This is a genomic window from Streptomyces sp. NPDC058665 (genome assembly GCF_042714995.1).
GTDB lineage: Bacteria > Actinomycetota > Actinomycetes > Streptomycetales > Streptomycetaceae > Streptomyces.
The window spans coordinates 1-57671 of sequence record NZ_JBHXRX010000022.1 but is presented as its reverse complement, the minus strand read 5'-3'; the positions used below and the strand labels follow the sequence as shown (position 1 = coordinate 57671).

40 protein-coding genes (1 of these 40 running past the window's edge) are annotated in these 57671 nt (G+C 68.5%); 27 read left to right on the top strand and 13 right to left on the bottom strand.

Annotated features, from left to right (window positions below):
• On the bottom strand, positions 1-2300 hold the 5' portion of the coding sequence (locus ACFWV8_RS16510) for a DUF4118 domain-containing protein (protein WP_384201880.1). 247 nt of this gene lie to the left of the window's left edge; only the first 2300 of its 2547 coding nucleotides appear in the window; the start codon lies at positions 2298-2300; its stop codon lies off the left edge, out of view.
• A 161-nt stretch (positions 2301-2461) separates the two neighbouring features.
• Here ACFWV8_RS16510 and ACFWV8_RS16505 point away from each other — a divergent pair, with 161 nt between their 5' ends.
• From ACFWV8_RS16505 to ACFWV8_RS16495, 3 genes are all read left to right on the top strand, one after another.
• Positions 2462-2707: a hypothetical protein gene (locus ACFWV8_RS16505; RefSeq protein WP_384201877.1), complete on the top strand. Its 246-nt coding sequence runs from the start codon at positions 2462-2464 to the stop codon at positions 2705-2707.
• Positions 2708-2711: 4 nt separating this feature from the next.
• Positions 2712-3254 (top strand): DUF1707 domain-containing protein, encoded by a 543-nt coding sequence (locus ACFWV8_RS16500; RefSeq protein ID WP_384201874.1) that lies wholly within the window; start codon positions 2712-2714, stop codon positions 3252-3254.
• A gap of 196 nt (positions 3255-3450) precedes the next feature.
• Complete coding sequence (locus ACFWV8_RS16495; protein ID WP_384201871.1) at positions 3451-3891, top strand: Asp23/Gls24 family envelope stress response protein; 441 nt, start codon at positions 3451-3453, stop codon at positions 3889-3891.
• 108 nt (positions 3892-3999) lie between these two features.
• Here ACFWV8_RS16495 and ACFWV8_RS16490 read toward each other — a convergent pair whose 3' ends face one another.
• Positions 4000-6393, bottom strand: coding sequence for a SpoIIE family protein phosphatase (locus tag ACFWV8_RS16490; protein WP_384201868.1), 2394 nt, complete (start codon positions 6391-6393; stop codon positions 4000-4002).
• A gap of 227 nt (positions 6394-6620) precedes the next feature.
• Here ACFWV8_RS16490 and ACFWV8_RS16485 point away from each other — a divergent pair, with 227 nt between their 5' ends.
• Genes ACFWV8_RS16485 through ACFWV8_RS16475 form a run of 3 tightly spaced genes read left to right on the top strand, consistent with a single transcriptional unit; the run spans position 6621 to position 8601 of the window.
• Complete coding sequence (locus ACFWV8_RS16485; RefSeq protein ID WP_384201865.1) at positions 6621-7250, top strand: RNA polymerase sigma factor; 630 nt, start codon at positions 6621-6623, stop codon at positions 7248-7250.
• A complete protein-coding gene (locus ACFWV8_RS16480) occupies positions 7247-8035 on the top strand; it encodes a hypothetical protein (protein WP_384201862.1) in 789 nt (262 codons plus the stop codon). The genes ACFWV8_RS16485 and ACFWV8_RS16480 overlap by 4 nt, the downstream gene beginning before the upstream one ends.
• Positions 8036-8037: 2 nt before the next feature.
• Positions 8038-8601 carry a YcxB family protein gene (locus ACFWV8_RS16475; RefSeq protein WP_384201859.1) on the top strand — a complete coding sequence of 188 codons (564 nt, stop codon included), beginning with the start codon at positions 8038-8040 and terminating at the stop codon, positions 8599-8601.
• A gap of 77 nt (positions 8602-8678) precedes the next feature.
• Here the strand turns inward: ACFWV8_RS16475 and ACFWV8_RS16470 are convergent, their stop codons facing one another.
• Positions 8679-11405 (bottom strand): FG-GAP-like repeat-containing protein, encoded by a 2727-nt coding sequence (locus ACFWV8_RS16470; protein WP_384201856.1) that lies wholly within the window; start codon positions 11403-11405, stop codon positions 8679-8681.
• A 370-nt stretch (positions 11406-11775) separates the two neighbouring features.
• Between ACFWV8_RS16470 and ACFWV8_RS16465 the strand changes: the two genes are divergently transcribed.
• The 5 genes from ACFWV8_RS16465 to ACFWV8_RS16445 all read left to right on the top strand — a co-directional run bounded on the left by ACFWV8_RS16465 (position 11776) and on the right by ACFWV8_RS16445 (position 16770).
• The gene (locus tag ACFWV8_RS16465) at positions 11776-12612 is read left to right on the top strand and encodes a carbohydrate ABC transporter permease (RefSeq protein ID WP_384201854.1); all 837 of its coding nucleotides are present in this window, start codon (positions 11776-11778) and stop codon (positions 12610-12612) included.
• Entirely contained in the window at positions 12609-13493 is an 885-nt protein-coding gene (locus tag ACFWV8_RS16460) for a carbohydrate ABC transporter permease (RefSeq protein ID WP_329380120.1), read from the top strand. The genes ACFWV8_RS16465 and ACFWV8_RS16460 overlap by 4 nt, the downstream gene beginning before the upstream one ends.
• Before the next feature lie 38 nt (positions 13494-13531).
• Positions 13532-14836: an ABC transporter substrate-binding protein gene (locus ACFWV8_RS16455; RefSeq protein ID WP_384201850.1), complete on the top strand. Its 1305-nt coding sequence runs from the start codon at positions 13532-13534 to the stop codon at positions 14834-14836.
• Positions 14837-14952: 116 nt separating this feature from the next.
• Positions 14953-15762 carry an IclR family transcriptional regulator gene (locus tag ACFWV8_RS16450; RefSeq protein ID WP_384201847.1) on the top strand — a complete coding sequence of 270 codons (810 nt, stop codon included), beginning with the start codon at positions 14953-14955 and terminating at the stop codon, positions 15760-15762.
• A gap of 102 nt (positions 15763-15864) precedes the next feature.
• Positions 15865-16770, top strand: a complete 906-nt coding sequence (locus ACFWV8_RS16445) for an SMP-30/gluconolactonase/LRE family protein (protein ID WP_384201844.1) — start codon at positions 15865-15867, stop codon at positions 16768-16770.
• 95 nt (positions 16771-16865) lie between these two features.
• Here the strand turns inward: ACFWV8_RS16445 and ACFWV8_RS16440 are convergent, their stop codons facing one another.
• From ACFWV8_RS16440 to ACFWV8_RS16430, 3 genes are read right to left on the bottom strand one after another with little or no spacing between them, the layout of a single operon-like run.
• Entirely contained in the window at positions 16866-17588 is a 723-nt protein-coding gene (locus ACFWV8_RS16440; RefSeq protein WP_384201841.1) for an SDR family NAD(P)-dependent oxidoreductase, read from the bottom strand.
• The gene (locus ACFWV8_RS16435) at positions 17585-18499 is read right to left on the bottom strand and encodes a dihydrodipicolinate synthase family protein (protein WP_384201838.1); all 915 of its coding nucleotides are present in this window, start codon (positions 18497-18499) and stop codon (positions 17585-17587) included. Before ACFWV8_RS16435 ends, ACFWV8_RS16440 begins: the two co-directional genes overlap by 4 nt.
• 2 nt (positions 18500-18501) lie before the next feature.
• Positions 18502-19668 (bottom strand): mandelate racemase/muconate lactonizing enzyme family protein, encoded by a 1167-nt coding sequence (locus ACFWV8_RS16430; protein WP_384201835.1) that lies wholly within the window; start codon positions 19666-19668, stop codon positions 18502-18504.
• 138 nt (positions 19669-19806) lie between these two features.
• On the opposite strand from ACFWV8_RS16430, the gene ACFWV8_RS16425 reads away from it, so the two are divergent.
• From ACFWV8_RS16425 to ACFWV8_RS16410, 4 genes are all read left to right on the top strand, one after another.
• The gene (locus ACFWV8_RS16425; RefSeq protein WP_384201832.1) at positions 19807-20475 is read left to right on the top strand and encodes a bifunctional 4-hydroxy-2-oxoglutarate aldolase/2-dehydro-3-deoxy-phosphogluconate aldolase; all 669 of its coding nucleotides are present in this window, start codon (positions 19807-19809) and stop codon (positions 20473-20475) included.
• Positions 20472-21407, top strand: coding sequence for a sugar kinase (locus tag ACFWV8_RS16420; RefSeq protein WP_384201830.1), 936 nt, complete (start codon positions 20472-20474; stop codon positions 21405-21407). Before ACFWV8_RS16425 ends, ACFWV8_RS16420 begins: the two co-directional genes overlap by 4 nt.
• 208 nt (positions 21408-21615) lie before the next feature.
• The gene (locus tag ACFWV8_RS16415) at positions 21616-22962 is read left to right on the top strand and encodes a family 16 glycosylhydrolase (RefSeq protein WP_384201827.1); all 1347 of its coding nucleotides are present in this window, start codon (positions 21616-21618) and stop codon (positions 22960-22962) included.
• Between the two features lie 69 nt (positions 22963-23031).
• Complete coding sequence (locus ACFWV8_RS16410; RefSeq protein WP_384201825.1) at positions 23032-26061, top strand: family 16 glycosylhydrolase; 3030 nt, start codon at positions 23032-23034, stop codon at positions 26059-26061.
• A 105-nt stretch (positions 26062-26166) separates the two neighbouring features.
• On the opposite strand, the gene ACFWV8_RS16405 is transcribed toward ACFWV8_RS16410, so the two are convergent.
• From ACFWV8_RS16405 to ACFWV8_RS16395, 3 genes are read right to left on the bottom strand one after another with little or no spacing between them, the layout of a single operon-like run.
• On the bottom strand, positions 26167-26967 hold the full coding sequence (locus tag ACFWV8_RS16405) for a DeoR/GlpR family DNA-binding transcription regulator (RefSeq protein WP_384201822.1): 801 nt from the start codon (positions 26965-26967) through the stop codon (positions 26167-26169).
• Between the two features lie 11 nt (positions 26968-26978).
• The gene (gene pdxA / locus ACFWV8_RS16400; protein WP_384201819.1) at positions 26979-27983 is read right to left on the bottom strand and encodes a 4-hydroxythreonine-4-phosphate dehydrogenase PdxA; all 1005 of its coding nucleotides are present in this window, start codon (positions 27981-27983) and stop codon (positions 26979-26981) included.
• Entirely contained in the window at positions 27980-29113 is a 1134-nt protein-coding gene (locus tag ACFWV8_RS16395) for a four-carbon acid sugar kinase family protein (protein ID WP_384201816.1), read from the bottom strand. Before ACFWV8_RS16395 ends, pdxA begins: the two co-directional genes overlap by 4 nt.
• A gap of 142 nt (positions 29114-29255) precedes the next feature.
• On the opposite strand from ACFWV8_RS16395, the gene ACFWV8_RS16390 reads away from it, so the two are divergent.
• Genes ACFWV8_RS16390 through ACFWV8_RS16345 form a run of 10 tightly spaced genes read left to right on the top strand, consistent with a single transcriptional unit; the run spans position 29256 to position 39349 of the window.
• Positions 29256-30827, top strand: a complete 1572-nt coding sequence (locus tag ACFWV8_RS16390; protein ID WP_384201813.1) for an ABC transporter substrate-binding protein — start codon at positions 29256-29258, stop codon at positions 30825-30827.
• Between the two features lies 1 nt (position 30828).
• Entirely contained in the window at positions 30829-31764 is a 936-nt protein-coding gene (locus ACFWV8_RS16385) for an ABC transporter permease (protein ID WP_329380077.1), read from the top strand.
• Positions 31761-32672, top strand: coding sequence for an ABC transporter permease (locus ACFWV8_RS16380; RefSeq protein WP_384201809.1), 912 nt, complete (start codon positions 31761-31763; stop codon positions 32670-32672). Before ACFWV8_RS16385 ends, ACFWV8_RS16380 begins: the two co-directional genes overlap by 4 nt.
• Positions 32669-33475, top strand: a complete 807-nt coding sequence (locus ACFWV8_RS16375) for an ABC transporter ATP-binding protein (protein WP_329380072.1) — start codon at positions 32669-32671, stop codon at positions 33473-33475. The genes ACFWV8_RS16380 and ACFWV8_RS16375 overlap by 4 nt, the downstream gene beginning before the upstream one ends.
• Positions 33472-34317 (top strand): ABC transporter ATP-binding protein, encoded by an 846-nt coding sequence (locus ACFWV8_RS16370; protein WP_384201806.1) that lies wholly within the window; start codon positions 33472-33474, stop codon positions 34315-34317. The genes ACFWV8_RS16375 and ACFWV8_RS16370 overlap by 4 nt, the downstream gene beginning before the upstream one ends.
• The gene (locus ACFWV8_RS16365; protein ID WP_384201803.1) at positions 34314-35264 is read left to right on the top strand and encodes an aldo/keto reductase; all 951 of its coding nucleotides are present in this window, start codon (positions 34314-34316) and stop codon (positions 35262-35264) included. Before ACFWV8_RS16370 ends, ACFWV8_RS16365 begins: the two co-directional genes overlap by 4 nt.
• Positions 35265-35289: 25 nt before the next feature.
• A complete protein-coding gene (locus ACFWV8_RS16360; RefSeq protein ID WP_384201800.1) occupies positions 35290-36057 on the top strand; it encodes an HpcH/HpaI aldolase/citrate lyase family protein in 768 nt (255 codons plus the stop codon).
• Positions 36054-37223, top strand: coding sequence for an exo-alpha-sialidase (locus ACFWV8_RS16355; RefSeq protein WP_384201797.1), 1170 nt, complete (start codon positions 36054-36056; stop codon positions 37221-37223). Before ACFWV8_RS16360 ends, ACFWV8_RS16355 begins: the two co-directional genes overlap by 4 nt.
• Entirely contained in the window at positions 37220-38161 is a 942-nt protein-coding gene (locus ACFWV8_RS16350) for a phosphoglycerate dehydrogenase (protein ID WP_384201794.1), read from the top strand. The genes ACFWV8_RS16355 and ACFWV8_RS16350 overlap by 4 nt, the downstream gene beginning before the upstream one ends.
• A 24-nt stretch (positions 38162-38185) precedes the next feature.
• Positions 38186-39349, top strand: a complete 1164-nt coding sequence (locus ACFWV8_RS16345; RefSeq protein ID WP_384201791.1) for an enolase C-terminal domain-like protein — start codon at positions 38186-38188, stop codon at positions 39347-39349.
• A gap of 77 nt (positions 39350-39426) precedes the next feature.
• Here the strand turns inward: ACFWV8_RS16345 and ACFWV8_RS16340 are convergent, their stop codons facing one another.
• The 4 genes from ACFWV8_RS16340 to ACFWV8_RS16325 all read right to left on the bottom strand — a co-directional run bounded on the left by ACFWV8_RS16340 (position 39427) and on the right by ACFWV8_RS16325 (position 51070).
• Positions 39427-45255, bottom strand: coding sequence for an amino acid adenylation domain-containing protein (locus ACFWV8_RS16340; protein WP_384201788.1), 5829 nt, complete (start codon positions 45253-45255; stop codon positions 39427-39429).
• The gene (locus tag ACFWV8_RS16335; RefSeq protein ID WP_384201785.1) at positions 45252-47036 is read right to left on the bottom strand and encodes a carbamoyltransferase; all 1785 of its coding nucleotides are present in this window, start codon (positions 47034-47036) and stop codon (positions 45252-45254) included. The genes ACFWV8_RS16340 and ACFWV8_RS16335 overlap by 4 nt, the downstream gene beginning before the upstream one ends.
• A 35-nt stretch (positions 47037-47071) precedes the next feature.
• Positions 47072-48970 carry an amino acid adenylation domain-containing protein gene (locus tag ACFWV8_RS16330; RefSeq protein WP_384201782.1) on the bottom strand — a complete coding sequence of 633 codons (1899 nt, stop codon included), beginning with the start codon at positions 48968-48970 and terminating at the stop codon, positions 47072-47074.
• A gap of 72 nt (positions 48971-49042) precedes the next feature.
• The gene (locus ACFWV8_RS16325) at positions 49043-51070 is read right to left on the bottom strand and encodes a BTAD domain-containing putative transcriptional regulator (protein ID WP_384201779.1); all 2028 of its coding nucleotides are present in this window, start codon (positions 51068-51070) and stop codon (positions 49043-49045) included.
• 452 nt (positions 51071-51522) lie between these two features.
• Between ACFWV8_RS16325 and ACFWV8_RS16320 the strand changes: the two genes are divergently transcribed.
• Together ACFWV8_RS16320 and ACFWV8_RS16315 are read left to right on the top strand one after the other, a co-directional pair.
• Complete coding sequence (locus tag ACFWV8_RS16320; RefSeq protein ID WP_384201776.1) at positions 51523-52797, top strand: MFS transporter; 1275 nt, start codon at positions 51523-51525, stop codon at positions 52795-52797.
• Positions 52798-52869: 72 nt separating this feature from the next.
• Positions 52870-57671 (top strand): amino acid adenylation domain-containing protein (locus ACFWV8_RS16315; protein ID WP_384201774.1); only part of this gene is annotated, 4802 nt, incomplete at its 3' end.

Below are 57671 nucleotides of genomic sequence, written 5' to 3'. Positions count from 1 at the left end.
CGGTCCACCACGCGGACCTCGACCCGGTCGGCGATCGCGCTGGCGGAGACGAGCACCTGCTCGTCGCCGGGGCTGTACTTGACGGCGTTCTCGACGATGTTGGCCACCGTGCGCTCCAGCAGGCCCGGATCGACGGCGACCATCGGTACGTCCTCCGGGATGTCCAGCACGACACTGCCCTCCGGCACACCGCCGAGCGCCATCGGCACCACCTCGTCGAGATCGATCTCACGGATCAGCGTGGTCACCGTGCCCGTCTGGAGACGGGACATGTCGAGCAGGTTCCCGATCAGATTGTCCAGCCGGTCGGCGCCCTCCTCGATGCCCGCGAGAAGCTCCTGGTGGTCCTCGTCGGACCACTCCACGTCGTCCGAGCGCAGCGAGGTCACCGACGCCTTGATACCGGCCAGCGGGGTACGCAGGTCGTGGCTGACCGCCGCGAGCAGCGCCGTACGGATCCGGTTGCCCTCGGCCAGTTCCCGCGCCTGCCCGGCCTCGCCGACCAGCCGCTGGCGGTCCAGGACGACGGCGGCCTGCGCCGCGAAGGCGGAGAGCACCCGGCGGTCCTCGGCGGGCAGCACCCGGCCGGACAGGGCCAGCGCCATATGGTCCCCGATCGGCATGTCGACGTCCGCGTCCTCGGGGCGCTCCACCCGCTCGGCCGCCCCGACGCTGCCCGCGCACGTCCAGGGAGCGGTGTCGCTCTCGCGCTCCAGCAGCGCCACCGATTCCATCGCGAACGTCTCGCGGACCCGCTCCAGCAGGGCGTCGAGAGTCGTCTCGCCGCGCAGCACGCTGCCGGCCAGGAAGGACAGGATCTCGGACTCGGCACGCAGCCGGGCCGCCTGATGGGTGCGGCGGGCCGCGATGTCCACGACGGACGCCACGGAGACCGCGACACCGAAGAAGATCGCGATGGCGACGATGTTCTGCGGGTCGGCGATCGTGAACTCGTGCAACGGCGGGGTGAAGTAGTAGTTCAGCAGCAGCGAACCGATGGCCGCGGAGGCGAGCGCCGGGACCAGACCGCCGAGCAGCGCCGCGGCGACCGTCAGCGTCAGGAAGAGCAGCATGTCGTTGGCCAGGCCGACGTCCGGGGCCATGCCGTCGAGCAGCAGCGTCAGCAGTACGGGCCCCGCGACGCCGGTGAGCCAGCCCGCGACGCTTCGCGCGCGCCCCAGCCGGGCGCCACGGGCCACCGGCAGGCCGCGCCCCCTCGCGACCTCGCCGTGGGTGACGATGTGGACGTCGAGATCCGGTCCTGAGCCGCGGGTGACGGTCTGGCCGACCCCGGGGCCGAAGACGTACTGCCAGGTCTTGCGGCGGCTCGAACCGAGCACGATCTGCGTGGCGTTGACCCCGCGCGCGAACTCCAGCAGCGCCGAGGCCACATCGTCCCCGATGACATGGTGGAAGGTGCCGCCCAGATCCTCGACCAGGAGCCGCTGGCCCGCGAGCTCCTTGGGCGACGCCGAGGTGAGACCGTCGCTGCGGGCGATGTAGACGGCCAGCACCTCACCGCCCGCCCCCTTCTCCGCGAGCCGGGCGGCGCGGCGGATGAGCGTGCGGCCCTCGGGCCCGCCGGTCAGGCCGACGACGATGCGCTCACGGGCCTGCCAGGTGGAGCGGATGTTGTGCTCCCCTCGGTACTGCTGGAGATATTCGTCCACCCGGTCCGCGGTCCACAGCAGAGCCAGCTCACGCAGCGCGGTGAGATTGCCGGGGCGGAAGTAGTTGGAGAGAGCCGCGTCGAGCTTGTCCGGCCGGTAGATGTTGCCGTGCGCCATCCGGCGGCGCAGTGCCTGCGGATCCATGTCGATCAGCTCGATCTGGTCGGCGTGCCGGACGACTTCGTCGGGGACGGTCTCCCGCTGCCGTACGCCCGTTATCGACTCCACGACATCGCCCAGCGATTCCAGATGCTGGATGTTGACCGTGGATATGACGTCGATGCCGGCCTGGAGCAGCTCCTCGACGTCCTTCCAGCGCTTCGCGTTGCGGGAGCCAGGGACATTCGTGTGCGCGAGTTCGTCCACCAGGGCCACCGCCGGGCGCCGCTCCAGAACGGCGTCCACGTCCATCTCGGTGAAGACGGTGCCGCGGTACCGGATCTCCAGGCGCCGGATCTGCTCCAGACCGTGGAGCATCACCTCCGTACGCGGCCGGTCGTGATGCTCGACGAACGCCACGACGCAGTCGGTGCCGCGCTCCACCCGGCGTTGCGCCTCGGAGAGCATCGCGTATGTCTTGCCGACTCCGGGTGCCGCGCCGAGATAAATGCGGAGTTTGCCGCGTCTCATGATTCCGCTCTTCCTGGTTGCCCCAAAGGAAACCCGCGTTCACGCGGAAACGCCTCTCGCTGACGCTTCTCATACGGCGGTTGCCTCCGCCTTGACGCTTTCCTGACAGCCTCCGTGATTGGCGCCGGCCGTCACCACGCGTCAGCGCGGGAAAGCATTGGATGGCCTCGCGCGGTCTGCTGCGCGAGCGGACCGTACGCACCGACCGGCTCGTCTCCGTGCGCTGGTCCGACGGCGTCGCCCAACGGCTGATCCCGCGCGACCTGGACGGCGGCAGCGTCGAGGTGGACCCGCGTCGAGCTCGACGCGGCCAGGACCGTCTTCAAGGTCTCCGGCCTGATCTGACCTTGTCCCGGGACCGGTCCCGTCGCGGGGCTCCGACCGGCACAGCACCGGCATTAGAGTGAACGGGTGACTTCCCTGCCGGAGAACCGGCCGCCACGGATCAGTGAGACCGACCGCGACACGGCCGTCCGGCGACTCCAGGAGGCGTACGCCGAAGGCCACATCTCGCACGAGGAGATGGACACACTCCTCAACCAGGCGCTCACCGCACAGACGCACGACGCGCTCGCGCGGGCTCTGGCCCCGCTCCCGGCGGAGAAGCCCGCCACGACGTCCACGATCGCCGTCCACGCGGGACGGATCCGGCGGCGCGGCCCCTGGCGGGTACCCCGGACCCTCAAGGTCGAGTCCGCCTTCGGCAGCGTGCGACTCGACCTGTCCCGGGCGGTCATCGAGCATCCGGTGATCGACATCGAGCTGCAACTGGGCACCGGCGGGGCCAAGGTCACGGTCCCGCGCGACGCGATCGTCGAGTTCGACAACCTGGGCACCGGGTGGAAGGACATGCGCTACAAGCCTCCGCGCCACTCCGGCCCCGGCGGGCCGACGATCCGGATCTCCGGAACGATGGGCTTCGGCCGGCTGAAGATCCGCCACGCGCGCCGCTGAGCGGAGTCGCCGCGGGGAGGCGCTTCAGCCGGACGTGACGGCTCCGGCTCGGCTCCCGCTCACCCGAATGGCGTTACGGAGATGCGCGGAGCACAGTGGATAGGGGGACGGCCGCCCCGGGAGACATCCGGAAAATTTGCGGCGGCTGTGCAATCACTCGCGACATCGCTCCCTATCCCAGGAAGATGAGTCGGTCATGGCAGTCAAAGAAGCCACCTCAACAGCAATGTCGAACGGCCACCGCCACCACGGTGACATCAAGGGGACGACGACGATCGCGGACTCGGTCGTCGCGACCATAGCCGGTATCGCCACCCGTGACGCGCCCGGGGTGTACGCGATGGGCAGCAGTATGACCCGGACCCTGGGAGCCGCGCGGGACATGATGGCCCGGTCCGGCGATGTGACGCGCGGCGTGCAGGTCGAAGTCGGCCAGAAGCAGGCCGCGGTGGATATCGACGTCGTGGTGGAGTACGGGTATCCGATCACCAGGACCACCGAAGAGATCCGCACGGGTATCGCCGACGCGGTCGAGACCATGACCGGTCTGGAGATCGCCGAGGTGAACATCGACATCCTCGACGTGCACGTGCCGGGTTCGGACGAAGGCAGCGGCGAAGAGCCGCGCGCGCGATGACCGGAGGCCCATGACGGGACGGTCACGCGGGCCCCACCCGCGCGACCGTCCGTGATTTCGCGCGGTCGGATTCTCCGCCTCGTCGGCTCCGCGCCGTCCTCCTGCGGGTCAGCGCGCCTGGTCGGGCGGGATCGACTGCTCGGCCCAGACCGTCTTCCCGACGGCTGTCATCCGAGTGCCCCAGCGCTCGCTGAGCTGGGCCACCAGCAGCAGACCCCGGCCGCCCTCGTCGGTGGGTTTGGCACGCCGCACATGCGGACTGGTGTCACCGCCGTCCGAGACCTCACAGATCAGCGCCTTGTCCTTGAGCAGCCGCAGCCGGATCGGGCCCACCCCGTAGCGGATCGCGTTGGTGACCAGCTCGCTCACCACCAACTCGGTCACGAAAGCCAGGTCTTCGAGTCCCCAGGCGGTCAGAAGCCCGCACGCGTTCTGGCGCGCCTCGGCGACCACCGACGGATCGCACGGCAGGTCCCAGGAGGCGGTGCGATCGCTGTCGAGGGCGTGGGTGCGGGCGACAAGGAGCGCGATGTCGTCGGTCGGCTCCTCGGGCCGGACCAGGTCCACGATGCTCTCGCAGATCTCGTCCAGCGATTCGGTCCGGTCGTTGAACGCCCGCATCAGCCCGGCGGGTGCCTCCTCGACGGTGTCGCCGTCGACGGTGTTGCCGTTCCGGCCGAGATTTCGGTCGAAGAGGGCCAGCACGCTGTCCGGCGGCAGCGTCACCTGCGCTCCCTCGAACGGCAGACCCCCCGTGCCCAGGGGGGAGTTGGAAGGCAGGGAGACGACTTCGCCGCGTGCTCCGGGGCGTATCAGAACCGGCGCCGGGTGCCCCGCCCGCGCCAGTGTGCAGACCTGGGACGCGGGGTCGTATACCGCGTAGAGGCAGGTGGCGCCGATGTCGCTGACCGCGTCACCCGCGATGCGCGTTCCCTCCCGCGCGTGGCTGACGATGTCGTCGAGGCGGGTGAGGACTTCGTCCGGTGCCAGTTCGATCTCCGCGAGGGTCCGTACAGCCATACGGAGCCGGCTCGCCGCCGCGGCGGCACGGATGCCATGCCCGACCACGGTGCCGACGACCAGGCCCACCCGTAGGCCGGGCAGCGGAATGACGTCGAACCAGCCGCCGCCCGGACCGGAGCCGCCGCGCGCGGACAGATACCGGGCGGCAACGTCGACGGCGGGCTGTGCACGCGCTCGCGGAGACAGCTCACGGCGCTGAAGGGACGAAGCGATGTTCCGTTCACGCGTGTAGCGGCGGGAGTTGTCCAGACAGACGGCCGTCTGGGCCACCAGGTCCTCGGCGACGAGCAGGTCGTCGGGGGAGAACGGGCCCGGAGAGGTGGAATGGCGCGTGAAGGACACGACCCCGAGCGTGGCGCCCCGTGCGCGGATGGGGACCACGATGAAGGAGTGCGCTCCGTGATTCTCGGGCAGGGCCGCGCCGGCGGGGTCCCCGGCCAGCCAGCGCCGTATCTCCGGGTCCGTACGAGAGAACCGCAGCGCCCGGCCGCTCGTCAGGCACAGGTTCACGGGGGAGAGCGCCAGGTGGCTGTGTGCGCTGCCGTCGGGCACCGTCGAGGGGACATACGCCGACGCGCTGACCGCTCGATGCAGTGTGGCCGTCCCCTCCTCGACAGGTCCGGGCAGATCGCCGCCCAGGACGGCACCCAGCAGGTCGACGCACGCGTAGTCCGCGAAGCGCGGAACGGCCACATGGGTCAGCTCGCGCGCTGTGCCGTCCACCTCCAGGCTCACCCCGATCCGCGTGCGCGCCTCGGTGAACAGGGCCAGCCGTTCACGGCCGCGGTGCAGCTCGGTCAGGTCCTGGGCGTTGGCGCCGACGGCCCGCACTTTTCCGGAGTCGTCTTTGAGGGGAAAGATCTCCGACGACCACAGGTGCGCCTCGGACTCACCGGGCACCTTCGTGAAGGGCTCCATGATCTCGGGTTCTCCGGTCTTGGCGACCCGGCGAACGCGTATGTCGGCCTCGGCGTACTCCCGGGTGTGCTCGATGTCGCCGATGTGTATGCCGCGCAGGTCTTCCTCGGAGCGGGCGAGCACGCGCGCCATCTCGGTGTTCAGCCGCAGCAGCCGCGCTTCCGTGTCATAGAGGGCGTAAGCGGTCGGGTACTGCTCGAACGCCGCCTCGATGAGCGCCCCGGTGTCCGTTCCCGCGACTTCCCGCGTGGGAACGGCCGCCAGCAGCCGTCCGCCCCGGGCCATGTGCTCGGGGAGCTGGATCAGGTGGGGGCGGAAGGGCAGCCGCCGACCGTCGCGGTGGCGCAGAACCGAATCCGTGTCACCGATCAGCGCCGCGACCGGTCGCCCGACGACTTCCTGAGGCGGGTGTCCCAGCAGCCGCTCCGCCCACTCGCCTGCCCACGAGATGGTGTTGTCGGCGTCGACAAGAGCAAGAGCGAAGGAGACGGGAAAGGCCTCGCCTTCTGAAGAAAGCCGACGCGGATCAGATGCGTCGGCGGGAAGTCCGCTTTGGCTCATTTCTATCGCCCGACCTCATCATGGAGATCCCATCACAACCATTGCCCGCCCGACCGGGGCGCGCAAGGTGAGCGGCATCGCTCACACAAGGTGAGTGATCGGACGCGGAGCGTCGAGATCGTTCCTTGTCGTTCCTTCCGCCTGATGTTCCGCCTGATGTGACACTTCTGTGCGTCGTGGCGCTGTCAGGAGGGGGGAAAGAACACTGGGCGATCGAAGAGGCATGTGTGGACAGGGGTGGAAAACACCATCGTACTCACGCGTCCGACGGGGAACTCGGGATTGCCGTATCGCTCGCCCAGCAGGGGGACGAGGACGCTTTCACGAGGGCGTACCGGCTCGTACATCCGGGACTTCTCGGATATCTGCGCGGGCTGGTCGGGGACGAAGCGGAGGATGTCGCCTCGGACGCCTGGCTGGAGATCGCCAGGGACCTGAGGCGTTTTCGGGGCGACGGCGCGGGATTTCGTGGCTGGACGGCGACCATCGCGCGCAACCGGGCGCTGGACCACCTCCGTAAGCAGAAGCGCAGGCCCCGGATATCACTCATCGAGCAGGATGTCCTGGAACTGCCGGGGCGGGCGGACACCGTGGAAACGGTGTTCGAGTCGATGTCGACGCAGTGGGCGCTGGGGCAGCTCGCCGAGTTGCCGCCGGACCAGGCGGAGGCGGTGCTGCTGCGGGTGGTGGTGGGGCTGGACGGACCTTCCACGGCACGGGTGCTGGGCAAGCGGCCGGGCGCCGTGCGGACGGCCGCCTATAGGGGGCTGAAGCGGCTGGCCGAGCAGTTGACCTCGGGAAGCCGGGCGGAGAATGCGGCGTCCGCCGCGTCGGGCACGCTGAGGGATGAGACATGACACGCGAGCCGGAAGCGACGGATGCGTCGTTCATCACGCCCGAGGTCCAGGCGCTCGCCGACGCTGTCCGAGGCGGTGTCGAGCCGGAGGGGGTCGAGCGGGCGCTCACGGCGTTCCGGGAGGCAGGCAGCGCGGCCGAAGGCGCCGCGTCCCGGCGTCGCCGGAGTCGTGGCAGGAGGCGCGACGACTGGCGCCCGGCCCGGCGCCGGTTCCCGGCCCTTGTCTCATGGAAGGCGGCGCTCGGCGCGGCCCTCGCCACCGTCACGCTCGGCGGACTGGCGGTGGCGGCCGTTCCCGGCGGGCTCCCGGATCCGTTCAGCCCCGCCGAAAGCCCCGCGAAGAGTCCCACGTCCACGCCGGGCGTGGTCGCCCCGCGTACCCCTGGCGATACATCCGGCTCTACGGTCCCGAGCCCCTCGTCACCGGCGCCCCCGCCCTCGGCGCACGATCCAGGGTCCCGGAGCCACGCGGCGCTGTGCCACGCGTGGAGTCAGGGCGCAGAGAAGCATGAGGGCGCGGCCTTCCGGCGACTGGTGGACGCCGCGGGCGGAGAGGGTGCCGTGGCCGGCTACTGCGCCGCGTTGTCGGGCAAGGACAAGGGCGTTCCCTCGGCGCCCGGGAAGTCGGCCGGGACAGCCGCGCCGGGGCAGCCGGGACAGTCGGGAATTCCCCCGGCGGTCTCGCCCCCGGCGGCTTCTCCCTCGCGAGGCAAGGGCGCGGAGCACAGCCAGAACACAGGCACCCAGAACACAGGCACCCAGGACACCGGTAAGGACGGCTCGTAGTCATGACAGAGGACCGCGGCGCCGAAGGCACCGACAACAGCGCGGAGACTCCTGTGGATGTGGTGGACGAGTGGACCGCGGTCCGACTCGCCTACCGGCCCGAGCCCGTCGACACACTGGCCGGCCTGCGGGTCCGCGGGCGGATCAAGCGGACCTGGCTGCTGCGCTGGGGGTTCCTCGCGCTGTGGGTGGGGCATTTCCTGTTCTCCACCGTGGGCCGGGGGAGTGCCGACGTCGTCTCGACGGTGCTGTTCCTGTTGGTCGTTCTGATGGTGTGGGGGTACCCGCGGCTGCAAGCCGCCCACGTGCAGCGGATTGTCGGATGGCAGGGCGAGTACCGCGCGACCGTGTCCCCGGCCGGCATCACCTGCCGTACCGACCACAGCACGCTGGTCCAGCGGTGGTCCGTCTTCCAGGGCTATCGGGAGACGGCGGGCCACTTCGTCCTGCTCAGCAGGGATCCCAACATCATGTGCCTCGAAGTCCTGCCCAAGCGCGGCGTGCGCGAGGCCGGGGACCTCGACAGGCTGCGGGCGATCCTGGACGGGCACATCACTCGCGTGTGACGAACGGGAAGGCGCCCAGGGGGTGTTGGCGGCCCCGGTCTCCGTGTGTCGGCGCGGAGACCGGGGCGCCGTGGGTGTTACGGCGTCAGTACCTGGCCGATGCGGATGCCGGCGGGCGCTCCCAGTGCCGTGGTGCCGTAGTAGACACCCGAACTGGTCACGATGCCGCTCGCACTGCTGTTGTCCAGCTGAAGGATCGTGCCGTTGTTCGCGTCCTCGCCGTCGGCGCCGATGGCCAGATCGGCCCGGCTGTAACCCGACAGGTCGGTGAGCGAGACGGCGGAGCCGAGACGGTCGTTGGACTCGGTGGAGCCCGGCACACCCGCGGTGTCCTGGTGGTACGCGGCCGAGCCGGTGGCGGTCGGGCCCGTGGACGTGCCCCGCAGCAGGATGGCCTGGCCCGCGTTGGTCCTGGCGACGCCGCTCCGGGTGATGTCCTCGCCCGGCAGGCCGGTGAGGATGTCGTCGTACCCGTCGAGGTTCACGTCGCCCACGGAGACCGAGGCGCCCATGTCGTCGCCGGTCTCGCCGGTGTCAGGAACGCCTGCGGTGTCCTGGCCGAACGTCTTGCGTCCCGTCGATGTCAGTCCCGTCGCCGACCCGAAGACGGCCGTGACCGCGCCGCCCTTGAGTGTGTGTCCCGACTCCGTCGTGCTCGGCTGGCCGACCGCGAGGTCGGTGTAGCCGTCGCCGTTGAGGTCGCCCGCCGCGAGTGAACGGCCGCCGCGCGCGTCCAGGACGCCGACGCGCTGGAGCCCGGTCGCGGAGCCCTTGAGCCACAGCAGCCGGCCGATACCGCCCGGGTCGCGGAAGCCGATCGCGGCGTCCGCGTATCCGTCCTTGTTGAAGTCGCCGCTGACGGCGGAGGCGTAGCTCACGGCGCCGGTGTACGCCGTCGAGTTCAGATAACCGGACTTGGCCGCGCCGGACTTGCCGTCCCAGGCCCACCAGCGGCCCGGCTTGCCCGGAGCGACGGAGAGGATGTCCGCGTTGCCGTCGGCGTTGAAGTCACCGGAGGTGACGGTGGCGCCGAGCTTCTCGCCCGCGGTCCGGGTGGCCGCGTTGGTCCAGTACCCCTTGCCGCTGTTCAGACCGGGGCCGTTGAGGACGGCCACCACGCCGGTGTCGGTCTGCCCGGTGGTGCCGTTCTCACCGGGTGAGCCGACGATCAGGTCGGCGTATCCGTCGCCGTTGACGTCGCCCCACGCGTTGGAGGAGCCGAAGAGGTCGCCCGCCTCGGAGTTCCCGGGGACCCCCGGGCTGTTCTGGTTGATCGTCCTCCGTGCCGCGGAGCTCGGTCCGTCGGTGGTACCCGGCAGGACCGTGACGCTTCCGTCGCTGTTCGCGACGCGGGGCAGCCCGGCCACCAGATCGTTGATGCCGTCCCTGTTGAAGTCGGCGGTCGGGATGGCGGAGTTACGGCCGGGGCCGGCGGCGAAGTCGCGGATCGCGGGGAGCTTCGCGTAGAGGTTCTTGCCCGGACACGCGGTGGCGAAGGCGTCCCGGTGGCCGGAGATCACGCTCATCGTGGCCTGCTGGCCCTCGGTGTACTTCCCGGTGTCGCCCTGGGCGACGAGGGTCACGGAGCCCTTCGGATTGCCGCCGTACTGGCCCAGCTTCCAGGCGGCGACCCGGGCGGCGGACTGCTGCGCGGCGGTGGTCGGCCGCCCGGCGGCCTTGCCCGCTGCGGCGTCGCCCTCGAAGTCACCGAGCAGGGCGATGCCGGTGGAGTAGCTGTTGAAGCCGTACGTGTGCGCGCCCTTGACCGGCAGGTCGGCGCCGCCGCCCCGGCCCTCGAAGATCCGGCCGCACTTGTCGATCAGGAAGTTGTAGCCGAGGTCGTTCCAGCCCTCCGTCTTGACGTGGTACGTCATGATGCCGCGGACCAGAGCGGCCGATTCGGCGCAGCTGTAGTTGTTCGAGCCGACGGTGTGGTGGATGTAGACCGCCCGCACCTTGTCGATGTACTCCGGCGGGTCGGCGACGATCGACTCGTCCGCGCCCCACTGGGCACGGTCGATGATCGGCGGGCGCTTCACCGTCGAGGGCGGCGCGGTCGGCTTGGTGGGCGTCGGGCTCGGACCGGGCGTCGTGGTGTCCGTCGGAGCGGGGCTGTCCGTCGGGGTGCCCGGGGGCGTGACGGACTCCGTCGGGCCGGCGCTGTCCGTCGGCGTCACGGGGTCGCTGGGCGTCACCGGGTCGCTGGGCGTCACGGGGTCGCCCGATGCCCCGGCATCTCCCGGTGACCCGGCGTCGCTCGCCGCCGGGGTCGCGGTCGCGTCCACCGCGAACGCGGCGCTGTCCATGACCGGTTCGGCCGGGTTCTTGGCCTCGGTCGCGCTCACTCCGGGATCGACCATGTGCAGCTTCAGGTTCTTGGGCAGCCCCTTGTCCGACTCCACCCGTACCCGCACCGCGGTCGACGGCCCCACCCACAGCGGCTCGGAGGCACCCCGTGCCTTGCCCTCCGGCTCGTCCGGTCCGTGCGAGTCCAGGTCCAGCGACTGCCAGCCGGACCATTTGCCGGACTTCGCCTCCCGGGTACGCACCTGGGCCACGCCGTCGATCTCGGCCGTCGCACTGTCCCAGCCGATGCCGACGAGAGAGAACGGCTCCGTGCCGGTGCTCGGCAGCTCCCTCTCGTTGGCGTCGCCCTGGGAAAGCTGGAGCGTACGAACCTTGGCCGCCCGCTTCTCCTGACCGGCCTTGCCCGGGTTCTCCGGCGGATCGGCTATGGCGACGGTGACCAGCCCCGCGCCCCCCACAACAACGGCGCCGACGGTCAGCCACACCCGGCGCTTCACGCTCAGTATTCGGTACGCATGCGACGTACGCGGCCTCAAATGCCCCACCCCTCAACGAGTTCACTTGCGGCGCACCCGTCACATGGGCGACCTCTCCTACCCAGCGAACCCCACCCGCGAAACGTCACCTGACCGTCCAGGTCAAGCCCCAGGCCGGGAACTCGTCCACGGTGTGCAGCGGAGTAGCTCGCCATAATGTGGGCTTCATATCCATTTACCAGATGCGGCTTCTGAGATATGGTCCCTCGCATCGCAAGGAGTTGATATGACGACTACCACTGGACGTCCGCCGGTGCGAGCTCCCGCACGCCCGCCGAGGCGGGCAGGGCAACGCTCCTCACTGAACGGGCGCGACCGCACCTTCGGATTCATGCTCGCGGCCCCCGCGGTGGCGCTCTTCATCGCCGTGGCGGTGTACCCGCTGGTGGCGAGCCTCGGAACCAGCTTGTTCGACCAATCCCTCATACGGCCGGGCCGGTCATTCGTCGGGTTGCGCAACTACGCCGAGGTCTGGCCCGACTTCGTCGACCGCCTGGGGACCACGCTCGTGTTCTCCGTTCTCGCGACGGTCCTCCCTCTCCTGCTCGGTATGGGGATCGCTCTGCTCCTCAACGCCCGTATCAAGGGGCGTGCCGTGCTGCGAGGCGTGTTGATGCTTCCCTGGCTGCTGCCGGGCGTGGTCGTCTCCTTTCTGTGGGCGTGGATCTTCAATGACAGTTATGGCGTGCTCAACCACGTTCTCTCGCAGTTGGGTCTGCCGGAGGTCGACTTCCTCGGGGCGCCGGGGACTGCCCTGGCGGCGGTGATCATCGCCAAGTCGTGGAACACCTTCCCCTGGATGATGGTGGTGGTCCTCGCTGTCCTGCAGACCCTGCCGCGAGAGCAGTTGGAGGCGGCCGCGATCGACGGCGCTTCCCGCCGGCAGCGCTTCTGGCACGTTTCACTGCCGCATCTGATCGGCCCGGTCGCGCTCGTGACCATGCTGGAGTTCATCTACAACTTCGGCTCGTTCGACATGATCTTCGTGATGACCGGCGGCGGTCCCGGAACCTCGACCATGACCCTCGCGGTCAGCATCTACCAGTACGCGTTCGTCGAGTTCTCCCTGGGCCGCGCGGCCGCCATGGGTGTGCTGTGGCTGGTCGCCCTGTCCGTCGTGTGTGTCGCGTACTTCCTGCTGAACAAGAGACTGGAGGCGCGAAGGTGAGCATTGTGCCGTTCCCACCGGCCCGGCGCCGGTCACGCCATGTGGGTGAGGGCATCACCCGGCCGACGCTCGGTGTCCTCGGCAAGCTGGGCCTGTCGGTGCTCGGGCTCTTCGGGCTGCTTCCGGTGTACTGGCTGGTCGCCACCGCGTTCATGCGGCGCGAGGATGTCTTCTCCAAAGACCGGCCGTTCTTCCCGTTCAACCCGACTCTCGACAACTTCGGCGCGTTCTTCGAGGACACCGCGCTGTTGTCCGCGCTCGGCAACTCGGTGATCGTCTCGGCCGGGACCGCGGCGGTCTCGGTCCTGGTGTCCGGACTGATGGCGTACTCGCTGTCGAAGTTCCGCTACCGCGGACGCAACCTCTTCATGGTCATGTTCCTCGTCGGGCAGCTTGTTCCGGGTGTGCTGCTTCTGGTCTCGCTGTACCTGATGTTCAGCGCCGCGGGGCTCCTCTATACGTACACGGCCGTGGTTCTGGCGTTCACCACGTTCACGTTGCCGCTCACCGTGTTCCTGCTGAAAGGCATCATCGACGGGCTGCCCGACGAGATCATCGAGGCTGGGAAGGTGGACGGCCTGTCCAACCTGGCGATCTTGTTCAGGATCATTTTTCCGCTGATCACCCCTGGCCTGGTCACGGCCGGGATGTTCGCCTTCATGCGTGGCTGGAGCGATCTGCTGTTCGCTCTGACCCTCGCCGGCCCGGACAAGCAGACTCTCCCCGTCGGCATGACTTCGGCCTTCATCCACGAGGGTTCCGGCGACTGGCCCGCCCTGATGGCCGCGTCGGTGATCACTTCTCTGCCGCTCGCGCTGATCTTCATCGCCTTGCAGCGGTACTTCGTCTCCGGCCTGGCGGCCGGAGCAGTCAAGGGCTGAGCCGCCCGTTTCCCACCCCGACACACGACGGAGCCATCATGTCCCACAATGCCCCCCGGCAGGCCATGACCAGGCGAGGAGTCCTCGCGGGCCTTGGAGCCCTCGGCCTTTCCAGCGCCTTCGGCCTAACAGCCTGCTCAACTTCCGCACCCGGCGGCGCCGCGAGCAGCGGCGACGCGTCGGAGATCGACACGATCAAGCTCTACGGCAACGCACTCGGTGAGGACTCCCAGAAGGCGGCGTGGCAGGCCGTGATCGCGGGCTGGGAAAAGAAGTCGGGCAAGAAGGTGAAGCCGGTCATATACCCCTACGACCAGGCTTCCACCCAGCTGGCACTGGCCGCGAAGTCGGGCTCCTTCAACGGTGTCGCCCAGGGCCCGTGGCAACTGCTCGTTCCCATGGGCATTCTCGCCGACCTCTCCGATCTTGCTGAAGGCATGGACCTGCCGCGGGCGGTACTCGACGGACTGCGTCTCGACGGCAAGCTCTACATGCTCCCTCTGACGGCCTCCGGCATCGGCCTGGTGTGCGACGGCCGGATCGCCGACGAGACCGGTCTCAAGAGCGGCATGACCGTCGAGGAATTCGCGACCGCACTGGAGAAGATCAAGCGTCAGGATCCCGACCTCGTCCCGTACGCGGCCGTCACGAAGAACCCGGACCTGAAGGACGCCGTGCACTGGATGTGGGGCTGGGGCAGCGAGGTGGTCACCAAGGACTTGAAGTGCACCATCGGCGACTCGGAGAGCGTCGCCGCCGTCGAGTGGTACAAGGAGCTCCAGGACGCCAAGCTCACCAAGTCGGGCGTCGCGCGTACCGACGCGCGCATCATGTTCGCGCGCGGACAGGCGGTCATGTACGACGACGCCCCCCTGGCCAACACGTTCGTGAAGTCCAACGGTGGCTCGGCGGCGCTGCAGGCCGCCGTCCGCCCCCTGCGGCGACCGACCGTCCAGAGCCTCCCCTCCTACAACCGCTTCTGGGGCGCGGGGCTGTCCTGCAGTGCCGGCAAGGGGGAGAAGACCAGCAGGGACTTCATCTCTTACGCGGCCGGCGACCTCGGCGCTGCGACCGCGCTGTACGAGCAGTCCGCGCTGCCGCCCGCCGACAAGAATGTCGCCGACCGCATCGATGCCCTGCGGAAGGACACGTTCCAGACCAGCTTCGCCGACGCGGTCGCCGAGCACGCCCGGCTCGGAGCCTGGGACACGCTGTCCACCACGACCCAGATCGACACGGCGATCGGCGAGGGCGTCGCCTCCATCCTCGCTGGTCAGGTCGGAGTCCAGAGCGGCCTCAATGCCCTGAGGAAGAAGGTTGACGACGCCCTGGAGCAGGGGTGACGAAATGCCAGCCCGGCATCACTGCGGGGACGGGGACGTGCGTGGAAACGTAACCCACAAGGCGGATGGTCGATGTAAAATAGTCAGTTGACGCCGCCCCATAGGACAGGAGAACCATGGCAGCCGAACACGGCGCCGGAACGCAGGCAGTCGAACGCGCGATGTCGCTGCTCGCCTGCTTCACCGACGAGACCAGTGAACTGCGGATTTCCGAGCTCTGCGCCCAGACGGATCTCGGGCAGTCGACCGTGTCCCGCATGGTCTCCTCACTGGACCGCATGGGCTTCCTCGCACAAGACCCCCGGACGGGCTTGTACCGCTTGGGCCCGACCGTGGTGACGCTCGGATCGGTGGCGCTCAACAGCTCGTCGATCTTCCGTGCCGCACGGCAGATCGCCCAGAACCTGGCCCATGTCGCGGAACTCGGCGCGAATCTGGCGGAATTCCGCGGCGACCAGCTCTTCTACCTCGGGAACTTCGAGGGGGCGAAGTCCCCCAAGTCGTTCACCATGGCCGGGCGCACGGCACCGCTGCACGCCACCGGCATGGGCAAGACGTTCCTTTCGGCTCAGACCCCGGAGTACGTCCGCGAGTTCTACGCCAAGGGGCTCGGCATCGCCTACACCCCCCACACCATCACCGACCTCGCCGCCATGGAGAGCGCGCTGACCGAGGCCCGCAGCCGCGGCTACGCCACGGAGATCGAGGAACTCGCCTTCGGGCGAGCCTGCGTCGCCGCTCCCGTTCGCGGCCGCGGGGGAGAGGTCGTGGCAGCGCTGTCGGTGAGTGGTCCCCTCTCCGAACTGGACGACCCGCGGCGCCTGCGGGAGCTCGCGCTGATGGTGGTCGAGGCCGCCGACGAGGTATCCGTCGCGCTGGGCTTCACCATCGCCCGCGCACCGCAGCCGCGTGTGTCCCTGGGGTAGGCCGTCCAGTACGAGCACGATCCTCCGCCTTGCGATGCACCGCACCAGACGCCGCAGGCCCCGCCTTGCAGGCGGACGACGCTACTTCGACGACACGGCCTAGTGGGAGACAACGCCCTGGAAAAGGAGATCGTACGCACACGCTTCGCTCGCGCGGAGTTGGGAGAGTCTCCGCGCTTCGATGCCGAGACGCAGACCGTGAGCTGGGTCGACCTGGTCGCCGGACGTCTCTGGCTCGCCCACGCGGCACCCGACGATCCCGTAGCGGCATGGGAGCCTGAGGCCGAACCGCTCATCGAGGTGCCCGGCCCGCTGGGCTGCGCCGTGCGGACCACGAGCGGTGGGTGGCTGCTCGCGTCCGGCGGGACGGTGTTCCACTGGCGAGCCGGCACGGCGCCGACCCCGCTGGCCGTCCTTGAGCCCGATACGGACACGGCCCGTCTCAACGACGGCGCCGTGGACGCGGAGGGACGCTTCTGGGTGGGCTCGATGAGTGTTCCCCGCCCTCTCAAGCCGTGGGGAAGACTGCATGTACTCGACCACGAGGGCACATCCGTCGGCGGCCGCGTCGTCCGGGCAGGGATGCTCGCGGCCAATGGCATCGCCTGGAGCCCCGACGGTTCGACGTGCTACGCCGTCGACAGCGGCCACCGGTTGATCCACCGCGTCAAGGCGGCCTCCGGTGAACTGCTCGGACCGGCCGGACCGCCGCTGTCCGTGCCGGCCGGTGTCCCGGACGGGATCACCGTCGACGACGAGGGCTGTCTGTGGGTGGCGCTGTGGGATGCCGCGGCCGTCGTCCGCCTGAACCCACAAGGCCAGGTGCTCCAGCGCGTCACCATGCCCTGTTCCCGGCCGACCTCGTGCGCCCTGCTGGGTTCGCGCCTTGTCATCTGCACTGCCACGCTGCCCGGCGAGGCCGCGTCAGGCTGGACCTACACCGTCGAGGTCGCGGTGGGCGGGCCTGCCGCCCACCGCGCCCAGATCCCGGGAGAGCCGACCGCGTAGAAGCAGGCTGTCCGGTCGTCCCGCGCACCTCCGTCCCGCATGAAGCGGGGCACGGGCCACGTGCCCGCGCCCCGCTTCGGCATGCCTGGAGCCGATCAGTCCCTCAGGAGCTTGCTCCGCAGGTCGGGGCGGAGGAACGCGGCGGGAGAAGCGATGGACAGGCCGCCGTCGACCGGTAGTACGACGCCGGTGACGAACGGGGCCGCCGCGAGGTAGAACACCGCGCCGGCGACGTCACCGGGTCGGCCGACCCGGCCCAGCGGGTACCCCTCGGTGACCTTCGGAAGGTCGTCGTTGTCGATGATCCCCGGAGCCACGGCATTGACGCGGATGCCGCGTGGGCCGTACTCCAGCGCCAGCTGCCGCACCAACCCCTCGACCCCGGACTTCGCCGCCGAGTAGGCGGGCAGCCACGGCGCGGCAAGGGTGGCGTTGACGGAACTCACCGCCACGATGCTGCCTCCCCTGGGCAGAACCGCCAAAGCAGCTCGGGCAGGGAAGAAGGCGGTGTACAGGGTGTTGGTGATACCGCGATGCCAGTCGTCAGCGGTGGCGGCATGCGCCGGCGCCGGCGCCATCACCGAAGCGGCCAGGACCAGGACGTCGAGGGAGCCGAGCCGTTCCACGGTACGGCTCACCGCCGCGTCAGCCCCTTCCTCGGTACTGACGTCGAGAGCGAGTGCCTCCACCAGGTGAGGGTCGTCGGCCGTGCCGTCCAACGAGATGCCGACGACCCTGTCCCCCGCCTCGGCGAAGCCGGCGGCGATGGCCTGCCCGATCGGAGAAGAGCTGCCGATCAGCAGCACCGACCGGCTCACGCGGGTACCTTCTGCCAGGAAGGAAGCCGCAGTTCGGCCAGGATCTCGTCAAGCGCACGGGCCGTGACCGGCTCAAGTTCCTGTGCGGGCAGCCGGACCCGGCCCGAATCGATGATCCCCCGTCTGCGCAGCACCTCCTTGTGCACCGCCCACGCCTGGCCGGGGCGCATGCCGAGGTGAATCAGCGGCAGCAGACGGCCGAACGCCGAACGTGCCTGAGGGCGCCGGTCGGCGGCCAGGTCGTCGAGGATGTCGCGGAGCAGGTCGGAGTATTCGCAGGCCGGCATGGTGCCAACGCTGCCGTTGTCGTACTCCTCGATCAGTGAGGCGGCGTTGAGACCGCCGAGAACCGCCAGGTCGTCGATGGCCTTGGTCACCGCTGCCACCTTGACGGGGGTGGGCGGCGCCTCCACTTTCACCGAGGTGATGCCGGAAACGCGGCCCAGGGCCGCCACCGTCGCGACGTCGATCGTGACGCCGGTGACCCCGGGGGCGTCCTGCACCATGACCGTCGCGTCTGTCGCCGCCGCCACTTCGCCGAAGAATTCGAGAAGTTGCCGCTGGCTGGGCTTCGCGAGGTACGGGGGGAGAACCATCAACTGGTCGGCTCCACCGGCCGCGGCGTGCCGGGCCTGTTCGATGGCTACCACCGTGCTGGTGCCGTTCACTCCGGCGACGATCGGCAGGTCGTCGCCCACCACGTCTCTGACCGCGTGCAGGATGGCGGCTCGCTCGTCGGTGGCGAGCGCGAAGCCCTCGCTCGCCATGCCGAAGACCGCCAGGCCGTCCACACCCGCGTCGAGCTGAAACTCCACGAGGGAGCGCAGCGAGGGCAGGTCGAGCTCACCGGAGGTGGTGAACGGCGTGGCCAGGATCGGTACGAGTCCGATGGGGGTGGCGGTGCGTGTCATGGTCAGCCTCCCTGAACGAGGTCGTCGAGGACGTCCTGGTTGATGTCGATGCCCAGCCCTGGCCCGTGCGGCAAGGTGAACCCGGCGGCAGTGCTGTTGACCGGGGTCCGCAGAATCCGCTGCGCGAAGGGCAGTGTGGTCGGCTGCGACTCGAAGAAGGGACTGTCGGCCACGGCCGCGGAGACGTGCAGCCCGGCGGCGAGCGCCACGCCGAGGCCCACGGAGTGGTGGCAGGCCACGGGGATGTGGCGGGCGTCGGCCAGCGTGGCGATGGTCATGGCCTCCGTGATCCCCGTGCGGGCGACGTCCGGCTGGGCCAGCCCCATGGCCCTGTGGTCGAACCAGTCGCGGAACTCGTAGCGGTTGCGCATGGCTTCACCCACCGCGACCGGGGTGGTGAGGCGGGATGCCAGCTCGCGGTGGCCGGCGATGTCCTCGGGCGCCAGGGGGGCCTCGAAGAACAGGGCGCGCCGGCGGTCGAGTTCGCGCCCGAGTTCCAGGGCCTGGGGGAGTGAGTAGACCCAGTGGGCATCGATCGCGATGCCCAGACTCGGCGCGGCAGCGGCCACCGCGTCATAGGTGGCGAGGTCCTCGTCGATGCCGTTGCCGAGAGCGAGCTTCACCATGGAGGCCCCCCGAGCCGCCCATTCGGCGGCCAGCCGGGCGCGGCCCTCGTCCGTCGGCTCGGGCAGACCGGAGATGTAGGCGGGGATCTCGGTGCGGTAGGCCCCGCCAAGAAGCTGGGCCACGGGAAGACCGGCCGCCTTGCCCGCCAGGTCCCACAAGGCGATGTCCAGAGAGGCCAGAGCGTCTGCCTGATGCCCCGTCAAATGGCCGCGCTCACGCATGAGATCGCGCATGCCGTCCCAGAGAGGCCGGACCTGCGACGGATCCCGGCCCACCAGCCACGGTCCCAGCATGCGGTCGATGATCGCGGCGACAACCTCGGGACCGACCGGAGCGAGCGCCTCGCCCCACCCTTCTGCCCCTTCGTCTGTCGTGACGCGGACGAGGACGGTCTCCATATGGGCCGAGTACAGGCTTCGCCACGGCGGGCGCACGAAGTAGCCCAGGTCCGGCGCCGGCGCCGATCCGTCGTTCAGCTTGCCCAGATAGGCAGACTCCGTGGGCTGTTTCAGGACGTATGTCCGAACCTGCGTGACCCGCATGGTGCCTCCAGAGTGTGAGATTCGTATTGCGGTTCAATACTTGCGCATGATGGATTAAACATCCATCCACCGTGGGCTGGTCAAGCCCCTCACCGGACCGTGACCGCTGCCGCGACATGACCCAGAACCGGAAATAGCATGAATTTGCTGGAAGAGATCACACAGCGCGGACTCCTCGCCATCATCCGTGCCGACAGTGCCGAGCGGGCCCTGCGCTGTATGCGCACCCTGATCGACGCCGGCGTCACGGCGATGGAGGTCTCCTTGACCACGCCGGGCGGCCTCGGCGCGATCACCCGGGCCCGGTCGCAGTGCCCGCCCGCCGTACTCATCGGCGCGGGCACCGTACTGACCGCCGACCAGGCCGACGCCGCCTCCGCCGCGGGCGCCGGTTTCATCGTCACGCCCGGGATCACACCGGGCGCCCGCCGCGCCGCCGCGACCGAAGTCCCGCTCCTGTGCGGCGCGTTGACCCCCACGGAGGTCATCGCCGCGCTGGACCTCGGCGCCACGGCTGTGAAGGTCTTCCCGGCCGGTCAGCACGGACCCGGCTACCTGCGCGAACTGCGTGGCCCCTTGCCCCGGGCGCCACTGGTGGCCGTCGGCGGCATCGACCGCGAAACGGCACCCCAGTACCTCGCGGCGGGTGCTGTCGCCGTCGGCGTCGGGTCCCCACTCCTCGGCCCCGCCGGGGCCACCGACGCACCGCAGGCACAGGACGACCTGGCAAAACGCGCCGCGGCATTCCTCGAAGCAGTGGAGCCCCGCCACGCCGTGGGTCGCGACCGCCGGCAGGAGACACGATGAGCGGCGTTCTTACGATCGGCGAGGCGATGGTGTCTGTGCGCACCCCCGTACCCCTCGAACTCGGCGGGGCCGCGCGGCTGTCCGTGGCCGGCTCCGAGAGCAACGTTGCCATCGGCCTTGCCCGGCTCGGCCACGGCGTCGCATGGCTCGGCGTGGTCGGTGAGGACCAGCCCGGCCGGCTCATCCGCCGAACACTGCGTGCCGAAGGAGTCGACACCCGCTTCGTCCGCTCCACGGCGGAGTCGTTCACCGGACTCGTCGCCTTCGACCAGCCGGTCCATGACATCACGCGAGTCAGCTACCACCGCAGAGGGTCCGCCGGCTCACTGCTCACCGCCGAGGAGTGCCTTGCCGCACTGGAGGACGCCTCACCGTCGCTGCTGCACCTGACCGGGATCACCCCCGCCCTCTCGCCGGCGGCCGGGGCGGCGACGCTCGCGGCGGCAACTGCCGCGCACGCCACGGGAGTCCGGGTGAGCCTGGACGTCAACCACCGCAGCCGCCTGTGGACCCGCCGGCAAGCGGCAGGGGCCCTCCGCCCCCTGCTGCCTTCGGCCGACATCGTGTTCGCGTCGAGCGACGAACTCGACATCCTCACGGACGCACCGGATCCGGTGTCCGACCTGCTCGCCTGCGGGATCGCCGAGGTGGTCGTCACCGCCGGAGCCGCCGGCGCGTACTGCCGTACAGCGGACGCGGAACACCACCAGGACGCCCTCCCGGTCAACGTGGTCGACAGCGTCGGCGCCGGTGATGCCTTCGTGGCCGGCTACCTCTCCGCGTCGCTGAACGACCTGCCCCCTCGGGAGCGTCTGAGGCGCGGGGCCACCGCAGGGGCGTTCTGCGTGGGAACACGCGGGGACTGGGAAGGCCTGCCCACCCGCCAGGACCTTGGGCTCCTCACACGTACCTCCGGCACCGCTCTGCGATGAGCCACCGGGCCGGCCGATCGCCTGCAACAAGATTCGCGTGCAACGTGATTGACGACATCCATGAACACTCCTACGCTGCGAGCAATTCGGATGTGTCATTCACCATAGGGATGCTCCTATCGGAGAGCTGATGACGTCATCTGCCCGCACGCCGCTTCCAGAGACAGGAAAGCCGTTGAGTCTTCTGCTTCGCGCAAGAACACGGGTGATGGCATGCGCGGGTGCCGTCCTCGTCGGCACCCTCGCCGCGGCGACACTCACCACGCCCGCCCATGCCGATCCTCCGCCCGGCTCCACCGCGCCGGCCGGCTACCAGCTCGTGTTCTCCGACGACTTCAACGGCACGAGCCTCGACGCCAGCGCGTGGCGCACCCGCCAGAGCTCCTGGGTCTCGGACGACAACGTCAAGGTCACCGGCGGAAGTCTCAGCATCGACCAGACCCGGGTTTCGACCGCCAATACGGAGACCTCAAGCTTCAGAGGCGGCGGTATCACCACGAAGAAGCGTTTCGGCTACGGCTACTACGAGGCCCGGGTCAAGCTTCCCCCGAACACCGGACCCTTCCACCAGTCGTTCTGGACGCAGATCTGGGACGGCCAGTACGCCAAGCCCGACTACAACGCCGGCTTCACCGAGATCGACATCGTCGAGTCGTTCAAGGGCCAGACCCACGGCGGCTACCTCACCTGGCTGTCCGGCCAGGAGGACATCAAGCAGTCCACCTCCGAGCGGCGCACCATGGGCACCCCGGACGGGAGGAACTACAACACGTACGGCGTGCTGTACGAACCGCGCAAGACGACGTTCTTCCTGAACGGCACCGAGCAGGGGTCGCTGGCCCACACCTCGATTCCGAACAGTCCGATGTCGATCTGGCTGTCCACCATCCCGCAGGCGGGCCGGCTGGACGGACTCACCGATCCGGCCGGACACAGTTACGGCACCATGAACGTCGACTGGGTCCGCTACTACTCCAGCGACGGCGCCGTTCCCGCGACCGTCCCGGCATCGGTGCCCGCCTCACTGACCAGCTACCACAACAACTTCGAAAGCGGTACAGCGGCGAACTGGACCCCCGTCGGGGGTTCCTGGTCCGTCACGGCCGACGGCGCGGACCACGCGTACCGCAACACTGCTTCCGGGGACGTGTACTCCCTCTACACCGCCACCGCGACGCACTTCCCGAAGTGGCGGAGCACGACGCTCTCCGCGGCTGTCGAACTGTCGGGCACCGGAGGCGGAGCCGGCATCGTCGGACGCTACACGGACGCCGACAACTACTACTACCTGCGCCTTTTCCCGGAGACGAACACCGTCACCCTCGTCAAGAAGGTGGGTGGTTCGGTGACCACCCTCGCCAGTCACAGCACCACGATCGATCCCGGGACCACCTATCGGCTGAGCTTCGAGCTCCACGACGCCCGGCTGATCGCCAAGCTCAACGGCACAGGGATCATGAGCGTCACCGACAGGTCCCTGGCCGAAGGCAAGTGGGGCGTCAAGGGCTACAACCAGCCCTTCAGTGTCGACGACGTGGCCATGACGTCCCCCTGAGAAACCTCATGAGCCTGTTACGGCCGCCTTCACCCCGAGCCATTCATCGCCCGTAGAGGAGCCCGAGTTGTGAACGTCCGCAGAACGCTGGTGGCCGCCTTCCTGGCGGCCTCCGTCGCCATATCCCTCGTGCCCGCGTCGTCGGCGATGTCCGCAGCTCCGGCCGCGGCGCCGGAGACAGCGGCACCGGCCGGGGCGCCGGCGCCCGGATACGAGCTCGCCTGGTCCGACGAGTTCGACGGCGTCGACGCGGAAGGCGAGGGCCTCGACGAAGCGGAGTGGCACTACCGCGAGAGCGAGAAGGCGATCTGCTCGAACAGCCCGGACAACGTCTCCGTGTCCCAGGGGCTGATGCGCATCGCGCTGAAGCGCGAGGACCGCAACGGGAAGGAGTACACGTGCGGCGGTGTGATCAGCAAGCGGACGTTCGGCTACGGCTATTACGAGACACGCGCCCGGCTCTGGGGTGACCAGGGCTTCCACTCCGCGATGTGGACCACCGGCCTGGCCGACTACGTGCCGGACACACCGAAGTACAAGGGGCCGAACAACCGGGTGAACGAGATCGACGGGTTCGAGGTCGACTCGCACACCCCCGACGAGTTCACCCAGGTCTCGCACTGGTTCGTACCGCACCACGTGGGGAACCCCGGCCGGGTGTACCAAGGCCCCGACTCGTCCGACGGCTATCACACCTACGGCTTCGAGTGGACCCCCACAGAGGTGCGGTACTACATAGACGGCAAGCTGACCCAGACACTGCCCAAGGCCGGCCCGCACGGGCTGCAGAACATCTGGCTGACCACGCTCGGCTACACCTCCCCGGTCGACGAGACCAACCTGCCGGGCGAGACCACCTGGGACTACTTCCGGTACTACGCGCCCGTGGACACCGGTGACGACGAGTCCGCGGACACCGTCGTGGTCGACAACGGCGACGCCGGGTACGCCGAAACAGGCAGGTGGGCGGATGAGATCACGGACGGGCACCGCGAGGTCTTCGGATACCAGGACAAGGAGCTCCGCCGCTCCGACGACCCAGGTGCGACGGCCCGCTGGGCACCGAAGCTGCGCTCCGCCCAGCCGTACGAGGTGTTCGTGTGGAATCCGAGCTTCCTGAAGACCGGGCACAAGGCCGCCACCTACACAGTGAGCCACGACGGCGGAGAGACCGATGTCGTCGTCGACCAGACCGGGGCAGGCCAGCAGTGGGTCAGTCTCGGCTCCTACCCGATGACGCCCGAAGCCGGCCGCGGCGTGCGTGTGACCGGCGGTCCGGGCGGCGGCACCCTGCGTGCCGACGCGGCGAAGTTCGTACCTGCCGTGGTCGTCGACAACGGTGACGACGGCTACCGCGAGCGGGGCACCTGGGGCGCGTCGGACGCGGTCACCGGCTGGCGGGGCACCGGCACCCGCTGGGCCACCGCCTCAGCCTCGGCCGCCCGCTGGACGCCCGACCTGCCCAAGCGCACCACCTACGACGTCTACGCCTGGCTTCCGGACGCCGCGGGCGACAACGAGACCGTCACGCGCACCGACGACTCCGGCTACACGGAGACCGGCCGGTGGGGCGCGTCGAGTATCCGGGGCTGGGACGGAACCCCCACCAGGACGAGCAACGACACCTCGGCCACCGCCGAGTGGCGTCCGGAACTCAAGGAAGCCGGCACGTACAAGGTGTACGCGTGGTCGCCCGCCAACCCCGTCAGCACGACAGCGGCCCGGTACACCGTCACTCACGCCGGCGGGTCCGACTCCACCGACATCGATCAGACCACCGGCGGCAACGACTGGGTCGAGCTCGGCGAGTACGAGTTCGCGGCCGGCACCGACGGGTACGTCACCGTCTCGAACGCCGCTCGCGGCAACTACCTGCGCACCAACGTCGTCAAGTTCGCCCGCGTGGGTACGGAGACGCCCGACCCGGCCGGCTACACCGTCTCCCACGCCGGCGGCACCACCGAGGTGGCGGCGGACACGAGCGGCGGGACGGACCGCTGGGTCCGGCTCGGCAACTTCCCGTTCGACGCCGGATCTGACGGCTATGTGGAACTGGGCAGGGAGGAGGGCTCCCACGGGCTCATGCACGCGGACGCCGTGAAGTTCGTTCCCACGCCCCAGGACGACGCGCGGCGGCCCGCCGCGCCGCGGAATCCGCAGGCCTTCGTTCAGCCGAACGCGTCGAACGGCGACGTCGTACTCCATGTGCGCTGGAGCCCCGCCCAGGACGACGACGTACTCGGGCACCACGTCTATCTGGACGGGCGCCGGATCACCTGGAAGCCGGTGCGGCGCGACTCGTTCCGCCTGTACGAGATGCTGGCCGGCCAGACGCACAAGGTGACCGTGACCTCGGTAGACCGGTCCGGCAACGAGTCGGCGCCTTCGGCACCGCTGTCGGTGAGGACACCGGCCGACACGAAGCCACCGGCACCACCGGCCCGCGTGGCCGCGGAGGCGACGAACGAGGCGGCGGTGCTGTACTGGGACCAGAGCCTTGAGGTGGACCTGCACGGCTACCACGTGTACGTGGACGGCAGACGGATCACCGACGAGCCCTACGGCAACCCGGTCGACGCGCACCTGCGCGCGCTCGGCTTCCCGGTCGAGGACCTGACGAACAACGCCGAGCACGAGCTGGCCGTCACCGCGGTGGACCAGACGGGCAACGAGTCCAAGCCGTCGTCCGTACGGATCACGCCACTGCCCATGAGCATCATCGGCATCGACGACCCGGGCTACATCGAGAAGGGCACCTGGACCGGGTCGAGCGTCGCAGGCTGGCTCGGCTCCAAGACGCGTACCAGCAACGACACTTCGGCGACGGCCACATGGCGCCCCGAGCTGGGGGCGGCCGGCGGCTACGAGGTGTTCGCGTGGGTGCCCAGCCATCCCAACAGCACCGCGGCGGCCCGGTACACCGTTACCCACGCCGGTGGCACGAAAGCCGTGGACATCGGCCAGACCGCGGGCGGGAACCGGTGGATCTCGCTCGGAACCTTCGGGTTCGCCCAGGGATCGGCCGGCGACGTAACGGTCTCCAACAGCGCGGGCAGCAGCTATCTGCGTACCAGCTACGTCAAGTTCGTACCGAAGTGACAGGAGGCTGAGCAGGACCCGTGCCCGGCACCGGCCGAACCGCCGGTGCCGGGCACGGTGACGCACGCCCGCACCGGCGCGTGAGCGCCGTCCCTCACCCCGCGGTCAGCTCCGAGCGCCGGACACCTCGTCGCCGTTCTCGTCGGTGACCACGACATCGATCCCTTTCGCGCGGAACGGGTCGAGATCGGCGCCGGTGGCCGATTCGTCGGTGACCAGTGTCCACTTCGGAGGCAGCGGAGCCCAGGCGTGGAACGGACGACGACCGATCTTGGCCCCGTGCACCAGCAGATAGACGCGGTCGCTGCGGCGCGCCATCAGCTCCTTGAGCCGGGTCTGCCGGATGTCGGCCTCACAGATGCCGTCCTCGGCGGTGACCCCGTCCGCGCCGAGGAACACCCGGTCGAACGTGCGGCGTTCCAGGGCGGTTTCGGTGAGGGGGCCGATGAAACCCTGGCTCCGCGGCCGGAGTTGGCCGCCGAGGCACTCCACGGTCACCGCGTCGGCCGAAGAGAGCTCCTGGAGAGCCGTCATGCCGGTGGTCACCACTGTCAGCGCGGGGCCGTGCCGCAGCTCGTGTGCGAGCGCGCCGGTGGTGGTGCCCGCGTCGAGCAGCACCGTCTCCCCGGCCCCGATCTGGCGCGCGGCCCAGCGCGCGATGGACTGCTTGGCCTCGAACGCCTCGCCGACGCGCTGGCGGAGGCTGGCTTCCGGGTGCGCGACGAGCGCCATCGCGCCGCCGTAGGTGCGGGCCAGGGCGCCCGCGCGTTCGAGCTGGGCGAGATCACGCCGGATGGTCGACGCGGTCACTCCGAACTGCGCGGAGAGTTCGTCCACGTTGGCAAGCCCTGTGGTGGTGGCCAGTTGGACGATGGCCTGCCTGCGGAGTTCGGAATCGCGGGGCACTCGTTGTCCCTTCAGCCGACAGAGACCGGCGCCAGGTCCGCAGCCTGGCGCAGGGCCTCAATCATGCTACCTACTTCGGCAGTTCCGGTTCCCGCGATGTCGAAGGCCGTGCCATGGTCGACCGAGGTGCGGATCACGGGGAGCCCCACGGTGATGTTGACACCCGCCTCGATGCCGAGCACCTTCACGGGGCCGTGGCCCTGGTCGTGGTACATGGCCACGATCAGGTCGTAGTCTCCGCGCCCGGCGAGGAAGAACGCGGTGTCGGCGGGCAGCGGGCCCCGTGCGTCGATGCCGTCGGCGCGCAGCTTCTCCAGCGCGGGCTCGATCTTCTCCTCCTCCTCACCGGCACCGAACAGGCCGTTCTCCCCGGCGTGCGGGTTGATCCCGCAGACCCCGATGACGGGCGCGTCGACTCCCGATGAGCGCATGGCCCTGTGGCCCCGCCGCACGGTCCGCTCCACGAGCCCGGGATCAATCCTGGCTATGGCGTCGATCAGGCCGATGTGGGTGGTCACATGGATGACCTTGACCTTGGGCGTCGACAGCATCATCGACACTTCCTCGATGCCGGTCAGCGCCGCGAGCATCTCCGTGTGCCCGGGGTAGATGTGCCCCGCCGCGTGCAGCGCCTCCTTGTTCAGCGGCGCCGTGCAGATGGCCTGTACCTCGTGGGAGACCGCGAGTTCGGACGCGACACGCACGTACTGGTAGGCCGCTTCTCCCGCGGCCGGGCTCAGCTTTCCCCACTCCAGGCCCTCGGGGAGCAGACCGAGGTCGATGACATCGATCCGGCCGGGCTCGAACCGGGCCTGGGACACCGATTCGACGGCCACCACCTCGACCGTCTCACCCCGTACCAGGGCGGCCTCGCGCAGGCGGCGGGCGTCCCCGATGACGAGGGGACGGCACCGTTCGTACACGGCCGCGTCGGCGAGCGCGCCGACGACGACCTCGGGGCCGATTCCGGCTCCGTCCCCCATCGTGACGGCTATGGCGGGCAAGGGCGAATTCACAGTTCCTCCTGTGGATCAGGCTGGTGAAGCTGGTCGGCGATCGTGAGCAGGCTGTCCGGGCCACCGTGGCTGCCGGGCCGGGTCACGATCTCCAGTCCGGTGTCGGTGCGCATGTGCACGGCGCCCGGATGCACCTGGCCGAGCAGGTGGAGGCGTCGTACGCCGAGCGCGTCGAGTACCCGCCGTGCGGTCTCGCCCCCGGTGAGGGCGAGCCGGAGCGGGCCGTCGTGCCGGGCGACGACCTCGCGGACCATGCCCGCGAGGTGTACGGCGAGCGCACGGGCGCGGGTGGGATCGAGCGGCGCGGGGCACAGTGTCAGCACCGTGCGGCCCCCGGTGAGCTCGAAGCGGGGAACGTCACGGGTCGCCGGGTCCACCTCGACCAGCCGCGCGCCGCTGGAGGCCAGCAGTTCGACCTGGCGGCGCGCGCCCGGTTCGGCGGAGCCGACCACGACGAGCACTGTCGCGGGCACGGTGGACGGGACTTGCGTGATTCGCGCAGGACGCATCCTTCCGAAGGCCGCCGCAAGCCCGGCGGAGCCGACGGCGGTGATGTCTCCGGCCTCGCCGGTCATGACGGTGGCGGCGGCGAGCAGGTCGAGATCGGCGTCGGTCTCCGCGTCACAGACGGCTATCCGCCCGGTACGCGCGAGCCGCGCGAGCACATCGCGCAGGCCGGGCGAGCGCAGCTCGTCGAGCTTCACATGGGTGACCGGGAGATCCCCGAGCGCGTCCTCGACGGAGGCGGGTCGGTGCTCGCCGATACCGGGCTCGGCCGACAGCACCACGCGACCGTTGAGTGTGGGGCGGCCCGCGACCGGCAACGCCGGGGTACAGACCACCAAGCCGGAGCGCACATCGCGCACTCCGCGCACCATCGCCTCGACGTTGCCGCGCAGGAGCGAGTCGATCTTGATGAAGGCCTGGCGTCGCTGTGGCAGCCCCGCTCGAACGGCGGTGCGGGCGGTCTCCGGATCGGCCTGACGGATATCAAGGTCGACCACCCGCGCCCCCGTGTTCTGCGCGGAACGCGCGAGATCGACTGTGTCGATACCAAGAGCCAGAGCGGCCTCCGCGGCACCGCTGAGGTCGTCACACAGTGCCGAGCCCATGATCTCAGCAGATCTCATTCGCACCTCCCCACAACTTGTTCTGCGTGAAACACGCTATCTGTATTGCGCATAGCGTGCAAGGGTGCCAGAGTGCGCAGCCACAGGTGCTCCTACGGCGATGGCGCCGGCGAGCCACGGAGGGTTCCACATGCGGAAAGTGATGCCACAGAAGGCACAGATATCCCGACGCACACTGCTCAAGGCACTGGGCGTCACCGGGGGCGCGATGGCCGCGGGCGGCCTCGCCGGTTGCGCCAGTCCCACGGGCGGTCCGCCGCCCGGCTCGGTGACCCTCGGGCTGAACCGTTCACTCGTGTCACTCGACAACAAGCTCAATCAGTTCGACGCGGCGGTCACCGTGCAGCGCGCGGTCCGCCAGGGGCTGACCCGGATCGGCACCGATCTCTCCCCAGTGCCCGTGCTCGCCGACACGTTCGAGCTCACCGCCCCGACACAGTGGACGGTGCGGCTGCGCGAAGGCGTTCGCTACTCCGACGGCAGCCCGGTGCGCATCAAGGACGTCAGCACCGCGCTCACGATGTACCAGCAGGTCAACGGTTCCTATCTGGCGGGCTTCTTCCCCGAGTGGCCGACCGTCGTGCCGGTGGACGAGCGGACGTTCACGCTGGAGACCAACCGCCCGCTGCCGGTTCTCGACTACCTCATGGCCAACATCCTTGTGACGCCCGCGGCGGCGAACGTGCCCGAGGAACTCCAGTCCGGCGTCGGCTCCGGCCCCTACGTGGTCACCGCGTCGAACCGCGGCACCGGCGAGTACACCTTGCGCCGCAACCGCGACTACTGGGGCGGGCCCGCGCGCGTGAAGCAGGTACAGGTGCGGTTCGTGCCCGAGGAGTCCAACCGGGTGGTGGGACTGCGCTCGGGCGAGATCGACATCATTGACACGATCACCCCCGACTCCGCAGACCAGTTGAGCGGACAGCCGGACGTGTCGTTCGAGCGGGTGCGCGGCACCCGGATCAACCAGCTCTTCTACAACTTCCGTAAGCCGGACAGCCATCCGCTGTCCAAGGCATCTGTCCGCCAGGCGCTCTCGCTGGCCGTGGACGGCGAACGGCTCGCCGAAGAGATCCTGGCCGGCTCCGCGCAGCCCGCTGTCGGGCCCGTGGCCCAGACGCTCAACGGCGCGGTGTCCTGCGGTACTTACGACTACGACCCCCGCCGCGCCAAGCAGATGCTGGAAGCCGAGGGCATCGCCGACGGCGATCTGCGGCTCACCCTGATCTGGGAGACAGGCGAGTTCGCGGGCGACACCAGTGTGATGGAGGCCGTCGTGCAGATGCTCGGCGAGATCGGCGTCCGCGTGAGGCTCCGTCAGTTCGAGCCGGGCGGCGACATCTCCAAGTGGCGCCAGGGCCGGGCAGGCGACTGGGACATCCTCGGCAACGGATACGCCTCTCCCGTCGGCGCGGCGCTGCCGATCCTGCAAGGGATGTACGGCGGCACGCCGGAACGCGAACGCACCCGCGACACCTACCAGGGCTACGTCAACCGCGAGGTGCTCGCGCTGCTCGACCAGGCCTACGCCGAGGTGGACGCCGAGCGACGGCAGAAGATCACCGCCCGCGCTCAGCAGGTGGTGTGGGACTCATGGCCGAGCATGTGGGCGTTCGTACCCAACTCGGTGCTGGCCTTCCGTAACCGCGTCACCGACGTGACGCTGGAAGCGACCAACTCGTACCAGCTCGCACGCGTCGGTCTGGAGGGCTGAGGTGACCACGTACATCCTCAGGCGACTCGGCCAGAGCGCGTTCGTCGTACTGCTCACGGTCTCCACCGTGTTCGTGCTGATCCGGATGGCGCCAGGCGACCCGGCGACAGCCCTGGCCGCGCCGAACGCGACCGCCGCGGACCTGGCCAAGATCCGTACCCAGCTCGGGCTGGACGGCCCGGTCCTCTCGCAGTACCTGACTTTCATCGAGCATCTGTTCACCGGTGACCTCGGTATGTCGTACTCGTTCCGCGCGCCCGCGTTCGACGTGGTTCTCGACCGGGTGCCCTACACGATCACCCTCGCGCTGGCCGCGGTCACCCTCACCGCCGTGATCTCGCTGCCCCTGGGCATCTGGATGTCCCGCCGCGCCGACACCGGCCGCGAGATGGGCGCCAACATCCTGACGATCGCCGCGCAGTCGATGCCCGAGTTCTGGAGCGGCATCATGCTGCTCACCGTCTTCTCCGTGCTCGTGCCGGTGCTGCCCTCGTCCGGGTTCACGACCTGGTCGGGGCTCGTGCTGCCCGCGACCACCATCGCGCTGCTCCAGGTCGCGCTCATCTCACGGCTCGTACGCCGCGAGATGGTGAGCAATCTGACCTCCCCGCACCTCATGGTGGCCCGTGCGCACGGCATCCCGGAACGCAGACTCGTCTGGGACCACGCGCTCACCAACTCCGCGATCCCCGTACTCACCGCGCTCGGCACCCGGTTCGCGGCGATGCTCAACGGCGTCGTCGTGGTGGAGGTCGTGTTCAACTGGCCCGGCGTCGGCTCGCTCGTGGTCCGGGCGCTGGAGACCCGCGACTACCCGCTGATTCAGGCGACGGTGCTCGTCACCGCCGCACTCGCGATCCTCGTACAGCTCGTCATCGACCTGCTGTACCCGCTGCTCGATCCACGGATCCGCCTCGGAAAGGCCACGGCGCGATGACCATCACAGAGAGTACGGAGACCGAGAGCCGTCCCAGCCGTATCACCGCCGCCCAGCTGCGCGACGCCGGAGCCACCCGCCGCCCCCGCATGGCCCGGATCAAGATCCGCGTCGGCGCGGTCCTCACGGCGCTGGTCGTCCTGCCGGTGGCGCTGGCCGGCCTGCTGCCCCTGCCCGGCTCCACCGAACAGGACCTCGGCGCACGCCGGCTGCCGCCGCTCACCGACGGCCATCTGTTCGGGACCGACCAGCTCGGCAGGGACCTGCTCGCACGGGTCCTCGACGGCGGGCAGGTGTCGATCCTCATCGGGGTCCTCGCCGTGGTCGTGTCCGGGCTGATCGGGCTCGCCGCCGGTGCGGCGGCGGGCTACTTCGGCGGCTGGTGCGACGCGCTCATCAGCCGTCTGCTGGAAGCCCAGATGTCGTTGCCTCTGCTGATGATGCTGCTGCTCGTCGTGGCGCTGTTCGGACCGTCCGTACCGGTGATCACCGCGGTCATCGCGATCGCGCAGTGGCCCGAGGTCGCCAGGCTGACCCGCTCGATGGTGCTCGTCGAGCGCGAGAAGCCGTACGTCGACGCGGCCCGCACACTCGGCCTGCCCCACCACAGCGTGCTGCTGCGCCACCTCGTGCCCAATATCGTCCGGCAGACCAGCCTCGTCGTACTCCTGCTCCTCGCACAGGCGGTGCTGCTGGAAAGCGCGCTCAGCTACCTCGGCGCCGGCCCGGAGCGGCCGTTCGCCACCTGGGGACGGCTGATCTCGGACGGTCAGGACTACATCACCACCTCGTGGTGGCTCGTCACGCTGCCCGGTCTCGTCATCGTGCTGCTGGTGGTCGGCGTGAACCTGCTCGGCGACGGACTGCGGGACACGATCAGAGGTACCAAGAAGGGAGTGGCAGCGTGAGCAGTGTGCTAGAGGTCGAGGACCTCCAGATCGAGCTGATAACCGAACGCGGTGTCGTCCGCGCCGTCGACGGGGTCTCACTGCACGTCGACCCCGGCGAGACCGTGACCCTGATCGGCGAGTCCGGTTCCGGCAAGTCGACCACGGCGATGGGCCTGCTGCGGCTCCTGCCGCCCGACCTGGCCGTACTGTCCGGCAGGGCGGTGCTCGCCGGACACGACGTGATCGCCGACCCGGCCGCGATCAGCGGCCTGCGCGGGCGCGTCGTGGGTCTTGTCCCACAGGACCCGATGACCGCCCTGAGCCCGGTGCACACGGTCGGCAGGCGGCTGACCGACCTGGTCCGCCTGCGGCACAAGGGAACCAGCCGCCGCCAGGCCCGGCTGACGGCGAGGGAACTGCTGGAGCGCGTGCACGTACCCGACCCGGAACGGGTGCTCGGCCACTACCCCCACCAGCTCTCCGGCGGACTTCAGCAGCGGGTACTGATCGCGTGCGCGCTCGCGGGCGAGCCCGAACTGCTGGTGGCCGACGAGCCGACCAGCGCCCTCGACGTCACCGTGCAGGCGGGCGTGCTCGACCTGCTCATGGAGCTCCAGGAACGCACCGGCGTCGCGATCCTGATGATCACCCACGACCTCGGCGTGGCCCGGCTCGTATCCGACCGCGTGCACGTGATGCGCGCGGGCCGGTTCGTGGAGAGCGGCGATGTCGAACGGGTGGTGAACGCGCCGGCGCACCCCTACTCGAAGCAACTGCTCGCAGCCGTGCCGCGACTGGCACGCAAGGAGGTGCCCGCGTGAGCGAGAAAGCGATCCTCTCCGTCGAGGACCTGGTGGTGGAGTTCCCCGGCAGCGGCAAGACGAAGTTCCGCGCCGTCTCCGGGGTGGGATTCAGCCTGAGGAAGGGCCGCACCGTCGGCATCGTGGGCGAGTCCGGCTGCGGCAAGACCACGATCGCGCGCAGCATCGTCCGCCTGCAGCGGCCGACGTCCGGCCGCATCCTGCTCGACGGCACCGACATCTCCCAGCTGCCGGAACGGCGCCTGCGACCGCTGCGCGCCCGCGTGCAGATGATCTTCCAGGACCCGTACGGGTCGCTCGACCCGAGACTCACCGCGGGCGAGATCGTGTGCGAGCCGCTGAAGCTGCGCGGGGTGCGCGACCCGGCCCAGCGCAGGAAGCAGGCACTCGCGCTGCTGGACCGGGTCGAGCTGCCGGAGAGCGCACTCGACCGGCTGCCCGCCGAGTTCTCCGGCGGGCAGCGGCAGCGCATCGGCATCGCCAGGGCGCTCGCGAGCCGGCCCGACGTGCTGGTGTGCGACGAGGCGACCAGCGCACTCGACGTCTCGGTGCAGGCACAGGTGCTGGCACTGCTCAAGGACATCCAGGCGGAGACCGGCGTGGCCTACGTGGTGATCTCGCACAACCTCGGCGTGGTGCACGAGCTCAGCGACGACGTGCTCGTGCTGCGCCGGGGCGAGGTGGTCGAACACGGCCCGGCCGACCAGGTGCTGACCGAACCCGCGTCCGCCTACACACGGGCGCTGCGCGACGCCGCGCTGGATCCCGCCGCCATGACCGGCCGCAAACCCCGGCATCTGCTCGCCGGCGCGGGCGCGACAACAACCGGAAGGAACCCATGACCGGCACACCCAGGCTGGTGCTCGGCACCATGACCTTCGGCGACACCGTCTCGGCGGCCGACGCCGAGACGATGCTCGACGCGGCGCTCGACGCCGGGATCACCGACGTCGACACGGCCAACGGCTACGCCAAGGGCGCCACGGAGGAACTTCTCGCGCCCCTGGTCGCGGCTCGCCGGGACCGCATCAGGCTCGCCACGAAGGCCGGTATGCCCCACCCGGACGCCGGGGAGCACTCGCCGCTGTCGCCCCAGGGCCTGCGGGCCGGGGTGGAGGGCAGCCTGCGCAGGCTCGGCGTCGACCACATCGACCTGTTCTACCTGCACCAGCCCGACTACGCGGCCCGTGTCGAGGACACGCTGAGCACGGTCGCCGACCTGGTGACGGAAGGCAAGATCCGCGAGCTGGGCGTCTCGAACTTCGCGGCGTGGCAGATCGTGGAACTGAACCACGTCGCCGACCGCGTCGGGGCGCCCCGGCCCGTGGTGGCCCAGCAACTCTGCAACCTCCTCGCGCGCAGGATCGAGGAGGAGTACGCGGCGATGGCCGCGGCGACGGGGCTGGAGACGATGGTCTACAACCCGCTCGGCGGCGGGCTGCTCACCGGCAAGCACCGCTTCGGCGCCGAACCGGGCACCGGCCGCTTCGGCGATTCCGTCCTCGCCGGCATGTACCGCAAGCGCTACTGGGACGAGCGGCTCTTCGAGGCCGTCGCGACACTGGAGGGCATCGCCGGACAGGCCGGGCTGCCGCTGACCGAGCTCGCACTGCGCTGGCTGCTCAACCGGCCCGTGGTCGGCTCCATCTTGCTCGGAGCGTCCAGCCTCGACCACCTCGTCGCCAACATCGCCGCGCTGGGCAGGGGACCGCTGCCCGACGACATCGCCGCGGCGTGCGACGAGGTCGGGGCCGAGCTGCGCGGGCCGATGCCCAACTACAACCGCTGAGAACGAAGAACAGGAGCACATCTCCGTGAGCGCACTCGAATTCGCACATCGAGTCCGGACCCGTCAACAGGCCATCGGCTACTGGGTGGTGCTCGACGACCCGGTCGCCACCGAACGGCTCGCCCGGCTCGGCTACGACTACGTCGCGGTGGACGCCCAGCACGGCCTCATCGGCTACACCGGCATCCGCAACGCGATGCTCGCCATCGACGCGGGAGCCACATCCGCGGCGCTGGTACGGGTGGAGCAGAACGACCCGTTCGCCATCGGCAGGGTGCTCGACGCGGGCGCCACCGGCGTCATCGTGCCGCTGATCGACTCCGCCGATGACGCCGCGGCCGCCGTACGCGCGACCCGCTACCCACCGGAGGGACGCCGTTCGTACGGGCCGATGCGCTCACAACTGCGTGTGGGCCCCAAGCCCGCGGAGGCCAACGAGTCGGTGCTCGTCCTCGCGATGATCGAGACGCCGCAGGGCCTGGACAACGTGGCCGAGATCTGCGCGACCCCCGGTCTCGACGGCATCTATGTGGGCCCGTCGGATCTGCGGCTCGCGGTCGGTGGAGAGACCTCCACCGACCCGGCCGTGGACGAGGTGTTCGAGCAGGCCGTCGAGAAGATCGCCAAGGCCGCGGAGACGGCGGGGATCGCCGCGGGCATCCACACGCCGAACGGCGAGGTCGCCAGGCGCAGGCTGGCACAGGGCTACACGTTCGCGTCGGTGGCGAGCGACCTGACCCATCTGGAGCAGGCGGCGCGGGACCATCTGTCAGCCGCGCGGGGCGAGCTGTGAGGCTGCGCGGGACCGGACCCGGCCGCGCCGAAGCCACGCTCACCGCCCCCGTGCCCCAGTCGCACGCGGCGAATCTCGCCGTGCTGCCCGGCGGCGACCTCGGATGTGTGTGGTTCGGCGGCACACAGGAAGGTGTGCACGACATCCGTATCTGGTTCTCCCGCCTGGCGCCGGACGGGGACGAGTGGTCCGAGCCCGTCGCGCTGACCGGCGACCCCGACCGGTCCGACCAGAATCCCTTGCTGTTCACCGACCCCGGCGGCACGTTGTGGCTGCTGTGGACAGCGCAGCACGCGGGCCGGCAGAACACGGCCGAGGTGCGGGCGCGCCGCTCCACCGACGGCGGTCACACATGGGACGAGCCGCGGGTGCTGCTGCCCGCCGACCGGACCCGTGGCGTCTTCATCCGGCAACCGATCCAGGTCACGGACTCGGGCACCTGGCTGCTGCCCGCGTTCCACTGCGTCACACCGGCCACCGGCGAGTGGTCGGGCGGCGACGACACCAGCGCCGTGTACGCCAGTGACGACTCCGGCGCCACCTGGACCCGCCACGACGTACCGGGGAGCAGGGGCTCGGTGCACATGAACGTGCTGCCCCGCTCCGAGGGTTACGTCGCGTTCTACCGCAGCCGCTTCGCCGACGTGATCCGCTCCAGCACCTCGCCCGACGGCCTGACCTGGACGGAGCCGGAGCCGACGGCCCTGCCCAACAACAACTCCTCCATCCAGGCCACCCGGCTCGGCGACGGCAGGCTCGCACTGGTCTACAACGCGAGCAGCGCCGCCCACGCCACGCACCGCAGGGCGGGCCTCTACGACGAGGTCGACGAGCACGGCGCGCTGGGCGGGCAGGACCGTCCGGCACTCGCCCACACCGGACGCGCGGACAGCACCGAGGCGTTCTGGGGCGCGCCGAGAGCGCCGCTCGCGCTGGCGACGTCGGCGGACGACGGACTGACCTGGCGCCGGCACACCGATCTGGCCCAGGGGGAGGGGACATGCCTCAGCAACAACTCCCGTGACGGCCTCAACAAGGAGCTCTCCTACCCGTCGATCGTCGCGGACGCGCGGGGCGCCGTGCATGTGGCGTTCACCCATCACCGTTCGTCCATCTCCTACGTGCGGCTCGACGCGGACTGGCCGGGCTGGCGGGAGACCGCGTGAGTCTGACCCTGATCACCACACCCACGTTCGGCCGGTTCTCGGACGAGCCGTGGGACCTGCTGCGCACGGCGGGTGTACGCGCGGAGCGGCCCCGCGACGACGTGCCGCTGCCCCGCGTCGACCTGCTTGACCGCGTCCCCGAGGCCGAGGCACTGATCGTGGGGCTCGACCCGATCGACAACGACGTGTTCGAGGCCGCGCCCCGGCTCAAGGTCGTCGCCAAGCACGGTGTCGGCTACGACAACATCGACCTCGACGCCGCGCGCGAGCACGGCGTGCGGGTGGTGTACGCGCCCGGCAGCAACTCACGCGCCGTCGCCGAGCTGACGTTCGGTCTGCTGCTCGACGTCGCACGCGGGATCTCCGCCAACGACCGTGCCGTACGGGCCGGCGGCTGGCCGAAGACCTTCGGCGTCGAACTGGCCGGGCGCAGCCTCGGTATCGTCGGCTTCGGCCGGATCGGCAGGGTGATGGCCGGCTACGCCGCCGCCTTCGGCATGGACGTGACCGCGCACGATCCGTATCTGCCCGCCGAGGCGTTCGGGACCGTGGCCTCGGCCGATCTCGACACGACTCTCGACAGCGACGTGGTGAGCCTGCACCTGCCCGCCGTCCCCGGCGCCAGGCCGTTGCTGGACCGCGACCGGCTCACCGCCATGAGGCCCGGGGCCATTCTGCTCAACGCCGCACGCGGCGGGCTCGTCGACGAAGTGGCCGCCGCCGAGCTGCTGCACAGCGGGCACCTGGCCGGAGCCGGTTTCGACGCCTTCGCCGTCGAGCCCCTCCACGACAGCCCGCTGCTGAGCTCTCCCAACGTGGTGCTGACCGCTCACATCGGCGCGTGCAGCCGGGAGGCGAACCGGACGATGGGCGTCGCCGTGGCGAGAGGCGTACTCGCCGTGCTCCAGGGAGCGCAGCCCCGGTACGCCGCGCTCTGACTCCACTCAACGCAAAGGACCGTCATGAAGATCGAACGTATTCGCATCGACAAGGCGAAGTTCGACATGCTCGACTTCTCCAAGCACCCCACCGGTTTCTCGCTCGTCTACACCCCCGGCAGCCGTAAGCCGACCAGCGCCTACGCGATCCGGATCTACACCGATGAGGGGGCCGTCGGCCAGTACGTCGGCGGTAACTCGGTGGCCACGGCGCAGGTGAAGATGTTCGGCGACTACCTCGTCGGCAAGGACCCGCTGCAACGCGAGCTCATCTACAACGACGTCAAACGGCAGTTGCGCAAGTTCGACAAGATGGGCATGGGCTTCGTCGACATCGCGCTGTGGGACCTCGCGGGCCGGGTGCACAACGCCTCTGTCCGGACCCTGCTGGGGGGCTGGAAGACCCGGCTGCCCGCCTACGCCTCCACCGCTGCGGGCGACCGGAACGGCGGCCTCGACAGTCCCGAGGCGTACGCGGACTTCGCCGTGGCCTGCAAGGAGCTCGGCTACCGCGCGTACAAGCTGCACGTGTGGGACACCTATGAGGTGCCCGAGGTGGTGCGCACGATCGCCAAGGTGCGTGAGGCCGTAGGACCGGACATGGACCTGATGCTCGACCCCGGCTGCAAGCTGGAGACCTTCGCGCACGCCGTACAGGTGGGCCGCGCGTGCGACGACGCGAACTTCCTGTGGCTGGAGGACCCGTACAAGGACACGGGCATCTCGATCTTCGGCCACAAGCGCCTGCGGGAGCTGATCCGCACGCCCTTGCTCCAGACCGAGCACGTGCGCGGCCTTGAGCAGCACATGGACTTCGCGATCGGCGGCGGCACCGACTTCATGCGCGCCGACGCCGAGTACGACGGCGGCATCACCGGCGCGCTCAAGATCGCCCATGCCACCGAGGCGCTCGGCCTCGACGTGGAACTGCACACACCGGGCCCCGCGCAGCGCCAGCTGATGGCCTCGCTGCGGAACACCAACTACTACGAGATGTCCTTCGTGCACCCCAAGTCCTCGGAGATCGGGCGCAGTCAGCTGATCTACGCCGACGACTACCGCGACGGGCTCACCGCGATCGGCGCGGACGGCTGTGTGCCGGTGCCGGAGGGTGTTGGGCTCGGCGTGGAGTACGACTGGGACACCATCGAGACGCACACGGTCGAGACCGTCGAGTTCACCGGATGACACCGGCGGCCACGGGGGTCCGCACGGAGAAGTCCCAGAGGGCTCGCACTCCTGTCGGTTGCCGTGAGCGCCATCTTCTACCGGGCCCGGAGAAGTTCGCAGCGATCGGCCAGCGCGCTCAGAGACTCGGCCTCGAAAAGATCGTTCAGGTCGATGCCGACTCCGAGGCGGGTATTGACGCGCGTGATGACCTGGACGGCGTGGAGGGAATGCCCACCGAGATCAAAGAAGTCATCGGTGGCCGAGATCCGTTCCACGCCCAGCACCTCGGACCAGATCCGAGCGATGGTTTCCTCGATCTCGCCCCCGGGCGATACGAACTCGCCCAGCTCCGCCTGACGTTCTTCCGGGTGAGGCAGTTCCAACCGGTTGATCTTCCCGTTGGGCAGCAGCGGCAGCGTGTCCAGCACCACCACCTGCGCGGGCACCATGTGCTCAGGCAGCCGCTCGGCCAGGAACGCGCGCAACTCTCGCGCGTCCCCCGGGCGCAGGCGGGGCCCCTGGCCGTAACCCACCAGACGCTGCGAACCGTCCGGCCCCGTCATGGGCACCACCACGGCCGCCTCGACCTCCGGATGCGACCACAGCACCGCTTCGATCTCGCCCGGTTCCACCCGGAAACCCCTGATCTTGACCTGCTGATCGACACGCCCCACGAACTCCAGCGTCCCGTCCGGCAGCCACCGCGCCAGATCACCCGTCCGGTACAACCGCGCACCCGGAACCCCGGAGAAACAGTCCGGCACGAACTTCTCCGCCGTCAGCCCCGGACGCGCCCAATAACCCACCGCCACACCAGGACCACCCAGCCACAGCTCACCCGGCACACCCACCGGCGCCAGCCACCCGAACCGGTCCACCACCCACGCCTGAGTATTGGTGATCGGCGGACCGATACGACCCGTCCCCTCCGGCTCCTCCACCAAAGGTTCGCATGTGGAGATGCAACTCACCTCGGTTGGCCCGTAGACGTTGTAGATCTGCGCCTCCCCCGCTTCGAGGGCACGCCGCACCATGGCCGGATTCATCGACTCACCTCCGATGTAGATCTGGTCCATCGAGGCGAAGGCATCCGCGAATTGCGCCACGGTCGCGTTGAACAGTGCCGTGACTATCACCAGGGTTGTCACACCTTCTGAGCGCAACAGCTCCGGCAGCGCGACCGGGTCCACCACCACGTCCGGCGGAACCATGACCAGCCGTCCCCCATTCAGCAGCGCACCCCACACCTCCAGGGTCAGAGGATCGAACGACGACGAGGAGATCTGTGCGATCACCGAAGACTCCGAGAACGACACGAAGTCCGTCCCGCAGACCAGCCGCACCACGCCCGCGTGTGGCAGCAAGGCGCCCTTCGGCTGTCCCGTGGATCCCGATGTATACGTCAGACACACCGGAGATCCGGCCGAAGCGACCGACTTGGCCGACTCCGGGATCCCCATGGGCCGCACCTGGCTGATGTCGACGGTGGTCCGGCCGTCCAGCGGGAGACGGTCGAACAGATACTCATGCCCCACCACCACCCGCGCCCCGGAATCCTCCAGCATGAACGCCAGACGCTCCCGCGGATACTCCGGATCCAGCGCCACATACGCCGCCCCCGCCCGCAACACACCCAACATCCCCACCACAAGATCCGCCGAACGCTCCACACACAACCCCACCACCCCACCACGCCCCACACCCACAGCCCGCAACGCCGCAGCCACCCCATCAGCCCGCGCCACCAACTCCCCATACGACACAGACACACCACGATCCCGCACCGCCACCGCACCCGGCCGCTCCAACGCCCGTGCCACCACCCCCTCATCCACCGACTCCCACACCAGATCCGCGGCCGTCGAATTCCACAAGGAAAACGCCCGCCGCTCCTCATCGGAAAGGACATCAATGGTGTCCACCCGACGATAAGGATCCTCAGCAACCGAATGCATCACCCGCAGATAGCAATCGATGAAGGACTGAACCTGATCGTCGGTGAACTCGGCGGTGTGAAAGTCAATGACATGGTGGATGTCGTCCGACAGAGGATCACGCAGGAAGGCGCAGAGGAACGGGAAGTCCGTCGGTCCTACCCGGGCGCTCAGGTATGAGTCACCTCCGGTGCTCACGATGCTCACCTGGCCATCACCCAGGACATCTCCCAGCACGTGGAAGTGATTGTATGCGAAATGCGCCTCGTGTAGCCGGCCTCCGCCGGCCAGTGCCTGAATCTGCGCGCTCGGGTAGCGCCGGTACGGAATAATCTCCGTTTCGCGCTTGAAGACCGCATGGACGATGTCGGAGAAAGTGCCTTCAATCGGCACTGAAAAGGGCAAAGAATTCAGATACATGCCACGGGAATCAACGCCCCCTTCGGTCTCCGGTCGCCCGTTCGAAGCCACGCCGGTTACCGGCATCGGATGCCCCGTCAGCGTCGACATGACAATCAGATGCACACTCAGCAGTACGCTCTTCAGCGGTAGACCGAATTGCAGCGAAACATCCGTCAGCCGATCGCGCAGCGCGTGATCCAGCTTGCTCTGCCTGGACCCGTAGAAATCGTCGTTGCGGGCCGACGGTGATCGGTCCCCCGATCCAGGGCTGTTGGCCGGCGGCATCACAACCCCACGCCCGGCAAGGGGCACACGAGGCAACAGCGGCAGTTCCCAGTCCCGCACAGCCTCCTCCCAGAACGCGGCCGAGGTATGCCCGAGTACCTCCCGCCGCTCAAGTGCGACAAAGTCCCGGAACTGGGAGGCCGGCGGCGGAGCCAATGGGGCGTCAGGGGCACTGAGAAGGGCAGCGTAACGGCTCAGTATCTCGTTGACAGTCGCATTCAGACTCCAGCCGTCCAGTATCGCGTGATGCTCTGCTATCGTCCATTGGAATTCGCCGTCATCCAGCAGATGGACAACAAAGCGCATCAGCCCTGGAACCGTCGCGTCGAAAGGAAGCCCGCGCTGCTCTCCAACCGCAGCGTCCAGGACTTCCGCCCGCTCGTCTTCCGGGAGGGAACTGACGTCCCGCACTGTCAGGGAGATGCTCGCGCTCTCGTGAACGATCTGGAGCAGATCGTCGAAGCCGTTCATGTGCAGGGATGTACGTAGAACATCGTGGCGACTGACCACATCGTCGACGGCTTGACGGAAGAGACCTTCCGAGAAGAGGCCACGTATCCGGAAGCTGTCCACGTTGTGGTAGAGATTGCGCTGGGTGTCCGCCTCCATCTCATAGATCATCCCGGTCTGAAGCGACGCCAGCGGATAGGCGTCGACCGCGGTCGCGGGCATCCGCTCCCGATCCGACGGACAAATCATGGAGAACGGATCCAGATCCTTGTCGCGAGCCGCGACCGGTGTGCAGCACCGGGCCAGAGCCTCGACGGTCCGGTTCTGAAACAGATCCTGAAGCTCGAACGTCAGCCCGCGCCGACGCACCGTGGCAAGCATGTGCACACCGCGGATCGAATCTCCTCCCAGATCAAAGAAATTGTCCCGCGGGTCGACCCGCTCGACGCCCAGCACCTCCTCCCAGGCACCGGCGAGAATTCGCTCCTGCTCACTGGACGGTGGTACGTGACCACCGTCTTTCTCCCGGTACGCGGCGTACTCGGCGGACAACATCTCGGGGCCGCGGTGGCCGCGTACCGGTGCCGTCTCGGCGGAGGACCGACCCCCCAGGTCCGAGAGACTCGACTGCGGGTCGACCGCGGCCTTTTCGAGCAACGCGAGCAACTCGTCAACAAATCGCTGAACCGTTGCGACGTCGAACAGTTGCGAGGCGAATTCCACCTCGCCCCACATTCCGTCGGTACCGGCGTCGAAGATCAGCATCCCCAGATCGAACTTGGCCGTGCCGGTGTGCACCGAGCCGACCTCCGCCTCAGCTCCGTCACTCCATCGCCAACGACGACGCTCCACCTGATTCACACTGAAGGTGACCTGCACGAGGGGAGATCCGGCTCTCTCCCGCTCCGGCACCAGCGCGTTCACCAGCGACGTGAACGGCACATGTTCGTGTCCCTGGGCCGCGGAAGAACTCGCCCGGACTCGTCGCACCAGTCCGGCGAACGACGGATCACCCGCCAGATCCACCCTCACCGGCAGCGTACGAGCGAAGAACCCCACCGTACGGTCCAGGCCGACAGCGCCGGACCGCCCGCCGCCCAGCACTCCGACGACCACGTCATCCTGTTCCGACCAACGGCTCACCACCACGTTGAACGCTGTCATCAGCACATGAAAAACCGTGGATCGGCACTCGCGCGCCAGAGCGCGAATCCCCTCGACCAGAGTTCCCGGGACGTCGAAGGCGATCATGTCACCCGCGAAGGACCGCACCGCGGGTCCAGGACGATCCCGCGAGAGACTCAACGCTCCGGGCGCACCCTCCAGGTATTCGCGCCACCACCCGATGCCTTCCTCCAACACCTCCCCGGAAAGCCGGTCACGCTCCCACACCGCGAAATCAGCGTAAGACGGAGTGAACTCCGCTGGATCTGCCTCACGAGCCGGGGAACCCGCCTCGTAGAGTTCCTGGAGCTCCTGCTGAAGTAGCCGCAACGACCAGCCGTCGCAGACCACATGATGGAGGACGAGCCAGAGCAGCCCGTCTCCCCGCGTGCTCTCACCGAACCGCACGAATCCCGCCCGCACCAGCGGCGGCGCGCTCAGGTCGAAGGGTTCACGCACCCTCGTGCGCACCACATTCCACGCCTGGCTCTCGTCAGTCGCGGAAACGACCGACCACGGCACGTCGGTTCCCACGTCGCACACCACGGGGACGGGGCGCCCGTCCACAGTACGAATTCCAGAACGCAGGGCCTCATGACGGCCCACCAGCTCTTGGATCGCCCCGTGCAGTGAGCCCACGTCGCACCCGCCACGTACACGCACCACGAACGGGACGTTGTACAGCGCGCCTCCCCCCACCAGGTGGTCGAGGAACCACAGACGCTCCTGACCGAGGGACACGACCGCCGGCCCGGTGCCCTCGCGGGACGGAACGCGCGACAGGGACGAGGTCCCGGCGGAGTCCTCGTCGACGGCGCGACTGATCACGGACGCGAGACCGGCCAGAGTGGGATGATCCTGGAGACTCTGGATGCCGATGTAGACGCCCCACGTCTTGGCGACAATCCCCATCAGGCGGGTTCCTGTGAAGGAGTCACCGCCGAGAGCGAAAAAGTCATCGCCGGGGCCGATGGTGTCGAACAGGAGAAGGTCGGACCAGATTTCTGCGAGGCGCTTCTCCGTGGAAGTTTCCAGCTGATCGGAGTTACGAAGAGGCGCGAGCAGGGTCAGCCCCGGCGATCGGGAATGGCGGGCTTCCTCGACCGTACCCGGATTCTCCGTGCCCAAGGCGACCAGCAGCACCTCCAGAGTGCGTGCGTGGGCGTCGATGTCCGCCTGTGTGTGGCGGTCCGCGTCATAGGTCCACGTCGCGTTTACGGCTTCGCCACCCATGTCCACGTGAACCACAACGTCGGCGGAGTCGGCCTCACGCGGCATGGGTGGGACCGCGCCGGCTTCGGTGAACAGCAACGCGAGCCCTGGCACGGCCGGGGTGCGGGAATCACTGGATGCCGGCCGCACGGCGCCGAGTCTCGTCACCTCGGCCAGGGGCGTGGCCGGTGTCACCGGCATCAGCTCCGGCACCGGGGCCGGATGCCCGGAATCGCGCAGGAAGAGGACAGTACCTTCGTGGCCGTCCGCGGCGAGCATCGCATGCAGGGCGGCTTCAACGACCCGTGCCGAGCCGACCCCGTGCCGAGTCGCCGCGTCGGTGATGTCCCGTCGGGCAGTCGGCATGACACGGGTCAGCGAGGCCCGCTCGTAGGAAAGAACTCGTGGATCGGCCGTCCCGGGCAACTCGTGGGCAGGGCTGCCGCTGGAAGGTTCCTGAGGCAGGGCTCTCGTCACTTCTTGACTCCCTCGGTGCCCCGTCGCTGAACGGAGAAGTCGCCGATGACCAGCCGGTCCAGACCGCCCCGGACAAAGGTGTCCAGAGCCGTCGCCGGGTCACGCACGATCGGCTGACCGCGGAGATTGAAGGAGGTGTTCAGCAGCGCCGGTATGCCCGCCCTCTCCGCGAACTCCTCAAGAACCGCGGCCAGTCGTGGATTGTGTTCCGGCCGAAGGACCTGAACTCGCGCGCTCCCGTCGATGTGAGTGACCGCACCGAGATGGTGTCTGTGCTCAGGACGAGTGGCGGTGGCGAACAACATGTGCGCGTAGCGGTCTTCGGTGCCCGGCTCGATCTCGAAGAGCTCCGCCGCGGAGCGGTGCAGAACAATCGGCGCGAAAGGCCGGAAGTCCTCACGCCGCTTGATCAGCGCGTTGATGCGGTCCCGCATACCGCTTTCCCGCGGATCCGCGAGAATGCTGCGATGCCCGAGCGCTCGCGGGCCGAACTCCATACCGCCCTGGAACCACGCGACCACCTCCCCGGCGGCCAGCGCGTCCGCGACCACGGCGGCGAGTTCATCGAAGTCGGCGTAGGACGTGGCCTCGCAGTCCCGCCGCTCGTCGATCGCCCCCTCGATCTCGGACCTGCTGAATGAGCTTCCCCAGTAGGGCATGGGAGCGCGGGCCACGGGCGGTGACTGGGGTGAGGCCGACGCCACATACATGGCGGCACCGAGTGCGGTGCCGTCGTCGCCGGCACCCGGCGGGATGTGCACCTCGTCGAAGAGGCCACTGCGCGCGATCACGCCGTTGGCCGTGCAGTTGAGCGCCACTCCTCCGGCAAAGCTGAGGGTACGCAGTCCGGTCTGCTCCTTGTAGTGGGAGAGAACGTGCAGGAGACAGGTCTCCAGCTCCGCCTGCGCGGCGGCCGCGACGTCCATGTGCCGCTGTTCCAGCGGCTCGCCCGGCTTGCGCGGCGTACCGAAGCGCTCGGCCAGCACCCGCAGCGCTCCGCGCAGGCTCTCCTGCTCGACCAGTCCTCGGTCACGCGCGAGCAACGGAATCGCGAACCGCCCACCCGGATGCCGCACCACCAGATCGGCGAAGTCTTTGGCGAAGCGGCCCCGGTCGCCGAAGGAGGCCAGGCCCATCACCTTGTACTCGTCCATCATCATGTCGAAGCCGAGATAGAGGGTGATCGCTCCGTAGAAGGTTCCGAGTGAATGCAGAACGGGAACGGTGTGAAGGATCTCGATGTCGCGGCCCTGCCCCACGGCCACCGTCAGGCTCTCCCTCTCGCCCATGCCGTCCGCCACGAGGATCAGTGACTCGGACGCGCCGGAGGGGTAATAGGCGCTGGCGGCATGGGAAAGGTGATGCGGCACGGGGCGCAGGCGCTCTCGCCAGTCGACGCCGGGAAAGTGCTCGCCCAGCCACTGGGCCTGAAGCTCCGGGTCGAAGACCTCATCGAACTGGCGCGTGCGGTAATCGCTGCCCTCGCCGGCACTGGAGGGCCGTTGGTAGGCGAAGCCGTGCGCGACGACGTCCAGTTCATGCGCTTTCACACCGCTGCGGTCGAGGGCGTCGCGTATCGCGGCCGCCGGGAAGAGCCCGGTGGCCTTCTCCCCGGAGAAGCGTTCCTCCGCGGCGGCGGCGCGTACCTCCCCGTCCACCAGCAGAGCGGCGGCCGAGTCCTGGCCCTGGAGAATGCGAAGCTCGCGCTCGTCCAGGTCCGGCAGCTGGGCCCGTTTGAAGGCCGCACTCGTATGGAACCCACTCAGGCCGAGTATCTTCACCGGGAATCCTCCGACTTGGTTGCGGAACAGGTACGTCAGGAGTTGCTGGCAAGCGCCGTCAGCGCACGGCGGTCGACCTTGCCACTGGATGTCCGGGGCAGTTCGTCGACGATCGCGAACCGCGCCGGCACCCAAGCCCCGGGGAGCAGACCGGCGATGAACGTACGGAGCTCGGTGGCGTCGGGATAGGCCCCGTCAGCCGGTTCGAGACAGCACAGCAGCGACGCCGTCTCGCCCTCTCCGGAGAGGAGGGTCGCCGCCCTGCGCACCTTGGGGTGAGACTCCACGGCGGCGTCGATCTCCACCAGTTCCACCCGATGGCCCCGCACCTTGACCTGGCCGTCTTCACGGCCGTGGAAACGAAGAGTGCCGTCATCCCGCCACGAACAGATGTCTCCTGTCCGGTAGACGCGGCCATGGACGGGATGGGTGACGAAAGCTTCCGCGGTGAGGTCGTCACGTCCGAGGTAGCCGACGGCGAGCTGCCGCCCTCCGATATAGAGTTCGCCCGGCTCGCCGACGGCGACCGGCACCAGACCGGGGCCGGACAAGACATGCGCGGTGGTCCCCGGAAGTGGCCGGCCGATGGACACGGGGCCCGTCGTTTCGGAAGTGAGTGGCTGCACGGTGGCCCAGATGGTGGCTTCGGTCGGTCCGTAGCAGTTCCACACCTGAGCGCCGGTGGCGGTGAGGCGGGCGGCGAGATCAGGAGCCAGGGCCTCGCCCCCGCAGAGCAGCACGGTGTGAGACATGTCCTCGCCTAGCGCGTCCGTCATCAGACTCCACGCACTCGGGGTCGCCTGGATCAGATCGGCCCGCTGATCCAGCAGCCAGCGTGTGGTGTTGGCGGGGTCACGACGCCGGGCGTCTCCCACCACGAGCAGGACACCGTCGGTGGTCAGCGGATAGGTGAACTCCAGCAGGGATATGTCAAACGTGGATCCGGTGAGATAGGCGGTCCTTCGGCCGTCGCCCAGAACATCGCGGAACGCTTCGACACAGCCGGCGAGCGCGCCGTGCGACACTCCCACGGCCTTCGGTTCGCCGGTGGACCCGGAGGTACACATCACATAGGCGAGTTCGCCGGGGCTGTGCCGGTGCTCCGGAGCGGAGCTGCCCCGAACGGGCCGGATCCGGGGCAGCGGTCCGGGAAGTGTGTTTCCCGGGTCTCCGACGACGGCCCGCGCACCGACGGCTTCCAGCTGACGTGCGACACGCGCTGCCGGATGGGTCGCGTCGACCGGAGCGAAGGCGGCACCGACGTGCCAGACACCGAGGTACGCGGCGATCAGGTGGCGGTTTCGCGGCAGAGCCACCGCCGCTACGTCTCCGGGTCCCAGTCCGGCCTGCCACAGCCCCGCCGCGTAGTCGGCGGCGAGAGCGGCCAGTTCCGCCCACGTCACACTGCCGGCGTCGTCGATCAGGCAGATGTCGCCGGCGGCGCCCTTGCCCGCGTCGGCGATCGTCCGGGGAACGAGCCGGCTGGGAGGTGGCACGGCGGTACCGCTGGCGGCGTCGATGACGGTCTTGTCGCCAACTCCCCAAGGCACCACGCTCCCCATGGGCTCATTCGCGAGACGATCCCACTGATCCAGGATGGCGACGACGCGCCCCCGCAGGAGTTCGCCGTCCACATACGGCGGGCCGTCCGGCATGTTGATCGACATGCCTCGGGCGGAAGTCTCCAGGGTCATGCCGATGCCGCCGGACACCCACGTCTCAAGGTGTTCGGCGGACTGCCCCCCGCCGATGGCCCGCACCGCGTCCGCCAGTGTGGCCCGCCAGGGCAGTACCAACGGTTTCGTGCCGGTGCCGTCGTCCGGACCGAGCTCGAAGCGCGGCAGTGCCTGCGCACGGCTCATCACCAAGCCCCCGGCCGCCGCGACACAGGCCGGGCCGGCCGATTGCGGAAGATCACCCGCGTTCCCTGTCATGAAGGCTCCTCCTGGCGGCATCGCACTCTCCGTAGGCGCGGCGGCAGCCGGCGGCGTGTGATCACACGGTTCCTAGGCTGTGGTCACATCATTCGAGAATTCGGATCCAGAGGTGCACAAGGACTGCATGAACAAGGCACAACTCGGTTGAACCGTTTCGGCATCTTCGGACATCCCGGCTACGGCCGCGGACGGAGTCACCTGAGCATCCCGCGACTCGCCGGCGGAGGCCGCGGTCCGCACGTAGAAGGTGACGAGCGAGTGCAGAGCTTCGGAGCGCTCCTCGGCGGATTGGTCGTGAACGCAGCGTTCGGCGGCGGTGAGACGGACGAGTTCGTGGAGCTCGTAGCGGCCCGGTGACGTCTGATTCACCAGGTGCGCGGACTCCAGGCTGGACAGCAGCGCTTGCGTCCGGCTGGGCGTGAGTCCCGTCAGCGCCGCGGCCGCGGACAGCTCGATGTGCCGGCCGGGCGCAAGGCTCACCAGGCCCAATACCCGCGCCGCTGAGTAGGGCAGCGCGTTGTACGACGCATCGAAGACCCTTCGAAGAGATGTGAGCGGATCTCCGGTCTCCAGTGTGTCCAGTCGCGTCTCCGCCACGCGCAGTTCATCCGCGAGTGCGGAGAGCGGAAACTGTGGACGCGCGGCGCCGCGTGCGGCAGCGCTCGCGAGAGCGAGGGGCATCCGCCCACAACTGTCCATGATCGCGCCGACGGCGTGCGGTTCGGCCGCCGTACGGCGTTCGCCCAGCTGCGTGGCAAGGAACTGGCGCGAGGCCTCGGGTGACAGCACGTCAAGCGCGAGGGGACGCGCTCCCTCATGTGCCACGAGACTGTTGAGCCGGTCGCGGCTGGTGATCACGACGCTACAGGTGGGGGATCCGGACAGGAGGGGACGTACTTGTTCGGCGTCGTGCGCGTTGTCCAGGAGGAGGAGTATCCGCCGATGGGCCAGGAGGCCGCGGAACAGGGCGTACTGCGCCTCGGCGCGGGCAGGGAACGCTCGGTGTTCCACGCCGAGGGTGACGAGCAAGTCGCGTACCGCCCCCGACGGTGTCATGGCCGGAACCGTCGGATCGTACCCGTGGAGGTTTATGTAGAGCTGTCCGTCGGGGAACCGCGAAGCGTTGTCGTGAGCCCATCTCAGGGCCAGAGATGTCTTGCCGATCCCACCGAGACCCGTGATGACGACGACGGGAGGCGTGGTGGCCGACTGCGCGTCGTCCAGTTCGGCGAGTGCTGCCGCCCGGCCGGCGAGCACAGGGGGTGCGGCGGGAAGCGTGACGGGTCCGGGTTCGCTCGGGACCGCGGCCCGTGGAGACACCGCGGCGGCGGGGCCGGTCGGGGTATCGAGGGCTGGATCGGCGTTGCGGATACGCAGGTGGATGTCGCTGAGTTCCAAGCCCGGGACGGTCCCCTTCTCCCTGACCAGGGTCTGCCTGGTGCGCTCGTAGTAGTCAAGGGCCTGTGAGGTGCGTCCCTCGCGGTAGAGCGTCACCATGAGCTGACCGATGACACGTTCGTTGAGGGGCTCCTGCCGGGCAAGGGACAGCAGGTCACCGAGAATCTTCGTCTGCCTGCCCTGGCGCAGCAACAGTTCGTTGCGGTCCAAGTGGGCCCGGAGGCGTTTCCGGCGGAGCGATTCCCGCAGTTCGTCGATCCAGGGGGAGCGCAGAGCGCCAAAGGCGTCCCCCTCCCACAAGGAGAGTGCTTCCTCCAGCAGGGCCAGAGCGGTGTCGTCGTCCGTGGCGGCGTTGGCCTGTGCGGTGAGCTCATGGAACCGGTGGAGATCTACCGTGGCTGCCGTCCTCTCATCGAGAGCGAGGACGTAGCCATCGGTCTGTCGATGGACATTGGCTGCCTGGCCGGCTGGAGAGAGAGCTGTTCTCAGCCGGGACAAGTAGGTGTAGAGCGTCGAGCGGGCACTCTGCGGGGGTCGGGGTCCCCAGACGCGGCCGATGAGTTCATCGACGGGCACCAAGCGACTGGCATCGGTGAGCAGGCTGATGAACACGGACTTGCGTCGCGCGTGTCCGAGGTCGACGAGACGCCCGTCGACCTGCATCTCCACGTCACCCAGGACGGAGATCCTCACCGGCATTCTCGTTCCTCCGTCGTGAGTTCCTCGGATCGTGACCGTCTACGGAGCGAGCCGCCCGCCTCGGTGGGGGCCCGCTCAGGGGCGCCGAACGGTACAGACACCGCGTACCGACTTCGTATGGGCAACGCACAATTCCTGGCCAAGCCAGGCCTGAACCCGGTGCCCCCAGAGGGGGACACGTGAGCCTCCACGCCGTGAACCCCACGACAACGAAACCGGCTTGCACGTGTCTTGTGCGGGGCTCATACACCCTCTGTGAGTCGCTGCCCTTACGTTGTCGCTGCTCCAATAGCGAAACTGATCAGTCAAGCCAGTGCATCGCCGCGGGGTAAGTGAGCGCGTTCCCGGCTCCGTCAATTCCTCACCACGCGTGGTAAGTCGGCTGCCGGCCATGCGCGGCGGGTGACGACAAGCCATGGTCCCGCAGTTCCGACCATCGGGAAGGAGCGGGCGTGCCCGCAATCCTCAGAGAGAAGAACTTCCGCCTGTTCCTGGTGGGAGATCTTCTCGCGAACTTCGCTGACTTCGCGCTGTGGCTGGCGATGGCGGTCTGGGTGAAGACACTGACCGGCAGCACCGCTGCCGCAGGGCTGGTGATGTTCTCCTTCGCGCTGGGTGGCCTGTTCCTGCCGCTGTTCGGTGTGCTCGCTGATCGCTTCCCACGGAAACGGATGCTGATCACTGCCCACCTGGTGATCGCTCTGCTGCTGCTCACCCTCGTCATGGTCGACTCGAAGGACGACGTGTGGATGATCTACGGCGTCATCTTCGTGTACGGACTGTACGGAGCGTTCACCGCGCCGGCGCAGGCCGCGCTGCTGCCCTCTCTGGTGCCACGTGAGGAACTGTCGATCGTCAACGGCATTCGGCAGTCGTTGCACGGAGCTCTGCGCCTCTTCACCCCGGCCATCGGTGTCGGTGCGTTCGCTCTGATCGGTGGGCCCGGTGTCTCGGCGGCTGTGTCCTGCGTCTTCGTGATCTCGGCGCTCGTGCTGCTTCCGGTCAAGACGGAGGAGACGGTCGCGGAACGTCCGACGGGCGAGAGCTGGTGGGCGGAGGTGTCCGGCGGCGTCCGACTCCTCGCCCGGACAGCGGCCCTTCGCCAGATCGTGACGGCTCTGGGGATTGCCATGCTGGCATTGGGCTTCTTCGAAGTCATCGGCATAGAGGTCGTCACCAAGGGGCTGGGGCAGGAGGCATCGCATCTGGGTTTCATCGGAGCGACCCAGGGAGTGGGGACCATCGCGGGCGGCATCACCGTGGGTGTGCTTCTGCGCAGGCTCGGCGAAGGACTGATCGTCAGCGCGGGGCTGTTGGCCGGCGGTCTGGCCACCCTGCTTCTGCTGATCCCGTCCTACCCGGCGGTCCTGTTCGCCGTGTTCGTCCTGGGCGTGGCGTTTCCGGCTCTGGCCACCTCTGCCACCACCGCCCTGCAACGGCAGGTGCCCAATTCCCATCTCGGCAGGGCGTTTGCCGCCTTCGAGTTCATCGCCACGGTTCCGCAGACGGTGTCCATGGCGATGGGCGCTCTGCTCATTTCCCTGGTCGACTACCGCGTCCTGGTCGTGGTCGTGTCGGTGGTGCTCTGTGGGGCGGCGCTCTACCTCGCATCTCACTCCGGGCAGTGGGCGCTGGTCGGCCGGGAGCGGGATGAGGACGCTGTCGTCGAGGAAGGGGCGCGGGAGCCGGGCTCGGACTCTTCTCCCGCCCTTCCGGAGGGGCGGTGAGCACCGGGCTGTCCTGTCGTCGTCTTGGTGGGTGGTTTTGTTTGTTGATTGGGAAGTGGAGTGGGGAGAGTTATGAAGGCGTATGAGGCTTCTGTTGGGTCGTTTGTGTCGTCGGTTGGTCCGGTGCCTGGTGGGGGTGTGGGGGCTGGGGTGGTGTCGTTCGGGCAGGAGCGGTTGTGGTTTCTTGATGAGTTGGTGGGTGGGGGTGCGTTGTATAACGCGCCGTTTGTGGTGCGTGTGAGTGGGTGTGATGTGGGGGTTTTGGGTGGGGCGGTTCAGGGGTTGGTGGATCGTCATGAGGCGTTGCGTTCGGGGGTTCGGACGGTGGGTGGGCGTCCGGTTTCTGTGGTGGCGGGTGTGGGGGTTGAGGTGTCGTGGTCGGTTGTTTCTGTGGGGGGTGAGGGGGAGGCGTGGGATGTGGTGCGTGCGGGGGTGTGTGGGTCTTTTGATTTGAGTGTGCCGCCGTTGGTGCGGGGTGGGTTTGTGGAGTTTGGTGGTGTGGGTGAGGGGCTTCTGTGGTTGGTGTTTCATCATGCGGTGTGTGATGGGTGGTCGTTGGGGGTTTTGCAGGAGGAGTTGCGGGAGTTTTATGGGGCGGGGGTTGAGGGGCGGGAGGTGGTGCTTCCGGAGGTTTCTTTGTCGTTCGGTGATTTTGCGGTGTGGGAGCGGGAGCGGTTGTCGGGGGGTGTGCTGGATGAGGGTGTGGGGTGGTGGCGTGGGTATTTGGAGGGTGCGCCGGGTGTGTTGAGTCTGCCGGGTGATCGGGTGCGGCCGGCGGTGCAGTCGTATGTGGGGGACATGGTTGTTTTTGATGTTCCTGGTGGTTTGGTGGATGGGGTTCGTGGTGTGGCGCGGGAGTGCCGTTCGACGGTTTTTCATGTGCTGATGGCGGCTTTTGATGTGGTGGTGGGTCGTTGGTCGCGGCAGGAGGATGTGGTGGTTGGGGTGCCGGGTGCGGGGCGGTCGGGTGCCGCTGCTCTGGATCGGGTGGTGGGGTTTTTCGCGAATATGTTGCCGGTGAGGGTGGATGTGGGTGGTGATCCGTCGTTTGTGGAGTTGGTGCGGCGGGTGCGGGGGAGTGCGGTGGCGGCGCAGGGGCATGAGGAGGTGCCGTTTTCGTCGTTGGTGGATGCGTTGGTGCCGGAGCGTGAGTCGTCGTGGTCGCCGTTGGTGCAGGTGACGTTCAGTGTGAATCCGGTGGAGCGGCGCCGGTGGGAGTGGGGTGGTGGTGCTGAGGGGGAGATTGGTTCGGTGCATACGGGGACGGCGAAGTTTGATCTGGGGATGCTGGTCTTTGATGCTGGTGCGGATGGTATGTGGGGGGAGGTTGAGTTTGCGTCTGATTTGTTCAATGCGTCTACGGTGCGGCGGTTTGTGGATCAGTGGCTTGCGGTGCTTGGTGAGGTGACGGCGGATCCGCGGGTGCGGTTGTCGGAGCTGAGGGGGATGCCGGCGGCTGAGGTGGAGTTGCTGCGGTCCTGGTCGCGGGGTGGTGGTGGTGATTTGGTGTGGGAGTCGGTGGATGAGGGGGTGGTGGCGCGGGCGTTGGAGCGGCCGGGTGCGGTGGCGGTGCGGGATCGTGGTGTGTCTGTGTCGTATGGGGAGTTGGTGGCGCGGGCTGATGGGGTGGCTGCGGCGTTGCGGGCTGTGGGTGTGGGGCGTGGTGGGGTGGTGGGGTTGTGTGTGGAGCGTTCGGCGGATCTTGTGGTGGGGATGTTGGGTGTGTTGCGGGCGGGGGCGGCGTATGTGGCGCTGGATCCGGAGTATCCGCGGGAGCGTCTGGCGTTCATGCTGGAGGATTCGGGGGCGCGGGTGGTGGTGGGGCATGAGTATCTGTTCGACCGTCTCCCGCTGGACGGCCGGACCACCATCGACATCGACCAAACCCGACCCGTCCCCCTCACACCCGACACGGCGAATGGGATCGGCCGGAGCCTTGAGCGCGGTGACGATCTCGCGTACCTGATCTACACGTCGGGTTCCACCGGAAGGCCGAAAGGGGTCGCGGTACGACATCGGAATCTCGGCTCACTGATGGCCATTGGCCGCAGGTGTTTCGACTTCGGCGCCGAAGACGTCTGGTCACTGTTTCACTCTGCGTCCTTCGACTTTTCCGTGTGGGAGACCTGGGGCGCGCTCGCGAACGGAGGGTGCCTTGTCGTGGTTCCTCCGGAATTGGCCAGGGATCCCGCTGGATTTCATCGGCTTGTTTCGGAGGCCTGCGTCACCGTCCTCAATGTGACACCCACCGCCTTCGGCAGGTTCGAAGAGGCGGACGCCCAAACGCCCGCACCGCTGGCTCTGCGTAAGGTGATTTTCGGGGGCGAGGCTGTCGATCTCTCGGCGGTCCGCCGTTGGTGGGAGCGGCACCAGGTTGGTGCTCCTGATCTGATCAACATGTTCGGTATCACCGAGGTGACGGTGCATGCCACTGTCAAGACGCTCACCCCCGAAGCCTTGGACGACAGCGTCAGCCCTATCGGTGTCCCGCTGCCCGGATACAGCATCCGTGTGCTCGGTCCGGACGGGCGGGAACAGCCGATCGGTGTCGCCGGGGAGATCCATATCTCCGGCGCCGGGGTGGCGGCCGGCTACCTGAACCGGCCGGAGTTGACCGCTGAGCGCTTTCTTCCCATCGATCCTGAGAATTCCCGGGCCGGGGTCACCTATGCCTCCGGAGACCTGGCGCGCTGGCTGCCCAGCGGTGAACTCGAATACGTGGGCCGCGCCGATCAGCAGGTCAAGATACGAGGATTCCGGGTGGAGACGGGCGAGGTGGAAGCCGTCCTTGGTGCTCATCCGCAGGTTGATTCCAGCGTGGTGACCGTGACACGCGACGAGGACACCCCTCGGCTCGTGGCCTACTGCGTTCCCGCTGCTGGAGCTGAGACATCAGTCAATGACCTGCGCGACCATCTGGCGGCGCGGCTCCCGTCCTACATGGTTCCGGCGCTGATCATCCTGATCGACGAGATTCCGCTCAACGCCAACGGCAAAGCCGATCTGGCTCGGCTGCCTTCCGCGGAGTTCGCACACGCGGAAACGCGTGAGGAGTATCTGGCGCCGTCGTCGGAGCAGGAGAAGATCCTTGCCGATGTGTGGTGCGAGGTGCTCGGTGTGAATCGTGTGGGGGTGCGTGAAAACTTCTTCGATCTGGGTGGTGACTCGATTCGAAGTGTTCAGGTGCTGGCAGCCGCACGTAGTCGCGGGCTGACCTTTGACCTTCAGCATCTCTTCCAGCACAGGACTGTAGAGCGACTGGCGCCGCTGTGCACCTCGCACGAGGCCCGAGCCCAGGAGCTGAAACCGTTCTCGATGGTCTCGACCGGGGACCGGGCAAGGATGCCCGCAGACGCGGTCGACGCCTATCCCATGACCGCGCTTCAGATGGGAATGATCTACGAGATGGAGGCCGATTCCCGGATCAGCCCTTATCTCAATGTGGACAGTTTTGGGATGCGGGCCCGTTTCGACGAGTCCCTCTTCCGTCGTGCTGTGGACGATGTGGTCCTTCGTCATGAAATCTTGCGTACCTCGTTCCATCTGAGTGGTTACGACGATCTGCTCCAGGTTGTCCATGAGATGGCTGAGCTTTCGGTCGTGGTTGAGGATGTCCGTGAGCTGGCGGAGGCGGAACGGTCGGCTTTGGTCGACGAGTGCGTGAGAAGGGAACGCGGAATACCCTTCGATGTGAATATTCCCGGCCTGCTGAGGTTCTTCATTCATGTGGTGGGTGACGGGGAGTTCCAGTGGACGCTTGTCGAGCATCACGCGATTCTGGACGGCTGGAGCCTGAATTCCACGATCGGTGAGATTATCGGTCGCTATGCGCTGTTGCTGGAGGATCCGGAGGCTCCGCGGGAGAGCGCTCCGGTTTCGCGGTTCCGGGAGTTCGTGGCGTTGGAGCGGGCGGACGCTCGTAGCGCTGCTTCACGGGCGTTCTGGGAAGAGGCGATAGGCGACTGGGATGCGCTCCGGCTTCCCCGGTTGCCGTCGGCGGAGCGCGGAGACGCCCTGGTTCCGGTCGGCGACGTCGGAGACGGGGAACGGGTCTCGCCGGAGGAGGGGAGTGGCTTCGGCTCGCTTGAGACTCGGCTGGATCCCGCTGTGTCCGAGGGGCTGGTGGACGTCACCCGTCGGCTTGGTCTGCCGTTGAAGTGTGTGCTGCTTGGCGCTCATCTGGCGGTGATGTCCAAGTTGACCGGGCACCGTAGTCCGACTACCGGGCTCTTGGTCAATGGCCGGTTGGAGGGTGAGGGAGGGACCGACACGCGGGGTCTTTTCCTGAATTCGGTTCCCTTCTCTGTCCCGGTGGAAGGCACGATGGCGGATGTCATCCGCGCGGTTTTCGCCCGGGACACGGAGATCCTTCCGCACCGACGGTTCCCGCACACCGAGATCCGGGCGCTGGCCGGCGGAGCACAGCTGTACGAGACGCACTTCATCTACAACCACTTCCATGTACTGGCCGAGGCGCTGGGCGCGGGCGAGGTCGGGATCGTGAGCGCGGCGGACGGCACCTACATGACCGCGCGGTCCGAGCCGACCAACTGGCCTTTCGCGTGCGGGTTCATGCGTGAACCGGGGTCCGACGGGCTCGTTCACGTCATCGATTACCACACGGCCGAGTTCACCGGCGAGCAGGTGCGTGGCTACCGGGACTGCTACCTGCGGTTGCTGCGGGCCCTGGCTGAGGATCCTTATCGTCGGGTGGACACCATTGATGTCCTTTCCGATGAGGAGCGGCGGGCGTTTTCCTTGTGGAATTCGACGGCCGCGGATTTGGTGTGGGAGTCGGTGGATGAGGGGGTGGTGGCGCGGGCGTTGGAGCGGCCGGGTGCGGTGGCGGTGCGGGATCGTGGTGTGTCTGTGTC

What these genes read in the sequence shown, in the direction of transcription:
- ACFWV8_RS16475 (WP_384201859.1), top strand. Translation starts at nt 8,038, where the DNA reads ATGACAGAGGACCGCGGCGCCGAAGGCACCGACAACAGCGCGGAGACT.
- ACFWV8_RS16325 (WP_384201779.1), bottom strand. Translation starts at nt 51,070, where the DNA reads ATGCCGGTGAGGATCTCCGTCCTGGGTGACGTGGAGATGCAGGTCGAC.
- ACFWV8_RS16480 (WP_384201862.1), top strand. Translation starts at nt 7,247, where the DNA reads ATGACACGCGAGCCGGAAGCGACGGATGCGTCGTTCATCACGCCCGAG.
- ACFWV8_RS16380 (WP_384201809.1), top strand. Translation starts at nt 31,761, where the DNA reads ATGACCATCACAGAGAGTACGGAGACCGAGAGCCGTCCCAGCCGTATC.
- ACFWV8_RS16430 (WP_384201835.1), bottom strand. Translation starts at nt 19,668, where the DNA reads ATGCGGGTCACGCAGGTTCGGACATACGTCCTGAAACAGCCCACGGAG.
- ACFWV8_RS16455 (WP_384201850.1), top strand. Translation starts at nt 13,532, where the DNA reads ATGTCCCACAATGCCCCCCGGCAGGCCATGACCAGGCGAGGAGTCCTC.
- ACFWV8_RS16450 (WP_384201847.1), top strand. Translation starts at nt 14,953, where the DNA reads ATGGCAGCCGAACACGGCGCCGGAACGCAGGCAGTCGAACGCGCGATG.
- ACFWV8_RS16465 (WP_384201854.1), top strand. Translation starts at nt 11,776, where the DNA reads ATGCTCGCGGCCCCCGCGGTGGCGCTCTTCATCGCCGTGGCGGTGTAC.
- ACFWV8_RS16495 (WP_384201871.1), top strand. Translation starts at nt 3,451, where the DNA reads ATGGCAGTCAAAGAAGCCACCTCAACAGCAATGTCGAACGGCCACCGC.
- ACFWV8_RS16490 (WP_384201868.1), bottom strand. Translation starts at nt 6,393, where the DNA reads ATGAGCCAAAGCGGACTTCCCGCCGACGCATCTGATCCGCGTCGGCTT.
- ACFWV8_RS16425 (WP_384201832.1), top strand. Translation starts at nt 19,807, where the DNA reads ATGAATTTGCTGGAAGAGATCACACAGCGCGGACTCCTCGCCATCATC.
- ACFWV8_RS16435 (WP_384201838.1), bottom strand. Translation starts at nt 18,499, where the DNA reads ATGACACGCACCGCCACCCCCATCGGACTCGTACCGATCCTGGCCACG.
- ACFWV8_RS16390 (WP_384201813.1), top strand. Translation starts at nt 29,256, where the DNA reads ATGCCACAGAAGGCACAGATATCCCGACGCACACTGCTCAAGGCACTG.
- ACFWV8_RS16365 (WP_384201803.1), top strand. Translation starts at nt 34,314, where the DNA reads ATGACCGGCACACCCAGGCTGGTGCTCGGCACCATGACCTTCGGCGAC.
- ACFWV8_RS16395 (WP_384201816.1), bottom strand. Translation starts at nt 29,113, where the DNA reads ATGAGATCTGCTGAGATCATGGGCTCGGCACTGTGTGACGACCTCAGC.
- ACFWV8_RS16415 (WP_384201827.1), top strand. Translation starts at nt 21,616, where the DNA reads ATGGCATGCGCGGGTGCCGTCCTCGTCGGCACCCTCGCCGCGGCGACA.
- ACFWV8_RS16505 (WP_384201877.1), top strand. Translation starts at nt 2,462, where the DNA reads ATGGCCTCGCGCGGTCTGCTGCGCGAGCGGACCGTACGCACCGACCGG.
- ACFWV8_RS16330 (WP_384201782.1), bottom strand. Translation starts at nt 48,970, where the DNA reads ATGACAGGGAACGCGGGTGATCTTCCGCAATCGGCCGGCCCGGCCTGT.
- ACFWV8_RS16420 (WP_384201830.1), top strand. Translation starts at nt 20,472, where the DNA reads ATGAGCGGCGTTCTTACGATCGGCGAGGCGATGGTGTCTGTGCGCACC.
- ACFWV8_RS16345 (WP_384201791.1), top strand. Translation starts at nt 38,186, where the DNA reads ATGAAGATCGAACGTATTCGCATCGACAAGGCGAAGTTCGACATGCTC.